The sequence below is a fragment of the Enterobacter cloacae complex sp. I3 genome (assembly GCF_014896175.1).
Classification (GTDB): domain Bacteria; phylum Pseudomonadota; class Gammaproteobacteria; order Enterobacterales; family Enterobacteriaceae; genus Enterobacter; species Enterobacter bugandensis.
Window position 1 is genome coordinate 57,672 of the sequence record NZ_JADBQZ010000011.1, and the last position, 54,359, is coordinate 112,030.

Annotated in this window: 62 protein-coding genes, 1 tRNA gene, 3 pseudogenes and 1 riboswitch (2 of these 67 cut by a window edge); of the genes and pseudogenes, 29 read left to right on the forward strand and 37 right to left on the reverse strand. The window is 56.8% G+C overall.

Annotated features, from left to right (window positions below):
• Both IM271_RS10320 and IM271_RS10325 read left to right on the forward strand, forming a co-directional pair.
• Positions 1-252 carry the 3' portion of a DUF1190 family protein gene (locus IM271_RS10320; protein WP_028014445.1) on the forward strand. Its footprint begins 414 nt before the window's first position, so 252 of the gene's 666 nt are visible here — the last part of the coding sequence; its start codon lies beyond the left edge, outside the window; its stop codon occupies positions 250-252.
• A gap of 2 nt (positions 253-254) precedes the next feature.
• On the forward strand, positions 255-1,415 hold the full coding sequence (locus IM271_RS10325; protein WP_047364600.1) for a glutathionylspermidine synthase family protein: 1,161 nt from the start codon (positions 255-257) through the stop codon (positions 1,413-1,415).
• A 37-nt stretch (positions 1,416-1,452) separates the two neighbouring features.
• Here IM271_RS10325 and ygiD read toward each other — a convergent pair whose 3' ends face one another.
• Positions 1,453-2,241, reverse strand: coding sequence for a 4,5-DOPA dioxygenase extradiol (gene ygiD, locus IM271_RS10330; RefSeq protein ID WP_193050829.1), 789 nt, complete (start codon positions 2,239-2,241; stop codon positions 1,453-1,455).
• A 130-nt stretch (positions 2,242-2,371) separates the two neighbouring features.
• Between ygiD and zupT the strand changes: the two genes are divergently transcribed.
• From zupT to IM271_RS20320, 3 genes and pseudogenes are all read left to right on the forward strand, one after another.
• The gene (gene zupT / locus IM271_RS10335) at positions 2,372-3,145 is read left to right on the forward strand and encodes a zinc transporter ZupT (RefSeq protein WP_028014448.1); all 774 of its coding nucleotides are present in this window, start codon (positions 2,372-2,374) and stop codon (positions 3,143-3,145) included.
• Between the two features lie 333 nt (positions 3,146-3,478).
• A complete protein-coding gene (locus tag IM271_RS10340; RefSeq protein WP_045261131.1) occupies positions 3,479-4,039 on the forward strand; it encodes a fimbrial protein in 561 nt (186 codons plus the stop codon).
• 118 nt (positions 4,040-4,157) lie between these two features.
• Positions 4,158-4,589, forward strand: a pseudogene (locus tag IM271_RS20320) (FimD/PapC N-terminal domain-containing protein); the annotation flags it as partial.
• A 12-nt stretch (positions 4,590-4,601) separates the two neighbouring features.
• Here the strand turns inward: IM271_RS20320 and IM271_RS20325 are convergent.
• Positions 4,602-4,724, reverse strand: a pseudogene (locus IM271_RS20325) (hypothetical protein); the annotation flags it as partial.
• Between IM271_RS20325 and IM271_RS10345 the strand changes: the two are divergent.
• The 4 genes and pseudogenes from IM271_RS10345 to IM271_RS10355 form a co-directional block, all read left to right on the forward strand.
• Positions 4,668-6,284 (forward strand): annotated as a pseudogene (locus IM271_RS10345) (fimbria/pilus outer membrane usher protein); the annotation flags it as partial. The pseudogenes IM271_RS20325 and IM271_RS10345 sit on opposite strands and share 57 nt — an antisense overlap.
• A gap of 45 nt (positions 6,285-6,329) precedes the next feature.
• The gene (locus IM271_RS20330; protein ID WP_370532090.1) at positions 6,330-6,551 is read left to right on the forward strand and encodes a FimD/PapC C-terminal domain-containing protein; all 222 of its coding nucleotides are present in this window, start codon (positions 6,330-6,332) and stop codon (positions 6,549-6,551) included.
• A gap of 9 nt (positions 6,552-6,560) precedes the next feature.
• Complete coding sequence (locus tag IM271_RS10350; RefSeq protein ID WP_028014451.1) at positions 6,561-7,322, forward strand: molecular chaperone; 762 nt, start codon at positions 6,561-6,563, stop codon at positions 7,320-7,322.
• Entirely contained in the window at positions 7,306-8,367 is a 1,062-nt protein-coding gene (locus IM271_RS10355; protein WP_193052558.1) for a fimbrial protein, read from the forward strand. Before IM271_RS10350 ends, IM271_RS10355 begins: the two co-directional genes overlap by 17 nt.
• A 44-nt stretch (positions 8,368-8,411) precedes the next feature.
• Here the strand turns inward: IM271_RS10355 and ribB are convergent, their stop codons facing one another.
• Positions 8,412-9,065: a 3,4-dihydroxy-2-butanone-4-phosphate synthase gene (gene ribB, locus IM271_RS10360; RefSeq protein WP_028017147.1), complete on the reverse strand. Its 654-nt coding sequence runs from the start codon at positions 9,063-9,065 to the stop codon at positions 8,412-8,414.
• Between the two features lie 106 nt (positions 9,066-9,171).
• Positions 9,172-9,322, reverse strand: a riboswitch (FMN riboswitch).
• Between the two features lie 121 nt (positions 9,323-9,443).
• Between ribB and ubiK the strand changes: the two genes are divergently transcribed.
• On the forward strand, positions 9,444-9,740 hold the full coding sequence (gene ubiK / locus IM271_RS10365; protein WP_028014454.1) for a ubiquinone biosynthesis accessory factor UbiK: 297 nt from the start codon (positions 9,444-9,446) through the stop codon (positions 9,738-9,740).
• Between the two features lie 64 nt (positions 9,741-9,804).
• On the opposite strand, the gene hldE is transcribed toward ubiK, so the two are convergent.
• The 3 genes from hldE to IM271_RS10380 are packed head-to-tail and all read right to left on the reverse strand — an operon-like array spanning position 9,805 to position 15,454.
• Positions 9,805-11,235 carry a bifunctional D-glycero-beta-D-manno-heptose-7-phosphate kinase/D-glycero-beta-D-manno-heptose 1-phosphate adenylyltransferase HldE gene (hldE, locus tag IM271_RS10370; RefSeq protein WP_003862540.1) on the reverse strand — a complete coding sequence of 477 codons (1,431 nt, stop codon included), beginning with the start codon at positions 11,233-11,235 and terminating at the stop codon, positions 9,805-9,807.
• Positions 11,236-11,275: 40 nt separating this feature from the next.
• On the reverse strand, positions 11,276-14,131 hold the full coding sequence (glnE, locus tag IM271_RS10375; RefSeq protein ID WP_193052559.1) for a bifunctional [glutamate--ammonia ligase]-adenylyl-L-tyrosine phosphorylase/[glutamate--ammonia-ligase] adenylyltransferase: 2,856 nt from the start codon (positions 14,129-14,131) through the stop codon (positions 11,276-11,278).
• Between the two features lie 21 nt (positions 14,132-14,152).
• Positions 14,153-15,454, reverse strand: coding sequence for an inorganic triphosphatase (locus tag IM271_RS10380; RefSeq protein WP_193052560.1), 1,302 nt, complete (start codon positions 15,452-15,454; stop codon positions 14,153-14,155).
• 229 nt (positions 15,455-15,683) lie between these two features.
• On the opposite strand from IM271_RS10380, the gene IM271_RS10385 reads away from it, so the two are divergent.
• Positions 15,684-16,304 carry a TIGR04211 family SH3 domain-containing protein gene (locus IM271_RS10385; protein ID WP_028014457.1) on the forward strand — a complete coding sequence of 207 codons (621 nt, stop codon included), beginning with the start codon at positions 15,684-15,686 and terminating at the stop codon, positions 16,302-16,304.
• 60 nt (positions 16,305-16,364) lie between these two features.
• Entirely contained in the window at positions 16,365-17,606 is a 1,242-nt protein-coding gene (locus IM271_RS10390; protein ID WP_063155344.1) for a multifunctional CCA addition/repair protein, read from the forward strand.
• A 13-nt stretch (positions 17,607-17,619) separates the two neighbouring features.
• Here the strand turns inward: IM271_RS10390 and bacA are convergent, their stop codons facing one another.
• Entirely contained in the window at positions 17,620-18,441 is an 822-nt protein-coding gene (gene bacA, locus IM271_RS10395) for an undecaprenyl-diphosphate phosphatase (protein ID WP_028014459.1), read from the reverse strand.
• 107 nt (positions 18,442-18,548) lie between these two features.
• Positions 18,549-18,917, reverse strand: coding sequence for a bifunctional dihydroneopterin aldolase/7,8-dihydroneopterin epimerase (folB, locus tag IM271_RS10400; RefSeq protein ID WP_028014460.1), 369 nt, complete (start codon positions 18,915-18,917; stop codon positions 18,549-18,551).
• Between the two features lie 107 nt (positions 18,918-19,024).
• Here folB and plsY point away from each other — a divergent pair, with 107 nt between their 5' ends.
• Together plsY and IM271_RS10410 are read left to right on the forward strand one after the other, a co-directional pair.
• Positions 19,025-19,639, forward strand: coding sequence for a glycerol-3-phosphate 1-O-acyltransferase PlsY (gene plsY / locus IM271_RS10405; RefSeq protein WP_014833311.1), 615 nt, complete (start codon positions 19,025-19,027; stop codon positions 19,637-19,639).
• A gap of 92 nt (positions 19,640-19,731) precedes the next feature.
• On the forward strand, positions 19,732-21,198 hold the full coding sequence (locus tag IM271_RS10410) for an MFS transporter (RefSeq protein ID WP_193052561.1): 1,467 nt from the start codon (positions 19,732-19,734) through the stop codon (positions 21,196-21,198).
• A gap of 40 nt (positions 21,199-21,238) precedes the next feature.
• Here IM271_RS10410 and IM271_RS10415 read toward each other — a convergent pair whose 3' ends face one another.
• Entirely contained in the window at positions 21,239-21,661 is a 423-nt protein-coding gene (locus IM271_RS10415; protein ID WP_047367377.1) for a MarR family winged helix-turn-helix transcriptional regulator, read from the reverse strand.
• A gap of 143 nt (positions 21,662-21,804) precedes the next feature.
• Here IM271_RS10415 and IM271_RS10420 point away from each other — a divergent pair, with 143 nt between their 5' ends.
• The 9 genes from IM271_RS10420 to ureG all read left to right on the forward strand — a co-directional run bounded on the left by IM271_RS10420 (position 21,805) and on the right by ureG (position 28,435).
• Positions 21,805-22,818, forward strand: a complete 1,014-nt coding sequence (locus IM271_RS10420; protein ID WP_028014463.1) for an alpha/beta hydrolase — start codon at positions 21,805-21,807, stop codon at positions 22,816-22,818.
• Positions 22,819-22,955: 137 nt separating this feature from the next.
• Positions 22,956-23,783: an urease accessory protein UreD gene (locus IM271_RS10425; RefSeq protein WP_193052562.1), complete on the forward strand. Its 828-nt coding sequence runs from the start codon at positions 22,956-22,958 to the stop codon at positions 23,781-23,783.
• Between the two features lie 10 nt (positions 23,784-23,793).
• Entirely contained in the window at positions 23,794-24,096 is a 303-nt protein-coding gene (locus tag IM271_RS10430; protein WP_041908071.1) for an urease subunit gamma, read from the forward strand.
• 10 nt (positions 24,097-24,106) lie between these two features.
• Positions 24,107-24,421 (forward strand): urease subunit beta, encoded by a 315-nt coding sequence (locus tag IM271_RS10435; protein WP_028014465.1) that lies wholly within the window; start codon positions 24,107-24,109, stop codon positions 24,419-24,421.
• On the forward strand, positions 24,414-26,117 hold the full coding sequence (ureC, locus tag IM271_RS10440) for an urease subunit alpha (RefSeq protein ID WP_193052563.1): 1,704 nt from the start codon (positions 24,414-24,416) through the stop codon (positions 26,115-26,117). Before IM271_RS10435 ends, ureC begins: the two co-directional genes overlap by 8 nt.
• Before the next feature lie 9 nt (positions 26,118-26,126).
• Positions 26,127-26,585, forward strand: a complete 459-nt coding sequence (gene ureE / locus IM271_RS10445; RefSeq protein ID WP_193052564.1) for an urease accessory protein UreE — start codon at positions 26,127-26,129, stop codon at positions 26,583-26,585.
• 9 nt (positions 26,586-26,594) lie between these two features.
• Entirely contained in the window at positions 26,595-27,134 is a 540-nt protein-coding gene (locus IM271_RS10450) for a HupE/UreJ family protein (RefSeq protein WP_193052565.1), read from the forward strand.
• On the forward strand, positions 27,134-27,808 hold the full coding sequence (locus tag IM271_RS10455) for an urease accessory protein UreF (protein ID WP_193052566.1): 675 nt from the start codon (positions 27,134-27,136) through the stop codon (positions 27,806-27,808). The genes IM271_RS10450 and IM271_RS10455 overlap by 1 nt, the downstream gene beginning before the upstream one ends.
• A 9-nt stretch (positions 27,809-27,817) precedes the next feature.
• Positions 27,818-28,435 (forward strand): urease accessory protein UreG, encoded by a 618-nt coding sequence (gene ureG, locus IM271_RS10460; protein ID WP_022651876.1) that lies wholly within the window; start codon positions 27,818-27,820, stop codon positions 28,433-28,435.
• 46 nt (positions 28,436-28,481) lie between these two features.
• Here ureG and tsaD read toward each other — a convergent pair whose 3' ends face one another.
• The gene (gene tsaD, locus IM271_RS10465) at positions 28,482-29,495 is read right to left on the reverse strand and encodes a tRNA (adenosine(37)-N6)-threonylcarbamoyltransferase complex transferase subunit TsaD (RefSeq protein ID WP_028014471.1); all 1,014 of its coding nucleotides are present in this window, start codon (positions 29,493-29,495) and stop codon (positions 28,482-28,484) included.
• A 236-nt stretch (positions 29,496-29,731) separates the two neighbouring features.
• On the opposite strand from tsaD, the gene rpsU reads away from it, so the two are divergent.
• The 3 genes from rpsU to rpoD all read left to right on the forward strand — a co-directional run bounded on the left by rpsU (position 29,732) and on the right by rpoD (position 33,806).
• On the forward strand, positions 29,732-29,947 hold the full coding sequence (rpsU, locus tag IM271_RS10470) for a 30S ribosomal protein S21 (protein WP_001144069.1): 216 nt from the start codon (positions 29,732-29,734) through the stop codon (positions 29,945-29,947).
• A 115-nt stretch (positions 29,948-30,062) separates the two neighbouring features.
• The gene (gene dnaG / locus IM271_RS10475) at positions 30,063-31,808 is read left to right on the forward strand and encodes a DNA primase (RefSeq protein ID WP_028014472.1); all 1,746 of its coding nucleotides are present in this window, start codon (positions 30,063-30,065) and stop codon (positions 31,806-31,808) included.
• Positions 31,809-31,961: 153 nt separating this feature from the next.
• A complete protein-coding gene (gene rpoD / locus IM271_RS10480) occupies positions 31,962-33,806 on the forward strand; it encodes an RNA polymerase sigma factor RpoD (RefSeq protein ID WP_028014473.1) in 1,845 nt (614 codons plus the stop codon).
• A gap of 97 nt (positions 33,807-33,903) precedes the next feature.
• Here the strand turns inward: rpoD and mug are convergent, their stop codons facing one another.
• Positions 33,904-34,410, reverse strand: a complete 507-nt coding sequence (mug, locus tag IM271_RS10485) for a G/U mismatch-specific DNA glycosylase (RefSeq protein WP_006812011.1) — start codon at positions 34,408-34,410, stop codon at positions 33,904-33,906.
• A gap of 124 nt (positions 34,411-34,534) precedes the next feature.
• On the opposite strand from mug, the gene IM271_RS10490 reads away from it, so the two are divergent.
• A tRNA-Ile gene (locus tag IM271_RS10490) sits at positions 34,535-34,610 on the forward strand.
• An 83-nt stretch (positions 34,611-34,693) separates the two neighbouring features.
• On the opposite strand, the gene IM271_RS10495 is transcribed toward IM271_RS10490, so the two are convergent.
• From IM271_RS10495 to IM271_RS10610, 25 genes are all read right to left on the reverse strand, one after another.
• The gene (locus tag IM271_RS10495; RefSeq protein ID WP_052682964.1) at positions 34,694-34,894 is read right to left on the reverse strand and encodes an ogr/Delta-like zinc finger family protein; all 201 of its coding nucleotides are present in this window, start codon (positions 34,892-34,894) and stop codon (positions 34,694-34,696) included.
• A gap of 66 nt (positions 34,895-34,960) precedes the next feature.
• Positions 34,961-36,109 carry a phage late control D family protein gene (locus IM271_RS10500; RefSeq protein ID WP_193052567.1) on the reverse strand — a complete coding sequence of 383 codons (1,149 nt, stop codon included), beginning with the start codon at positions 36,107-36,109 and terminating at the stop codon, positions 34,961-34,963.
• The gene (locus tag IM271_RS10505; RefSeq protein WP_041908056.1) at positions 36,106-36,570 is read right to left on the reverse strand and encodes a phage tail protein; all 465 of its coding nucleotides are present in this window, start codon (positions 36,568-36,570) and stop codon (positions 36,106-36,108) included. The genes IM271_RS10500 and IM271_RS10505 overlap by 4 nt, the downstream gene beginning before the upstream one ends.
• Before the next feature lie 11 nt (positions 36,571-36,581).
• Positions 36,582-38,861, reverse strand: coding sequence for a phage tail tape measure protein (locus IM271_RS10510; protein WP_193052568.1), 2,280 nt, complete (start codon positions 38,859-38,861; stop codon positions 36,582-36,584).
• A complete protein-coding gene (locus IM271_RS10515) occupies positions 38,854-38,973 on the reverse strand; it encodes a GpE family phage tail protein (protein ID WP_041908052.1) in 120 nt (39 codons plus the stop codon). Before IM271_RS10515 ends, IM271_RS10510 begins: the two co-directional genes overlap by 8 nt.
• Before the next feature lie 32 nt (positions 38,974-39,005).
• Positions 39,006-39,308: a phage tail assembly protein gene (locus IM271_RS10520; protein WP_041908050.1), complete on the reverse strand. Its 303-nt coding sequence runs from the start codon at positions 39,306-39,308 to the stop codon at positions 39,006-39,008.
• 56 nt (positions 39,309-39,364) lie between these two features.
• A complete protein-coding gene (locus IM271_RS10525; RefSeq protein ID WP_136484965.1) occupies positions 39,365-39,883 on the reverse strand; it encodes a phage major tail tube protein in 519 nt (172 codons plus the stop codon).
• A gap of 11 nt (positions 39,884-39,894) precedes the next feature.
• Positions 39,895-41,082 (reverse strand): phage tail sheath protein, encoded by a 1,188-nt coding sequence (locus IM271_RS10530; protein WP_041908048.1) that lies wholly within the window; start codon positions 41,080-41,082, stop codon positions 39,895-39,897.
• Positions 41,083-41,206: 124 nt separating this feature from the next.
• Positions 41,207-41,728 carry a tail fiber assembly protein gene (locus IM271_RS10535; protein ID WP_172616438.1) on the reverse strand — a complete coding sequence of 174 codons (522 nt, stop codon included), beginning with the start codon at positions 41,726-41,728 and terminating at the stop codon, positions 41,207-41,209.
• A complete protein-coding gene (locus IM271_RS20215; RefSeq protein ID WP_065366020.1) occupies positions 41,725-43,287 on the reverse strand; it encodes a phage tail protein in 1,563 nt (520 codons plus the stop codon). Before IM271_RS20215 ends, IM271_RS10535 begins: the two co-directional genes overlap by 4 nt.
• 11 nt (positions 43,288-43,298) lie before the next feature.
• The gene (locus IM271_RS10545; RefSeq protein ID WP_063943035.1) at positions 43,299-43,829 is read right to left on the reverse strand and encodes a phage tail protein I; all 531 of its coding nucleotides are present in this window, start codon (positions 43,827-43,829) and stop codon (positions 43,299-43,301) included.
• Entirely contained in the window at positions 43,822-44,730 is a 909-nt protein-coding gene (locus IM271_RS10550; protein WP_136343796.1) for a baseplate assembly protein, read from the reverse strand. The genes IM271_RS10545 and IM271_RS10550 overlap by 8 nt, the downstream gene beginning before the upstream one ends.
• A 5-nt stretch (positions 44,731-44,735) precedes the next feature.
• Positions 44,736-45,086 (reverse strand): GPW/gp25 family protein, encoded by a 351-nt coding sequence (locus tag IM271_RS10555; RefSeq protein ID WP_041908038.1) that lies wholly within the window; start codon positions 45,084-45,086, stop codon positions 44,736-44,738.
• A complete protein-coding gene (locus IM271_RS10560) occupies positions 45,083-45,724 on the reverse strand; it encodes a phage baseplate assembly protein V (RefSeq protein WP_041908037.1) in 642 nt (213 codons plus the stop codon). The genes IM271_RS10555 and IM271_RS10560 overlap by 4 nt, the downstream gene beginning before the upstream one ends.
• 103 nt (positions 45,725-45,827) lie before the next feature.
• Positions 45,828-46,295, reverse strand: a complete 468-nt coding sequence (locus IM271_RS10565) for a phage tail protein (RefSeq protein ID WP_193052569.1) — start codon at positions 46,293-46,295, stop codon at positions 45,828-45,830.
• The gene (lysC, locus tag IM271_RS20220; RefSeq protein ID WP_236327693.1) at positions 46,258-46,503 is read right to left on the reverse strand and encodes an Rz1-like lysis system protein LysC; all 246 of its coding nucleotides are present in this window, start codon (positions 46,501-46,503) and stop codon (positions 46,258-46,260) included. Before lysC ends, IM271_RS10565 begins: the two co-directional genes overlap by 38 nt.
• Positions 46,391-46,816: an Rz-like lysis system protein LysB gene (gene lysB / locus IM271_RS10570; RefSeq protein WP_193050867.1), complete on the reverse strand. Its 426-nt coding sequence runs from the start codon at positions 46,814-46,816 to the stop codon at positions 46,391-46,393. The genes lysC and lysB overlap by 113 nt, the downstream gene beginning before the upstream one ends.
• Positions 46,813-47,355, reverse strand: coding sequence for a lysozyme (locus IM271_RS10575; protein ID WP_193052570.1), 543 nt, complete (start codon positions 47,353-47,355; stop codon positions 46,813-46,815). Before IM271_RS10575 ends, lysB begins: the two co-directional genes overlap by 4 nt.
• Complete coding sequence (locus IM271_RS10580) at positions 47,339-47,560, reverse strand: HP1 family phage holin (RefSeq protein WP_045260131.1); 222 nt, start codon at positions 47,558-47,560, stop codon at positions 47,339-47,341. Before IM271_RS10580 ends, IM271_RS10575 begins: the two co-directional genes overlap by 17 nt.
• The gene (locus IM271_RS10585) at positions 47,551-47,754 is read right to left on the reverse strand and encodes a tail protein X (RefSeq protein WP_193050871.1); all 204 of its coding nucleotides are present in this window, start codon (positions 47,752-47,754) and stop codon (positions 47,551-47,553) included. The genes IM271_RS10580 and IM271_RS10585 overlap by 10 nt, the downstream gene beginning before the upstream one ends.
• 180 nt (positions 47,755-47,934) lie before the next feature.
• Entirely contained in the window at positions 47,935-48,375 is a 441-nt protein-coding gene (locus IM271_RS10590) for a DinI-like family protein (protein WP_041908026.1), read from the reverse strand.
• A 109-nt stretch (positions 48,376-48,484) separates the two neighbouring features.
• The gene (locus tag IM271_RS10595) at positions 48,485-50,674 is read right to left on the reverse strand and encodes a replication endonuclease (RefSeq protein WP_193052571.1); all 2,190 of its coding nucleotides are present in this window, start codon (positions 50,672-50,674) and stop codon (positions 48,485-48,487) included.
• 1 nt (position 50,675) lies between these two features.
• Positions 50,676-50,897 carry a TraR/DksA family transcriptional regulator gene (locus tag IM271_RS10600; RefSeq protein WP_193050875.1) on the reverse strand — a complete coding sequence of 74 codons (222 nt, stop codon included), beginning with the start codon at positions 50,895-50,897 and terminating at the stop codon, positions 50,676-50,678.
• Positions 50,897-51,124 (reverse strand): DUF2732 family protein, encoded by a 228-nt coding sequence (locus tag IM271_RS10605; protein ID WP_041908021.1) that lies wholly within the window; start codon positions 51,122-51,124, stop codon positions 50,897-50,899. Before IM271_RS10605 ends, IM271_RS10600 begins: the two co-directional genes overlap by 1 nt.
• A gap of 68 nt (positions 51,125-51,192) precedes the next feature.
• Entirely contained in the window at positions 51,193-51,531 is a 339-nt protein-coding gene (locus tag IM271_RS10610) for a DUF5347 domain-containing protein (RefSeq protein WP_048958928.1), read from the reverse strand.
• 227 nt (positions 51,532-51,758) lie between these two features.
• On the opposite strand from IM271_RS10610, the gene IM271_RS10615 reads away from it, so the two are divergent.
• Positions 51,759-52,334: a phage repressor protein CI gene (locus IM271_RS10615; RefSeq protein WP_041908019.1), complete on the forward strand. Its 576-nt coding sequence runs from the start codon at positions 51,759-51,761 to the stop codon at positions 52,332-52,334.
• Between the two features lie 193 nt (positions 52,335-52,527).
• On the forward strand, positions 52,528-53,697 hold the full coding sequence (locus tag IM271_RS10620) for a DNA repair protein (RefSeq protein WP_041908017.1): 1,170 nt from the start codon (positions 52,528-52,530) through the stop codon (positions 53,695-53,697).
• On the opposite strand, the gene IM271_RS10625 is transcribed toward IM271_RS10620, so the two are convergent.
• Positions 53,698-54,359 carry the 3' portion of a siderophore-interacting protein gene (locus tag IM271_RS10625; RefSeq protein ID WP_193052572.1) on the reverse strand. It continues 103 nt past the right edge of the window, so only the last 662 of its 765 coding nucleotides appear in the window; its start codon lies beyond the right edge, outside the window; its stop codon occupies positions 53,698-53,700. It abuts the gene before it with no gap.

Genomic DNA, 54,359 nt, shown 5'->3' on the forward strand with positions numbered 1-54,359 from the left:
TATCAGCAGCAACCGCTGTTTAGCTCGAAAAACCCGGCCAGCCCGGCTTATGGTCAATATACCGATGCCAGCGGCAAAGGCTATGGCGCAGCGACCCCGGGCCGCACCGTGACCGTCCCGAAAACCGCGATGGCGCCGAAGCCTGCGACCACCAGCACTATCACCCGCGGTGGGTTCGGTGAGTCTGTGGCGAAACAGACCAGCATGCAGCGTAGTGCAACAGGCACTTCCACTCGCTCAATGGGCGGCTGATCATGGAACGAGTCGGTATTACCGAGCGCCCGGACTGGCGCGAAAAAGCCACTGAATACGGTTTTAACTTCCACACCATGTACGGCGAGCCGTACTGGTGTGAAGATGCTTACTACAAACTGACGCTCGACCAGGTGGAAAAACTGGAAGAGGTGACGGCCGAGCTGCACCAGATGTGCCTGAAGGTGGTGGATAAAGTCATCGACAGCGACGAGCTGATGACTAAATTCCGTATTCCGAAGCACACCTGGAGTTTCGTTCGTCAGTCGTGGAAAACGAATCAGCCTTCGCTTTACTCTCGCCTCGATCTGGCGTGGGACGGCGTGGGTGAGCCGAAGCTTTTAGAAAACAACGCGGATACGCCGACCTCTCTTTACGAAGCGGCATTCTTCCAGTGGATTTGGCTGGAAGATCAGATGAACGCCGGAAACCTGCCGGAAGGTAGCGACCAGTTCAACAGCCTGCAGGAAAAGCTGATTGAGCGTTTCGCCGAACTGCGGGAGCAGTTTGGCTTCAATCTGCTGCATCTTGCCTGCTGTCGCGACACGGAAGAAGACAGGGGCACGGTTCAGTATCTGCAGGACTGCGCGGCCGAAGCGGAAGTGGCGACGGAGTTCCTCTATATCGAGGATATCGGCCTGGGTGAAAAAGGTCAGTTTACGGATATGCAGGATCAGGTGATCAGCAACCTGTTCAAGCTCTATCCGTGGGAATACATGCTGCGTGAAATGTTCTCCACCAAGCTGGAAGACGCGGGCGTGCGCTGGCTGGAACCGGCGTGGAAGAGCATTATCTCCAACAAAGCCCTGCTGCCGATGCTGTGGGAGATGTTCCCGAACCACCCTAACCTGTTGCCAGCTTACTTTGCCGAAGATGAGTTCCCGCCGATGGAGAAATACGTCGTTAAGCCTATCTTTTCCCGCGAAGGCGCGAACGTCTCCATTATCGAAAACGGTAAAACGCTGGAAGCGGTTGAAGGGCCGTACGGTGAAGAAGGGATGATCGTCCAGGAGTTTTATCAACTGCCGAAGTTTGGCGACAGCTATACGCTGATCGGCAGCTGGCTTATTAACGATCAACCTGCCGGGATTGGTATTCGCGAAGATCGCGCGTTGATTACGCAGGATCTGTCACGGTTCTATCCGCATATTTTTGTTGAATAAAACTTGCCCGGTGGCGCTACGCTTACCGGGCATGTTTTTACCCCACCTGCACCGACAGCATACTCAAACTGCCCATCTCAATGCCGTCAACCGGAATGGTAACCGGCTCCTGACCGTCCCATGCACCTAACACATACAGCAGCGGCAGGAAGTGTTCCGGCGTCGGGTTAGAGAGCGAACCGCCTTCGTGATCCAGATAGTTCACTAACGGATGCTTCTCAACCGGGCCTTGCCAGGTCAGGTTCGCTTTGACGTAGGCGTTAAAAGCGCTCGCCCACGGGTATGGCGTGTTCTCACCGTGCCAGCGCGCCGTACGCAGGTTATGCACCACGTTGCCGCTTGCCACCAGCATGATGCCCTCATCACGCAGGGTCGCCAGTTTGCGGCCCATTTCCAGATGCCAGGCCGCCGGTTTAGTGCTGTCGATACTTAACTGCACCATCGGAATATCTGCATCAGGGTACATCTTAATCAGTACACCCCACGAGCCGTGGTCAAAGCCCCAGGCTTCTTTATCCAGCGCCACTGGAACAGGTGCGAGCAACTCTACCAGCCGCTGTGCCAGCGCAGGCGAGCCGGGAGCCGGATAATGCGTATCATACAGCGCCTGCGGGAAGCCGCCGAAATCATGAATGGTTTTAGGCGTTTCCATGGCCGTCACGCCGGTACCACGGGTAAACCAGTGCGCAGACACCACCACAATCGCCTTCGGACGCGGCAATGTCTCCCCCAGATGACGCCAGGCGCGGGTATAAACGTTGTCTTCCAGAACGTTCATTGGGCTGCCGTGGCCTAAAAACAGTGCAGGCATACGAGAAGAAGACATGGTGGTATCCTTAGAGAAGGTGTCAATTTGATGGTTCTACATTACGCGCATTCAGGTGAAGATAAACGCAGATAACCGTGAAGATCATCATCAGGAAATTTGAACGTAAGATATCCCTTAAGGAGAGTGCATGTCAGTACCCTTAATTTTGACCGTGCTTGCGGGTGCCGCGACCTTTATCGGTGCGTTCCTCGGCGTGCTCGGGCAAAAACCGTCTAATCGTCTTCTGGCGTTCTCGCTGGGCTTCGCCGCTGGCATCATGCTGCTTATCTCGCTGATGGAGATGCTGCCAGCAGCACTTCACACCGAGGGCATGTCTCCGGTTCTGGGCTACGGCATGTTCATCGTCGGCCTGCTGGGCTATTTTGCGCTCGACCGTATGCTGCCCCACGCCCACCCTCAGGATTTGATGCAAAAAAGCGTTACTCCAATCCCCGGCAACATCAAGCGCACGGCGATCCTGCTGACGCTGGGTATCAGCCTGCACAACTTCCCGGAAGGTGTCGCCACGTATGTCACGGCCAGCAGTAATCTGGAAATGGGATTTGGTGTCGCGCTGGCGGTAGCCTTACACAATATTCCTGAAGGACTTGCCGTGGCCGGGCCGGTTTATGCCGCAACGGGTTCAAAACGTACAGCCGTCTTCTGGGCGGGGATTTCCGGGATGGCCGAAATTCTCGGCGGCGTGCTGGCGTGGCTGATCCTTGGAAGCCTCGTCTCCCCTGTCGTGATGGCGGCGATTATGGCTGCCGTGGCCGGGATTATGGTTGCCCTCTCCGTAGATGAGCTGATGCCGCTGGCGAAAGAGATCGATCCTAACAATAATCCCAGCTACGGCGTGCTGTGCGGCATGTCGGTGATGGGGTTAAGCCTGGTTCTGCTGCAAACGGCAGGTATAGGCTGACACGGATGCCCTCATCGATGAGGGCAATTCTTTGATGCGCCCCAGCACAGCCGTTGCATTTTACACTGTCTGCGGCTCTGTATTTACAATTGGAAAATCAAGAGTTTTTATGGATATTTTTAAGTGCAATATTCCCCAATTAAATTGCGCTTAAAAAACCGCTGCTGCATGAAATATTAACCGGTTACGATAGTAATAAATTATATATTAACCTCCTCTAAAAATATCTTTAAGCCTCATTAATCGTAAAAGCCTCCCTCATCCCGTTATACTTTGCGAGTATTCTGAAAATTAATATTCAGATTATGAATTCAATTGAAAAAGGATATTTTCATGTATATGGGTAAAAAAGTATTGTTAGCGGTTGCGATGGCTGCCATCGTTTCGGGTTCTGCTTTTGCTGATGACCAGGGTTCCGGCAAAATCAAATTCAAAGGCGTGGTCATTGATGCACCGTGCAGCATTGCACCAGACAGCGTTGATAAAGAAGTGGACCTCGGTGAAGTTACCACTGCCGTGATCAACGCTAACAAAAAGTCTACCGCTGTTCCGGTTGATATCAATCTGGAGAACTGCCAGCTTGACGATCCGGCGGACGAAACGGATACGCCAGTGACCAAAGTTGACGTGACCTTCACCAGCGCAGCAACTGACGCTACTGACACCAGCCTGATGAGCAACACCTATGCAAGCGGTGCTCAGAACGTCGGTGTTCGTCTGCTGGACAACAACGAAGCCAACATCACCCTGGGTTCGGCTCAAACGGTCGATCTGCTGGCGGGTTCCACCACTCAGACTCTGCACTTCAAAGCATTAATGGAAGTTGCTCAGGGTAAAACTGCCACAGCGGGTCAGGTTGAAGCGACTGCCAACTATGTGCTGATGTACAAATAAGGTAATGCATCACGATAAAACCGGCTGGCATTATTTGCCAGCCGGTATGTGATATTATTTTGGTAACAGGATGATGACATATAAATTACAATCTAAAATCATCATTGCGTCCCTGTTAATGACGAAGATTGCCTCTGCCACCGAGTTTAATATCAATGCCATTGATAAAGACCAGCGGAGTAGCGTTGATCTCTCCCTTTTTAAAAATGAAATAGCGGTTACCCCTGGCAGCTATTTTGTTACCGTATCCATTAACGACACACCGCTGGCTAACGGCTGGCAGCTTAGCTGGAAAGAGGTAAATAACACGGTACAGGTGTGTATTCCTCCTGAACTGGCGGATACGTTTGCCCTGAAAGAGGAAGTCCGCGACGCCTTACCCGAAAAAGAGGGATGCGTCGACTTTTCCTCCAGACCGGATATCACCTTTAATTTTGAACAAGCGACCCAGACGCTGAAGGTCACCGTACCCCAGGCATGGTTGCTGTACCGCGCCGCCGACTGGATGCCACCCGCAACGTGGGACAATGGCGTACCGGGCGTGATTCTGGATTACAACCTGTTCGCCAGCCACTATCAGCCCAGCGACGGCAGCAGCACCAACAACGCCAACACCTATGGCACGGCGGGCGCGAATATGGGCGCATGGCGCCTGCGCAGTGATTATCAGTACAGCCAAACGCATACCGATGCAGGTTCGGATCATGACGGACGCTTTTCGCGCGTCTACATGTTCCGCCCTCTTCCTTCACTTGGTGCTAAGCTGACGCTGGGTGAAACGGACTTCCAGTCCTCAATCTTTGACGCTTTTACCTATACCGGCGCCTCCCTGATCAGCGATGAGCGCATGCTCCCCTGGTCGCTGCGTGGCTATGCGCCACAAATTACCGGTATCGCGCAAACCAACGCGACCGTCACCGTCAGCCTGGCCGATCGCGTAATTTATCAAAGTAAAGTTCCGCCTGGTCCCTTTGTTATTCAGGATCTTAACCAGTCCGTTCAGGGGACGCTGGACGTAAAAGTGACGGAGGAAGACGGGCGCGTCAGCACTTTCCAGGTCTCGGCGGAATCGGTGCCTTTTTTAACGCGTAAAGGGCAGGTTCGCTACAAGCTGGCGGCGGGTAAAGCGCGTAAAGACGCCTCTCACGATGTCGAAGACACCGGTTTTATGAGCGGTGAATTCTCATGGGGAATGCTGTCAAACACCTCGCTCTATGGCGGGACGCTTGCCGACGGGGATCATTACCGTTCCATTGCCGCTGGGATCGGGCAAAATATGGCGCATCTGGGTGCCCTCTCTTTTGACGTCACGCAGGCCACCAGCCAGCTCCCCTTCCAGGATAGCCAGACGGGTTACAGCTATCGTTTTAACTACAGTAAGCGTTTCGATACCACCGGCAGCCAGCTTACGCTTGCCAGCTACCGCTACTCCGATCGGAAATTCCTGAGCTATGCCCGCTTCCTTGATTATGACGACAACGATCGTCAGACAGAAAAGCAGACGCTGAGCGTAACCGCCAGCCAGTACATCAGCCCGTTATCGCTCAACCTCTACGTCAACGTACTGCGTCAGACCTGGTGGAACGAAGCCCCGTCCACGACCGGAAGCATTACCGCAGGCTATAACTTTGATCTGGGGCGCTGGAAAAACCTCGGCGTCACCCTCTCCTGGAGCAAGACCCATTACGAGGATGAAGACGACGATACGCAATTTTACCTGTCCCTGAGCGTACCGATCGATCCGGATCATCGCCTCAGTTACGATCTGCACAACAGCGATAGCCTGAGCCAAAATGTCTCCTGGTACGACACGTCCGATCGCAATAATACCTGGGGCGTCTCCGCGGGGACGGAGAGTGAACACGCGGACGCGGGCGCACAGATGAGCGGTAACTATCAGCATTATTCACCGTTTGGCGATCTGAATATCTCCGGAAGTTATAAAGCTGATGAATATAACTCCCTGAGCGCCAGCTGGAATGGCTCGTTTACCTCAACGGCCAAAGGCGCAGCGCTGCACCGTCGCAGCTACGGAAACGAACCGCGCGTGATGGTCAGCACCGACGGCGTCGGCAACATTCCGCTGAACATGTCACGGGATGAAACCAACCGCTTTGGTATCGGCGTTTTACCGTCGGTTTCCAGTTACTCTCCCGCCAGCGTACAGGTCAATCTGGATAACCTGCCTGACGGCGTCGATGTGGACAACCGCATTACGACCACCACCTGGACCGAGGGGGCGATTGGCTATCGCCAGATTGCGACGCGCGCAGGCAACGATATTGCCGGCATTCTACGTACGCCAGCCGGCACCCCGCCGCTGGGCGCGATTGTTCACCTGCTGGAAAGTGACCAGCAAATCGGCATGGTCGCCGACGAAGGCCACGTCTGGCTGGGTGCGGTAGAGCCTGAACAACAATTGCGGGTAACGTGGGGTGACAATCAGCAGTGTCGCTTCTCGCTGCCTTCACACCTTGAAAACAGTATGCAGTTGATACTGCCATGCCAGTAAGAAACCATGATGAAACTGACCTCATTCACTAGCCTGTGCCTGATGTTAATCGGCACCGCATTTACCACCCACGCCGCCGTTAACCTGGACCGCACCCGCATTGTGTTTCCGGAAAGCGATAAGGCCAGCAGCCTCAAGATTGATAACCAGAGCAAAACGTTGCCTTATCTGGCGCTCTCCTGGATAGAAGATGAAAACGGACGCAAGGAGGACAGCCATTTTATGGCGCTTCCGCCGATTCAACGTCTTGAAGCGGGCGCCTCGTCTCAGGTCCGGATTGTGAAGCAAGCCGCGACCGCCCGGTTGCCGAAAGACCGGGAATCACTGTTTTATTTCAACCTGCGCGAGGTGCCGCCGAAAAGTTCCAGCGCGAGCGAGGAACGCAGCGTAATGCAGGTCGCGATGCAGAGCAGGATCAAACTGTTCTGGCGTCCCAAAGCGATCGCCAAAAAGGCAGGCGATCAGGCAGAAATGCGTATGGAAGTCACCGCAAACGCGAAAGGGCTCACCGTGCATAACCCTACACCTTATTACATCACGCTGGCGTGGCTGAGCAAAAATGCGAAAACCATGCTGCCCGGTTTTGACAGCCTGATGATCGCCCCGTTTGCGACGGCAACAACCTCTACCGGTGACTATCACGGCAGCTACTACAGCATTGGCTACATCGATGATTACGGTGCGCTGAAAAAGGTCGACGCGCAATGTTCAGGCACGGCGAAATGTACGCTCAGCGAGCATAAGGTCGATAAAAATGCGCAAGCTCGCTAATCTGCTGTTCCTGCTGCTGATATCCGCTCTGCCCGTAAGAGAAGCGCTGGCGTTGGACTGCTATCTTGGTGCTTCAGGCGGGCCGGTTGAAGAGACAAAAACCATCTCGCCCTTTGCTATCCCCAGCAACGCGCAGGTGGGGCAGAAAATCTGGGAATCAGATGACATTAAAATCCCGGTTACCTGCGATCACAACGTCAACGGCGGCTTTGAGCCGGAAGACGTATTCGCCTGGGTTAACCCTTATCCTGCCGCAACGGACCCTTACTATGAGCTTGGCGTAACCTACGAAGGGGTGGATTACGATGCCACGGGCCAGCCGAATGGCGTGGACACCCGCCAGTGTCTTGATAACAAGAATATCCTCATCTATACCCCGGATCAGATACGGCAGATGGGCTGGGAAAACCTGATCTGCTCAGGAAACCCGGATGACATTCATCCGACACGCACGTTTATTGCCCGCTTTCGCCTGTTTGTAAAAATTAAGGCGATTCCGCCTCACGGCTACGTGAGTTCCCTCGGCGATTACATCGTGGTGCAGTTTGACGGTAAAGGCGGGGTCAACCAGATGGCCGACGCGAAAAACCTGAAGTATCACATCAACGGCTTGCAAAACATTACCGTTCTGGACTGCGGGGCAACCTTCAGCATCTACCCTGAAAACCAGGAGATCGATTTTGGTACCTTCAGCGCTCGCGACATCGTGAACCAGAAAACGCGCGTTCGCGAATTTACGGTCAAAACCACCAAGGTGCAGGACGCGCAGTGCTCTGATGGATTCAAAATGGACTCGTCATTCTACACGAACGAAAAACTCAGCGCTGACGATACGGCGCTGTTGATTGGCAACGGGCTAAAACTGCGTATTCTGAACGGAACGGAGCCGTTTACCTTCAACCACTACCAGGAGTATGCCGACTTCACCGGGAGTACGTTGCAGTATGAGCAAAAGTACACGGCAGAGCTGTCGTGGGATGAGGGAAAAGCGATCCAGTCCGGACCGTTTGAAACCGTGGTGCTGTTTAAAATTAACTACCACTAGCGACAAAAAAGCCGGGTTTCCCCGGCTTTTTCACATTAGCTGTCTCAGCTGGCCTTGCGCTCGTGCGCCTGGCGGTATTCCACCAGATCTTCAATTGTGACAACCGGCATGTTGTGCAGACGCGCAAAGGTGATGCACTCTGGCGCGCGGGCCATGGTGCCGTCATCGTTGGTCAGTTCACACAGCACGCCCGCAGGCTTAAAGCCCGCCAGTGTCACCAGGTCGATAGTCGCTTCAGTGTGACCGCCACGGGTCAGCACGCCGCCCGCCTGCGCGCGCAGCGGGAAGACGTGGCCTGGACGATGCAGATCGGAAGGTTTCGCATCATCAGCAATGGCGGCACGCACGGTGGTCAGGCGGTCAGCCGCCGATACACCGGTAGTCACGCCATGCGCCGCTTCAATGGTCACGGTAAAGCCGGTACCAAAGGCGCTGGTGTTGTTCTCAACCATCATCGGCAACTCAAGCTGCTTACGACGATCTTCGGTAATACACAGGCATACGATGCCGCTGCCGTGACGGATGGTCAGCGCCATCTGTTCAACGGTCATGTTTTCGGCGGCGAAAATCATGTCGCCTTCGTTTTCACGGTTTTCATCGTCAAGCACCATCACACCGCGGCCTTCGCGCAGTGCATCCAGTGCATGTTCAACACGTTGAGTTGAAGTGCCAAAAGAGGAAAGTAGCGTCTGATTCATGGTAAAAAAACCTCATTAACATTATGGTTACCAGAATCAGGGCAGTCTTAGGAGCGCCGTATAAGCGGCAAAAAGATAACGTGAGCGGGCCCATGCCCGACTGGATCGTTACTCTCTCCCATCCGGACTTTAACCGTCGGCCCCGGAATTACACCGGATCTGCTGACCTTTGAGAATTCACCCAAAGCGCTCGCGGGCTTTCAGCGCTAAGCTGATTTACCGCCGGTGGGGAATTTCGCCCCGCCCTGAGAATAAGCGAGATAACTATAACGCTATTGATTAACCTGGGCAATGCATAAGCTTCAAACAAATCTGCTTTATCCTGGGTCATGACGCGCTACAATGTTCATCAACACCGACTTATCAAGGGAAGCCATTATGATTGACCCGAAAAAAATTGAGCAGATCGCGCGTCAGGTTCATGAGTCCATGCCAAAGGGCATTCGTGAATTTGGTGATGACGTTGAGAAGAAAATCCGCCAGACGCTGCAGGCGCAGTTGGTTCGCCTTGATTTAGTCAGCCGCGAAGAGTTTGACGTGCAGACCCAGGTTCTGCTGCGCACCCGCGAGAAGCTGGCGCTGCTGGAACAGCGTCTGAGCGAGCTGGAAAACCGCAATGCGCCGGAAGAAGTGAAGCCGGCACCGGCCATTCCACCGGTGGACGATCAGGAGTAAGTGCGGCCTGATGCCCTCTCACACAGGGAGAGGGTGAAAAAAAACGGGCCAACTGGCCCGTTTTTTACTGACTGTCTTTCTGGATCTTCTTGATGATATTGGTGGTTGAACACCCGTCCTCAAAATTGAGCACCATCACCTCACCGCCGTTGGCCCAGACCTCTTCGCTACCTGCGATTTGCTCCGGCTTGTAATCGCCGCCCTTCACCAGCAGGTCTGGCAGGATCCCGGCAATCAGGCGCTGCGGGGTATCTTCTTCAAACGACACCACCCAGTCCACCGCTTCCAGCGCGCCAAGCACAATCATACGTTGCTCGAGCGGGTTCACCGGGCGCGTTTCGCCCTTCAGGCGTTTGGTCGACGCATCGCTGTTCACTGCCACAATGAGGCGATCGCCCAGCTTGCGCGCATTCGCCAGATACGACACGTGGCCCGCGTGCAGGATGTCAAACACGCCGTTGGTCATCACCACTTTTTCACCGCGCTTGCGCGCGGCGGCAACGGCCACCTTCAGCTCGTCTTCGGTCATCACGCCAAAACCGGTATCCGCACGCCCGCGCACCGCGTTTTCCAGCTCGATTGGCGAAACGGTTGAAGTACCCAATTTACCGACGACCACGCCCGCCGCGGCGTTCGCGAAGTAGCACGCCTCTTCCAGGGAGTTACCCGCCGCCAGCGTTGCCGCCAGCACGCCGATCACCGTATCACCGGCACCGGTCACGTCGTACACTTCCTGCGCCTGGGTTGGCATATGCAGCGGCGCCTTGCCCGGCTGCAGCAGCGTCATCCCCTGCTCGGAGCGGGTGACCAGCAGCGCGGACAGCTCGAAGTCAGCAATGATCTTCATGCCGCGCTCAACCAGTTCTTCCTCGGTTTTGCACTTGCCCGCCACCGCTTCGAACTCAGAAAGGTTTGGCGTCAGCAGGGTTGCGCCGCGATAGCGCTCAAAATCGGTGCCTTTCGGATCGATCAGCACCGGTACGCTGGCTTTACGCGCCAGCTGAATCATCGTTTGCACGCTCGCCAGCGCGCCTTTGGCGTAGTCAGACAGCACCAGCGCGCCGATGTTGCCCAGCGCCTGGTTAATTCGCTCGTGCAGCGGCTCGGGATCAACGCCTTCGAACCCTTCTTCAAAATCGAGGCGGATCAGCTGCTGGTTACGCGACAGCACGCGCAGCTTGGTGATGGTTGGGTGTGTCGGAACAGAAACGAAGTCGCACTTCACGTTCACGTCCGCCAGCGACTTGCTCAGCGCACGCGCCGCATCGTCAATGCCGGTCAGGCCCACCAGACGCGAGTGCGCGCCCAGCGAGGCTATGTTCATCGCCACGTTTGCCGCGCCACCTGGACGCTCTTCAATGGTGTCGACCTTAACCACCGGTACCGGCGCTTCAGGAGAGATGCGGCTGGTCGGCCCATACCAGTAGCGATCCAGCATCACATCCCCGACAACCATTACTCCAGCACGTTCAAACTCTGGCAGTGTTACTTTCATTCCTGACTCCAGAAAGATTCACAATTTGCGCGCGATAATATCACACTTGTTTTGTTACGCACGGCTCCACCAGCCATTTCTGCCAGCTTGCCGTCACCTGGGCGCGCTCTGCGGTAAAACAGTCCAGCGCCACGTGGCCCGGCTGTTCCTGCAATGCCAGGTGATGAAGCTCATCGCGCAGCGTGGTGTAGGCGCGGGTTAAGGCCTGCGCCTCCTGCTCGTCCATAATGTCGTTTTGCGCCAGCAGTTCCAGAATGCGCACGTTATCGGACCAGCGGGTTAACTTCGGCTTGTCGTGGGCATGCAGTAGCACCAGGTACTGAGTGATGAACTCAATATCGGTAATCCCGCCCTCATCGGCTTTAATATCAAAGCGATCGCGATGTTTGTTACCCAAATGCGCGCGCATTTTCTCACGCATTTCGCGCACTTCAGTTTGCAGGGTGCTGCCCTCGCGCGGGGTCGTCATGACTGACTTGCGGACCGCATCGAACTGCGTTTTGAGCTGCGGATCGCCGTACACCACGCGGGCGCGCACTAACGCCTGATGTTCCCACGTCCAGGCTTCGTTCTTCTGATAGTCAGCAAAAGCGTCCGTCGAGGTGACCAGCATGCCTGCCGCGCCGGACGGGCGCAGGCGCGCGTCCACCTCGTACAGAATGCCCGACGAAGTGCGGGTGCTGAACAGGTGCATGATGCGCTGGGCCAGGCGCAGGTAGAACTGCCGCCCGTCAATCTCACGTTCGCCGTCGGTCATGACGTCCGCCGGACAGTCGTGCAGGAAAATCAGATCCAGATCGGAGCTGTAGCCCAGCTCCCAGCCGCCCAGCTTGCCGTAACCAACCACGGCAAACCCTCGCCCCTCGCGGTCAGCAAGATGCTTCGGCTGGCCATAGCGGGCCACCATCTGCACCCACGCCTGGTGGACTACCGCGTCGATGATCGCCTCCGCCAGCCAGGTTAAGTGATCGCTCACTTTCATTACCGGCAGCGTACCCGCGATATCCGCTGCCGCTACGCGCAGCATCTGGGCCTGCTTAAACTGACGCAGCGCCTCCAGCTGCTGCTCTTCGTCCTCTTCCGGCACGCGCAGCAGATACTGGCGCAGCTCGTCGCGGTAGGCGTCCATCGCCGTCGGCTGATAGAGCGTGTTCGGGTCAAGCAGTTCGTCCAGCAGCAGTGGGTATCGCGCCAGCTTGTTGGCTACCATCGGCGACGCGGCGCAGAGGGAAATCAGGTGTTTCAGCGCGCCGGGAAACTCGCTCAGCAGTTCCAGGTAGGTGGTACGCGTGATAATCCCGCTCAGCAGCGGCATCATGCGCGACAGCGGCACCGGCGCATCCTCGCGGGAGCAGACCTCGCTCAGCAGATGCGGCATCAGATGATCCAGCACCTGCCGACCGCGCGGGCCAATGGCGCGCTTGTTCAGCTCAAGGCGGAAATCGGCAATCAAGGCCACCACGCGATGGCGGGCATCGTCGCTTAAGTGCGCCAGCACCGGCGTGGTGTCATCTTCCTGGAGCGCGTCCTGCCACAGTTCGCGCCAGTGCTCGGAGAGCGCATCGTCCGGCGATTCACTTTCGTCGTCACCAATAAGATCGTTAAAGATGCGGCGCACGCCTGCCATATGGGCATCCAGCCGTTCGGTCAACGTTGACCAGTCATCCGCCCGCATGCCCCAGGCCAGGCGCGCCCGGTTAAGGTCATCGCCCGGCAGGGTCTGGGTCTGTTCGTCGTTAATGCTTTGCAGCAGGTTTTCCAGACGACGCAGGAACAGATAGGCCTCGCGCAGGGTTTGCGCGTCGCCGTCCGGAAGCAAATGCAGTTGCTCAATGGCGCTCAGCGTCGGCAGTAGCGAGCGGGACTGCAGCGACGGCTCGCGCCCGCCGCGGATCAGCTGGAAGACCTGAACGATAAATTCGATTTCGCGGATGCCGCCCGCGCCAAGCTTGATGTTGTCCTTCAGACCGCGACGGCGCACCTCGCGGGCGATCATCCCTTTCATATTGCGCAGGGACTGGATCACGCTAAAGTCGATGTAACGGCGGAACACGAACGGGCGCAGCATGGCACGCAGCTCATTGGCGTAGGTGTCGTCGCTGTCGCCCATGATCCGCGCTTTGACCATCGCGTAACGCTCCCAGTCGCGCCCCTGCTCCTGGTAATAATCTTCCAGCGCGGCGAAGCTCAGTACCAGCGGGCCGCTGTCGCCAAACGGGCGCAGGCGCATGTCCACGCGGTAAACAAAGCCGTCCTGCGTAGGCTGGTCCAGCGCCTTAATCAGACGCTGCCCGAGTCGGGTAAAGAACTGGGCGTTATCCAGCTCGCGACGACCGCCTCGCGTGGCGCCATTCTCCGGCCAGGCAAAGATCAGGTCGATATCCGAGGAGAAGTTCAGCTCGCAGCCGCCCAGCTTGCCCATCCCCAGAATCAACAGCGGCTGCGGAACCCCTTCTTCGCTGCACGGCGTGCCCCACTCTTTACAGCAGGCGGCGTAGAGCCAGTCCCGCGCGGCGACAATCAGCGTCTGCGCCAGTTCGCTCAGCTGCTGCAAGGTGCTCTCTTCACTCACCAGCTCCAGCGCCTGCGCCCAGGCAATGCGCACCATCACCCGGCGACGGAACTGACGCAGAACGCGCATCAGCGTGGCTTCATCCGCCACCTCTGCCAGCGCGGTTTGCAGCCAGCCAGCATAGTGCCGCCACTCATCAGCCTGCGGCGGCGCGCTTTCCAGCTCTGCCAGCCAGTCAGGATTGGCGCTGACGCTCTCCTGCACAAAATCACTGAACGTGAGCACGCTTTTCGCCTGCTCGCTTAACGATGACGCGGGTAACGACTCGGGCAGACGTTCGCAAACGGTTTGCCAGTGCTGCTGTAACTGCGAAGAAAGCGGCATATCAGGGGTTCCTTGCCAGAATTAACGTTTTCCGCTGTGCAGCCAGTATGGATCCTGCGAAATGGCTTCGTTGCGGAAATGCTCGATCTCAATCTGCTGACGGGTCTCAATGGCATGCTTAAGCCCCTGCCAGTTCTCCAGCCAGGCCTGCGCCTTCACGCCCTCGTACGCTCCCGACAGAAGCAACATGCTGTCGATATTACGCGCCAGGCGGGGAAGCTGGTCGCCATACTGGTCGCCCAGCGGATGCGCGAAGGTGGTTCTCAGCTCGGCGGCGTGGCGGGAAAGATGGATATCCGCGAAGCGTTTAAAGTTGTCCGCGATTTTGGTCTGCGCTTTTGCATCGAGGAAGACGCGCCAGCCGCGCGTCACCAGAAACTCGGTCAGCGCCAGTTTTGCCGCGGCATTTTGCGGGCTATAAAGCGCGGTTTGCGCCGACACGTCGGAAAGCAGCAGCGTTTCGGTCTGGGTCAGCAGATCGCGTAAGTGAGCGCTAGCTTTACGCGGTACGATACCGCCAAACAGCGTCAGGGTATGACGCACCAGTCCAATAGCGGCCAGCACCTGTTTTTTGGCATTTTTGACGTTACGCGCCCACAGTTCTTCATGGTACTGCCATTGGGAGAGCGCCAGCTCCAGCGCCGCTTCCATGCCCTGCTCAATGCTGGCTTTCGGGACGACGCGCAAAATCGGAGTATCTCTCAGCACGCGTGGCGCATTTCCGGCAGCCAGGTGGTATCCGCGCGCCGCTTTGCTCAAGCTGCCCTGACGTAAACCCGGCTGGCTTACCAGTTTGCGCGCCAGCTTCAGCACGTCGCTCGCATCCCCTTCCAGAAGTTCCAGCTCCAGCTCGCAGATCGGTTCCTGGAACTCACCCGCCTTCACCTCGCCTAAATCCAGCGCGATTTCAATGCGGCTCTTGCCTTCCGTCACCAGCCATTTCTCGCGAGCGAAATCGGTGCTGAACAGCGGCTGCACCTGCCCAGCCAGCGTGGCGGGCAGTTCGCCTTCCGGCCAGACTTCCGCCGGGAAACGTTCCAGCTCAAGTTCTGGCTTACTGATGTCGATATTGTATTCCGGGCGCTGATGCAAACCGCCGACCACGCGGCCGGCGATTTTCATCGTCATCTCGTAGCGTCCGTTCGCGCCGCGGATGCGCAGCCCCATATCGTGGTTGCGCAGCCAGTTGTCCGGCGTTTCGTAGTAGATGTTGAGCAACGGTACGGGTTCATGGTGCTCGCCGGAGAGCGTATTCAGATGCTGACGGAGCGCGTCAACGCTGTCTTTTTCGACGATAAATTTTAATTCGATTTCCTGAGCCATAGCCTTGTACTTTTGCGGGCGTCACAGACGCGTCAATGAGGGCGAACTTCCTCGCCATTTGTTTGTCAGTACATAGTATTTTGCGCCAAATTGCCATGCAATGAGCAATTTGTCGGGCGTAAATGTGTAGAGTCGTGACACAGATGATTCTGATTGCTGATGAATGCTTTGCGTAGAGACACTGTTGCCACTACTATCGTTCCACTTTTTATGAAAATAACGACTAATGATGCTTAAATTACGCCTGATTGGACTTACTTTACTCGCTTTTAGCGCCGCAACCGCAGTGCACGCTGAAGAGAAGCGTTACGTTTCTGACGAACTTAACACCTGGGTGCGCAGTGGCCCCGGAGACAATTATCGCCTCGTGGGCACGGTGAATGCCGGCGAGGAAGTCACCCTGTTGCAGACCAACGCGGAGACCAATTACGGTCAGGTTCGCGACAGTTCCGGCCGTACCTCCTGGATCCCAATGAAAGAGCTGAGCACCGTGCCAAGCCTGCGCACCCGCGTGCCGGATCTGGAAAACCAGGTGAAGACCCTCACCGACAAGCTGAACAACATCGACGGGACCTGGAACCAGCGCACCGCTGAAATGCAGCAGAAAGTGGCGCAGAGCGACGGCGTGATCAACGGTCTGAAAGAAGAGAACCAGAAGCTGAAAAACGAGCTGATCGTCGCGCAGAAAAAAGTGAACGCCGCGAACCTGCAGCTTGATGACAAACAGCGCACCATCATCATGCAGTGGTTTATGTATGGCGGCGGCGTGCTGGGCGTTGGTCTGGTGCTGGGTCTGGTTCTGCCACATCTGATCCCAAGCCGTAAGCGTAAAGATCGCTGGATGAACTAATTCGTCTTCTCTGCCAGACTTACGTATCATTCTGGAAAAGAGAAAACGGGAGAGTTGGGCGTGAAGAGTTATCTGGTCGGTGGTGCGGTACGTGATGCGTTATTAGGTCTGCCGGTCAAAGATAAAGACTGGGTGGTGGTGGGCGCCACCCCGGAAGAGATGCTCGACGCGGGCTACCAGCAGGTAGGCCGCGATTTTCCCGTGTTCCTGCATCCGAAAAGCCGGGAAGAGTACGCCCTGGCGCGTACCGAACGGAAATCCGGTTCCGGTTATACGGGCTTCACCTGCTACGCCGCGCCGGATGTGACGCTGGAGCAGGATCTGCTGCGCCGCGATCTCACCATTAACGCCCTGGCCCAGGACGAAAACGGCCATATCATCGACGCCTACGGCGGGCAGGACGACCTGCGCGATCGTCTTTTGCGTCACGTCTCCCCGGCATTTTCTGAAGATCCGCTCCGCGTGCTGCGCGTGGCGCGTTTTGCCGCGCGTTACGCGCATCTGAGCTTCCGTATTGCGGATGAGACGATGGCATTGATGACGACCATGACCGAGGCGGGCGAGCTGGAACACCTGACGCCGGAGCGCGTCTGGAAAGAGACGGAAAATGCCCTCACCACCCGCAACCCGCAGGTCTTTTTCCAGGTTCTTCGCGACTGCGGCGCGCTGAAGGTGCTGTTCCCGGAAATCGACGCGCTGTTTGGCGTGCCCGCACCGGCGAAATGGCATCCCGAAATTGATACCGGCGTACACACGCTGATGACGCTGAGCATGGCCGCCATGCTCAGCCCTGAGGTGGACGTACGTTTTTCCACCCTGTGCCACGATCTCGGCAAAGGCTTAACGCCGAAAGAGTTCTGGCCGCGCCATCACGGGCACGGTCCGGCGGGGGTAAAGCTGGTTGACGGGCTCTGCCAGCGTCTGCGCGTGCCGAATGACATCCGCGATCTGGCAAAGCTGGTCGCCGAGTTCCACGACCTGATCCATACCTTCCCGATCCTGAAGCCCGCCACCATCGTGAAGCTGTTCGATAATATCGACGCCTGGCGCAAGCCGCAGCGCGTAGAGCAGATTGCGCTCACCAGCGAAGCGGACGTGCGCGGCCGCACCGGGTTTGAAGCGTCCGATTATCCCCAGGGGCGTTTGCTGCGCGAAGCGTGGGAAGTCGCAAAAGCGGTGCCAACGAAAGACGTGGTTGAGGCAGGATTTAAAGGCCCGGAGATTCGCGAGGAGCTAACCAAACGGCGGATTGACGCGGTTACCGCGTGGAAGGAAAAGCGTTGCCCTCAGCCGAAAGAGTGAGGGCAATCGGTTATCAGAAGAAGACCACGTACACCGCAGCCGCGACGATAAAGCGGTAGATCGCGAACGGAATAAACGAGATACGCTTAATCAGCTGCAGGAAGGTTTTGATGGCAATCAGCGCCACGATAAAGGCGGTGATAAAGCCCACGGCAAACATCGGAATATCGCCTGTGGTCAGGAAGCCAATGCTTTTGTAAAGGTCCAGCGCGGTGGCGCCCATCATCATCGGCACCGCCAGCAGGAACGAGAACTCGGACGCCGCATAGCGGCTCACGCCCATCAGCATCCCGCCTGAAATGGTCGCACCTGAACGGGAGAAGCCCGGCCACAGCGCCAGACACTGGAAGCAGCCAATGATAAACGCCTGACGATAGGTCATATCGTCCAGGCCTTCCGCACGCGGGACTTTTGGCTTCAGCACTTCCGCGGCAATCAGCAGGAAACCGCCCACCACCAGCGCGTACATGACGTTAATCGGGTTAAACAGCGATTTAATGGTGTCGTGGAATACCAGCCCCAATACCACCGCCGGGATCATCCCGAGCAGGATGTGAATCAGCGTCAGGCGGCCTTTGCCCTCTCCTTCACGCTGCGGCAGACGGCCAAAATGGATGCCGATCAGGCCAAACAGGCGACGCCAGAACATCACCACCACCGCCAGAATCGAGCCCAGCTGAATTACCACCTCAAACGTCTTTGCGGTATCGCCTTCGAAGCCAAGCAGATGGCCAACGATAATCATATGGCCCGTACTGGAAACCGGCAAAAACTCCGTCAATCCTTCGACCACACCCAGAATTGCCGCCACCAGCAGCGAGTGCATATCGCTCATCTATAAACCCCTAAAAAAGATATAAAAAAACGGTCGCCCCTAACGGCTACCGTGAAAGATACAGCCTTAAGACCGATATAACCTAAAATGGTTTAGCAATTATGACGTTAAATCTTTCCTTTCAGATTTGTGCCACGCTCGATAATCACGCCTACGTTGGCGGCGCGCGCCACCGCGCCCGGCTTGCTCAGCTTAATGCGTACCCACGGTGAGTTGAATTTGGTCAGCAGCAGATCCGCCACCTCTTCCGCCACCCGTTCCACCAACGCAAAACGCTGTCCTTCCACGTGGCCGATCACCGCTTCGCTGATGTCGGCATAGCTCAGACAGTCATTCACGTCATCGCTTTTTGCCGATTTGCGGTTATCCCATCCCATTTCGATATCGAACACCAGTTTCTGCTCGATGGTCTGTTCCCAGTCGTAAACACCAATTGTGGTGATTACCGAAAGTTGCTCTATAAATACAATATCCATCACGACCTGCCTGCTTTTTGGCTAAACCGGATACCACTTCCGGCGAATTATGCGTATTATCCACAGATGCTGAGAATACAGATACATTTTCAAAACGGAACAGCGTTATGAGTGCAATCGCGCCTGGAATGATCCTCCTCGCCTATCTTTGCGGCTCAATCTCCAGCGCCATTCTGGTCTGCCGCATTGCCGGGTTACCTGACCCGCGTGAAAGTGGTTCCGGGAATCCGGGAGCGACCAACGTGCTTCGAATTGGCGGCAAGGGAGCAGCCGTAGCGGTTTTGATTTTTGATGTTCTGAAGGGGATGCTACCCGTCTGGGGCGCGTATGCGCTGGGCGTCACGCCATTCTGGCTGGGGCTCATCGCCATCGCCGCCTGCGTCGGCCATATCTGGCCCGTATTCTTCGGCTTTAAAGGGGGCAAAGGGGTGGCGACCGCCTTTGGTGCCATCGCGCCCATCGGATGGGACTTAACCGGCGTCATGGCCGGGACCTGGCTGCTGACCATTCTGCTGAGCGGCTATTCGTCGCTGGGTGCCATCGTCAGCGCGCTGATTGCCCCGTTTTACGTCTGGTGGTTTAAACCCCAATTCACCTTCCCGGTATCGATGCTCTCCTGCCTGATCCTGCTGCGTCATCACGACAATATCCAGCGCTTGTGGCGACGCCAGGAAACGAAGATCTGGACGAAGCTCAAGCGAAAGAAAAAAGATCCCGAGTAGGCGGTTAGTTATGCCTTATAACCAAATGTGATTTTTGTCACCTTCTGCCTGTGGTAACTGTTAGAGACACAACACAACCACACAAAAAGAATATGGCAGAAATCACAGACACCACTCCCCTTTCAACGGCAGGAATTCCCCCTGATGGCGACATTCAGTGGGTGCGCAGTGCATCGGACGTTTCACGTCTCGTTAATGACGGCTCACAGGGCCGGGCTAACGCCCGGATCGTGGTCGGTATCGCTCTGGGCGGGATTTTCCTCGATGCCTACGATCTAGGCGCGCTGGCGTTCGGCATTAAAGACATTACCCGCGAATTTAACCTGACGCCCGCCGGTACCGGCATGGTGGCCTCGGCGATTACCTTTGGTGCGATTGTCGGGGCGCTGCTCGGCGGTTACCTCACGGATAAAATCGGGCGCTACCGCGTCTTTATGGCCGACATGGTATTCTTTGTCGTCGCCGCTATCGCCTGCGCGCTGGCCCCGAATGAATATGTGCTGGCGGGCGCGCGCTTTGTGATGGGCCTTGGCGTGGGGATCGACCTTCCCGTGGCGATGGCGTTCCTGAGCGAGTTTGCCAGGCTGAAAGGGCCGGGCAATAAGGCCTCCAGCGTCGCGATGTGGTGCCCTACCTGGTATGCGGCGATCAGCATCTCTTACCTTCTGGTTCTCTTTTTCTACGCCGTGCTGCCGGAAAGCCACAGCGACTGGCTCTGGCGTTTGATTCTCGGCTTTGGCGCGGTACCCGCGCTGGTGATTATCGCCATCCGCAGCCGCTATATGAGCGAATCGCCGGTCTGGGCGGCGAATCAGGGCAACCTGAAAGAGGCGGCGTCCATTTTGCGGCAGTCGTACAATATTAACGCCCACGTCCCGCAGGATGCGCTCACCCAGCCTGCGCCTGTCGTGAATAAAGCCAAATGGTCGAACTATCTGAACCTGTTCCACGGCATCTATCTGCGGCGTACCACGCTCGCCACGCTGCTGTCCGTCGTCTCCTCGTTCGCCTATAACGCCGTGGCCTTTGGCCTGCCGGTGATTATTTCAAGCTTCTTCGTGCAGTCTATGCTGACCACTATTGTGATCTCGCTGGCGCTGAACCTGCTGTTTGCGTTTATCGGCGGATTACTGGCGGTGCGCTACGTGCCGCGCTTCGGCGCGTGGCGGATGTCGCTGGCGGGTTACGCCTGTCAGCTTGTGGCGCTGCTGGGGCTGGCGCTGATTGGTCGACCGGACGGTGCTTCTGAAGGTGTGCTTGCCGTGGCGATGCTGGCGCTTTTTCTGTTCGGTCAGGGATTTGGCCCGGGCGCGCATACCATGACGTTCGCCTCGCTGAGCTACCCGACCTCGCTGCGCGGCGTGGGCGTGGGTCTCAACCAGACGCTGATGCGCAGCAGCTCCACGCTGTCGCTGTTCCTGTTCCCGCTGCTGGTCGCGTCTCTCGACACCGCCGTGTTCTGGGTGATTGCGCTGGCGCCGTTTATCGGTCTGGCGTCATTGCTGGCGATCCGCTGGGAGCCGTCCGGGTATGATGTGGATGCGGAGGACTACCGGTAACGACACATCGCTTCGGTGGGTTCCCTCCACCGAAGTGCGCTTACAAATCTTCCAGCAGCGTTCGGGAGAGTTTTTTTAGCATTTCCAGCTCATCATCATTCATCCGCATGCTGCAGCGAATCTGGTCCGGCAGCGCCATCACCTGCTTTTTCAGTTCTTTCGCTTTATCGGTCAATACGACATTTTTCATCCTTTCATCCCCCACAACCGCGATACGGTTGAGAAAACCTTTTGCCTCAAGCTTCTGAACCAGCGGGGTCAATGTGCCTGAATCAAAATAGGTTTTATCGCTGAGATCGCGAAGCGGGATGTTGTCTTTCTCATAAAGCGCCATCAAAACAACAAATTGCGGATAGGTCAGATCCATCTCCTGCAGCAGGGGGCGATACTGGCGCACGAACGCATTGGTGACCGAGTACAGCGAGAAGCACAATAAATCATCTAGTGTTTTGTTTTCTTTCATTTTTCTATCAACCCTGAATCTGTTGTCTAAAAAAAATTATAAATAATGTTTGACTAAAAGTATCTTGCGCGCAAGTATTACATCAACAACTAAGTAGCGCACTATTTAGTTATCCAATCAAATACGTTAAAAGGGGTACCACCATGAAAACATTAACCGCCATCCTGATTTCTTCCGTCTTCGCGTCAGCCGCGGCATCCGCTCAAACCACCAATACTCCAGCCCCGACCGCAGGCGTACAGGCATTTCTTGATGTCCTGAATGCTGGCAAAGGGAAACCGATGGAACAGATGACCCCGCAGGAGGCCCGCCAGGTACTGATCGGCGCACAGCAAGGAGCAAAATTGCCGCCCGCTCAGGTGACTGAAAAAACGATCCAGGTCAATGGCCAGACGATCGCCCTTAAAATTGTGAAGCCTGAACATGCTGCCGGTACGCTCCCGGTATTTATGTTCTTCCACGGTGGCGGTTGGGTGCTGGGTGATTTTCCAACCCACGAACGTTTAATCCGCGATCTGGTTCGTGCATCAGGCGCCGCAGCGGTTTACGTTGATTACACACCGTCACCTGAAGCCCATTTCCCGGTGGCAATCAATCAGGCCTATGAAGCGACAAAATGGGTAGCCGAGCACGGCCAGGAAATTGGCGTGGACGGCAGCCGTCTGGGCCTGGTTGGTAACAGCGTGGGCGGCAACATGGTGGCTTCAGTGGCGTTGCAGGCCAAACAGTTTAATGGGCCAAAAATTCGCTACAACGTGATGCTCTGGCCAGTGACGGACGCCAGCTTTGATACGGCTTCCTATCACCAGTTCGAAAATGGCTACTTCCTGTCAAAAAACATGATGAAATGGTTCTGGGACAACTACACCACCAGCGCTGCCGATCGTAACAATATCCTTGCCTCTCCGCTTCGCGCCAGCACTGCACAGTTGAAAGGCTTCCCGGAGACGCTGATTCAGACAGCTGAGCTGGACGTTCTGCGGGATGAAGGTGAAGCATTCGGGCGTAAACTGGATGCGGCTGGCGTCCCGGTGACCGTCACGCGCTATAACGGCATGATCCACGATTACGGCCTGCTTAACCCGCTGAGCCAGGAGCCAACGGTTAAAGTCGCCCTTGAGCAGGCAGGTGCAGCATTGCATGACCACCTGAAATAGGATCGTCATGCTTCATACAGAGCACGGCCCCGGGCCGTGCTTTTTAATTTCCTCTATCCATAAGCGACTCATATGACAGCCTTCATTTCCGCCAGGGCATACTGAAACGACCCCGATGATGCGCAGATGGAAGCAGCATGTTAGCAGCTCAGGTCACTGATAATACGTATAAAGGCTGGCAGGCGTCGCTTGCCCTGCAGTTTTGTCACACCCCTGAGAAAACCCTCCTGCGTTCCGCTCGACACGTCGGGCCGCTCACCGTACAACGTCCGTTTTATCCCGAAGGAAAAACCTGCCACCTCTATCTGCTGCACCCGCCCGGCGGCGTCGTGGGCGGCGATACGCTGGATATTTCCGTTCGGCTCGATGCCAAAAGCCACGCGCTTATCACCATGCCCGGCGCCAGCAAGTTCTACCGCAGCAGCGGCCCGCAGGCGCGTCTGAGCCAGCACTTTTATCTTGATGAAAACGCCACGCTGGAGTGGCTGCCGCAGGACACCATTATCTTTCCCGGCGCGAACGCCGCGCTGCGTTCCATCTTCCACCTTAAGGCCTCCAGCACGCTGCTGGCGTGGGAGCTGTACTGCCTGGGCCGCCCGGTAATCGGTGAGACCTTCAGCCACGGCACGCTGGAGAGCCGCCTTGAGGTGTGGGTGGATGACGAACCGCGCCTGATAGAGCGCCAGCACCTCGGCGACGGCGATCTCACGCCCGTTGCCGGACACCCGTGGATCGGCACCCTGCTGTTCTATCCGGCCCGGGAAGATCATCTCGACACGGTGCGCGCGCTGCTCGCGCCTCTGGGCCATTTTGCGGGGGCAACGCTCACCGACGCTCTGCTGTCGGTGCGTTTTCTCTCCCACGACAACCTGATTTGCCAGCGGGCGATGCGCGACATCTGGCAGTCGCTTCGCCCGCTTCTTACTACCAAAACCGCCTGTTCGCCGCGCATCTGGCAGACATAAGAGAAACGTTATGGAACTGACCCCCAGAGAAAAAGACAAGCTGTTGCTGTTTACCGCCGCGCTGGTTGCCGAACGCCGCCTTGCGCGCGGGGTAAAGCTCAACTACCCGGAATCGGTCGCGTTGATCAGCGCCTTCATCATGGAAGGCGCGCGCGACGGCGAAACCGTCGCCGCGCTGATGGAGGCGGGCCGCCACGTCCTTACGCGCGATCAGGTGATGGAGGGCGTGCCGGAGATGATCCCGGATATTCAGGTGGAAGCCACCTTCCCGGACGGCTCCAAGCTCGTCACCGTCCACAACCCGATCGTGTAAGGAGCACGTGATGATCCCAGGTGAATACCAGATCCAGCCCGGCACTATTGCGATCAACGTCGGGCGTGAAGCCCAAAGTGTTGTTGTTGAAAACCACGGCGACAGGCCGATCCAGGTCGGATCGCACTACCACTTTTACGAGGTCAACCCGGCGCTGAAGTTTGATCGCGAAGCCACCAGGGGCTACCGGCTGAACATTCCGGCGGGTACCGCCGTGCGCTTCGAGCCAGGCCAGAAGCGAGAGGTGACGCTGGTGCAGGTGACGGGCGCGCAGCGCATTTTTGGCTTTCGCGGCGAGGTCATGGGCGAGGTGAAACATGGCTGAAATTTCACGTCAGGCGTATGCCGACATGTTCGGCCCCACTACCGGGGATAAAGTGCGGCTGGCGGACAGCGAGCTGTGGATCGAAGTGGAAAACGATCTCACGATATACGGCGAAGAGGTCAAGTTCGGCGGCGGGAAGGTGATCCGCGACGGCATGGGTCAGGGGCAGATGACCGCTGACAGCTGCGTGGATCTGGTTCTCACCAACGCGCTGATCGTCGACCACTGGGGGATCGTGAAGGCCGATATCGGCGTGAAGCACGGGCGGATCTTCGCCGTCGGCAAAGCCGGGAACCCGGACATTCAGCCCGGCGTGACGATCCCGATCGGCGCCGCGACGGAAGTGATTGCCGCCGAGGGGAAGATCGTCACCGCCGGCGGGATCGACACCCACATCCACTGGATCTGCCCTCAGCAGGCGGAAGAGGCGCTGGTCTCCGGCATCACCACCATGATTGGCGGCGGCACCGGTCCGGCGGCGGGCACCAACGCCACAACCTGCACGCCGGGGCCGTGGTATATCGCCCGCATGCTGCAGGCCGCCGATACGCTGCCGGTGAATATTGGCCTGCTCGGCAAAGGTAACGGCTCCAACCCGAACGCTCTGCGCGAGCAGATCGCCGCCGGCGCCATCGGGCTGAAGATCCACGAAGACTGGGGCGCGACGCCCGCGGCGATCAACTGCTCGCTGGAAGTGGCCGAAGAGATGGATATTCAGGTTGCGCTGCACAGCGACACGCTGAACGAGTCCGGGTTTGTCGAAGACACGCTGGCGGCCATCGGTGGACGCACCATCCACACCTTCCACACCGAAGGCGCGGGCGGCGGTCACGCGCCGGATATCATCACTGCCTGCGCGCATCCGAATATTCTGCCCTCTTCCACCAACCCGACCTTGCCCTACACGGTGAACACCATCGACGAGCACCTCGACATGCTGATGGTTTGCCATCACCTCGACCCGGATATCGCCGAGGACGTGGCGTTTGCCGAATCCCGCATTCGCCGGGAGACCATCGCCGCGGAAGACGTGCTGCACGATATCGGCGCGTTTTCGCTCACGTCGTCAGATTCGCAGGCCATGGGCCGCGTCGGGGAAGTGATTATCCGCACCTGGCAGGTGGCGCACCGCATGAAGGTCCAGCGCGGCGCGCTGCCGGAAGAGACCGGCGATAACGACAACTTCCGGGTGAAGCGCTATGTCGCCAAATACACCATTAACCCGGCGCTGACCCACGGCATCGCCCATGAAGTGGGCTCGATTGAGGCGGGCAAGCTGGCGGATCTGGTGGTCTGGTCCCCCGCCTTCTTTGGCGTAAAACCGGCCACCATCGTCAAAGGCGGGATGATCGCCTGCGCGCCGATGGGCGACATCAACGCCTCGATCCCCACGCCGCAGCCAGTGCATTACCGCCCGATGTTTGGCGCGCTGGGCGCCGCACGTCACGCCACGCGGCTGACGTTTGTTTCTCAGGCGGCCCACGCGAACGGCATCCCGCAGCAGCTCAGCCTGCAGAGCGCCACGGCGGTGGTAAAAGGCTGCCGGACGGTGAAAAAGGCCGACATGATCCATAACGCTCTGCAACCGAACATCACCGTCGATTCGCAAACCTACGAGGTGCGCGTCGACGGTGAACTGATAACCAGCGAACCGGCTGACGTTCTGCCGATGGCGCAACGCTATTTCCTGTTTTAAGGAGTGAAGATGATCTACTTAACACAACGTCTGGACCACGCGCACCCGATCACCGCCAGCGTCACGCTGCCGATTGACGTGCGGGTGAAAAGCCGCGCCCGCGTATCGCTGAACGACGGTCGTGAAGCCGGACTGATGCTGCCGCGCGGCCTGCTGCTGCGCGGGGGCGACCTGCTCTGTAACGAAGACGGCAGCGAGGTGATTGAGGTGATCGCCGCCCCGGAGTCGGTTTCCGTGGTGCGCTGCGCCGATCCGTTCCTACTCGCCCGCGCCTGCTACCACCTGGGCAACCGCCACGTACCGCTGCAGGTCATGCCCGGCGAGCTGCGTTATCACCACGATCACGTTCTCGACGATATGCTGCGCCAGTTCGGGCTGGAGGTAAGCTTCGCCAGCCTGCCGTTTGAACCGGAAGCGGGCGCTTACACTAGCGATGCCCACAGTCACTCTCACGCTCATTCACATTAAGGATCAATCATGCGTAAGTATTTACCGCTGTTACTGCTGGCTTTTTCCGTTCCCGCGCTCGCGCATCCCGGCCACGGCGCCGACAGCTTTCAGGCTGGGTTTTTCCATCCGCTGACCGGGCTGGATCACCTGCTGATGCTGACCGGGGCTGGCGTGCTGTCTGCCCTGAGCGGCCGCAAGCTCCTGCTGCCGTTTGCCACCCTCGGCATGATGCTCGTTGGCGCCATTGCGGGCAGCCTGCTCGGCGGCTTTAGCGGCATGGAGATGCTGATTATCGCCTCGCTGGCGGTCTGCGGCGTGATGATGTTTAAAACTGAAAACCGCCTGCTGCTGGCGGTACCTGCCCTGGCGATGTTCCACGGCTGGGCGCACGGGGTGGAGATGTCTGGCCACAGCTTTTGGCTGTTCACTAGCGGGTTTATGTTCGCCAGCGCGACGGTGCTGTGCGCCAGTTTCGCCGCAGGCTTGCTGCTGCGCCGTCACGACGGGCTGCGTAAAACCTTCGGCGGCGGGCTGATCATCTCCGCCCTGCTGACGCTGATGAGCTGATGGAGCACGCCCGCCAGTGGCTGCGCCTGATGCAGCTCTCCAGCAGCAGCCTGCCGGTCGGGTCGTTTACCTGGTCGCAGGGGCTGGAGTGGGCCGTTGAGGCGGGCTGGGTCGCGAACGCCGACGCCTTTAAACGCTGGCAGATCCAGCAGATGGAGGAGAGTTTTTTCTGCGTCGATCTGCCGATGTTTATCCGGCTGTTCCGGGCCTGCGAACAGCAGGACGTCGCGGCAGCAAAACGCTGGACGACATATCTGCTCGCCTGCCGGGAAACGCGCGAGCTGCGCGAAGAGGAGCGCAACCGTGGTGCGGCCTTTACGCGCCTGATTAAAAGCTGGGAGCCGAACTGCCCGGCAGAGTGGCTGCCGCTGTTTGCGCAGAGCCAGCTCTGCGGCATGGCGTGGCTCGGCGTGCGCTGGGGCATTGGCGCGCGCGAGCTGGCGCTGAGCCTCGGCTACAGCTGGATAGAGAGCGCGGTGATGGCGGGCGTCAAGCTCGTCCCCTTCGGACAGCAGGCGGCGCAGCAGCTGATTATCGAGCTGAGCGACCATTTTGCCGCCGGATTTGAACAGGCATTTTTACGTGGCGACGACGCGCTGGGGGCAGCTACGCCACTGTCGGCCATCGCCTCCGCGCGCCACGAAACACAATATTCACGACTATTCCGTTCCTGAGGAGTCAACATGGCTGATTACAAACATCCCCTGCGCGTGGGCGTAGGCGGTCCGGTAGGATCGGGCAAAACCGCGCTGCTGGAAGCGCTCTGCAAGGCGATGCGCGACACGTACCATCTGGCGGTGGTCACTAACGATATCTACACCAAAGAGGATCAGCGCATCCTCACCGAGGCGGGCGCGCTTGAGCCGGAGCGCATCGTGGGCGTGGAGACGGGCGGCTGCCCACATACCGCCATCCGCGAAGATGCCTCAATGAACCTCGCGGCGGTAGAAGCACTCAGCGAGAAGTTCGGTAATCTGGATCTGATCTTCGTTGAAAGCGGCGGCGACAACCTGAGCGCGACCTTCAGCCCGGAGCTGGCGGACCTGACCATTTACGTGATCGACGTGGCCGAAGGGGAAAAAATCCCGCGCAAGGGCGGGCCGGGGATCACCAAATCCGATTTTCTGGTGATCAACAAAACCGATCTTGCGCCATACGTGGGGGCGTCGCTGGAGGTGATGGAGCGTGATACCAACCGCATGCGCGGCGAGCGCCCGTGGACCTTTACCAACCTGAAGGCGGGTGACGGCCTGGGGACGATTATTGCGTTTCTGGAAGAGAAAGGGATGCTGCGGGTGTAGTCGTAAATTTTCCTCTCCCTGTGGGGAGAGGGTTAGGGTGAGGGGGTTACGCCTCAGGCAGTTCCGCCAGCGGCCAGCGCGGACGCACGGACACGCTCAGGTCGGACGTTGCCCCCGCATTCAGGCGCACCATACCGGCGTAGGCGATCATCGCCCCGTTATCTGTACAGAATTCCGGACGCGCGTAGAACACTTCCCCGCGACGCTTTTGCATCATCTCCGCAAGCTTCGCGCGCAGCGTGCGGTTGGCGCTGACGCCGCCCGCCATCACCAGACGCTTGAAGCCGGTCTGATCCAGCGCACGCTTGCACTTGATCATCAGCGTATCCACTACCGCATCTTCGAACGCGCGGGCGATATCGGCGCGGGTCTGGTCGCTGTCGTCGTTATTGCGGATAGTATTCGCCGCGAAGGTTTTCAGCCCGGAGAAGCTGAAGTCCAGCCCCGGACGGTCGGTCATCGGGCGCGGGAAGACAAAGCGCCCTTCCGTTCCCTGCGACGCCATTTTAGAGAGCATCGGGCCGCCAGGGTAGTCCAGGCCCAGCAGCTTGGCGGTTTTATCGAAGGCTTCACCGGCGGCGTCATCGATCGACTCGCCCAGCAGCTCGTACTTGCCAATACCCGTTACGCTAATCAGCTGGGTATGCCCACCGGAGACCAGCAGCGCCACGAACGGGAATTCGGGCGGATTCTCTTCCAGCATCGGTGCCAGAAGATGCCCTTCCATGTGGTGAACCGGAATGGCGGGAACGTCCCACGCGAAGGCCAGCGAACGCCCCACCGTTGCGCCGACCAGCAGCGCGCCGACCAGGCCCGGACCGGCGGTATAGGCTACGGCGTCAATATCGGTTGAGCTTAATCCGGCCTCTTTCAGCGCCGCCTGAATCAGGGGCACCGTTTTACGCACGTGGTCACGAGAGGCCAGTTCAGGTACGACGCCGCCGTAGTCAGCGTGCAATTTCACCTGACTATACAGCTGGTTGGCCAGAAGCCCTTTTTCGTCGTCGTAAATGGCGATGCCGGTTTCATCGCAGGATGTTTCAATACCCAGTACACGCATGACTTGTTTTACCTCGTTTCAATACCGCGCAGTGTAGAGCCTGGGCGGGTTGATGTAAAACTTTGTTCGCCCCAGGAAGAAGGCTCGTGTATACTCCTCACCCTTATTAAAGTCCCTTTCAAAATCGCATCGGTGCTTTACAAAGCAGCAGCATTTGCAGTAAAATTCCGCACCATTTTGAAATAAGCTGGCGTTGATGCCAGCGGCAAACCGAATTTATTAAAGGTGAGAGTTACATGCCGGTAATTAAAGTACGTGAAAACGAGCCGTTCGACGTAGCACTGCGTCGCTTCAAACGTTCATGCGAGAAAGCAGGTGTTCTGGCTGAAGTTCGTCGTCGTGAGTTTTATGAAAAACCAACGACCGAACGTAAGCGCGCTAAAGCTTCCGCTGTGAAACGTCACGCGAAGAAACTGGCTCGCGAAAACGCACGCCGTACTCGTCTGTACTAATCTGTTGAGGGCCAACGCCCTCAATTGACAGACAGAGTAGTAGTCGTAAGGCCGTGCTTCCGGAAGGAATGCGCGGCTTGTTTTCGTTTATAAGTCGCTTAAATTTTTGGGGCATATGGCCGGAAGAATCCCACGCGTTTTCATCAATGACCTGCTCGCCAGAACCGACATCGTCGATCTCATCGACGCGCGGGTAAAGCTGAAAAAGCAGGGCAAGAACTACCATGCGTGCTGTCCGTTCCATAACGAAAAAACCCCCTCCTTCACCGTAAACGGTGAAAAGCAGTTTTACCATTGCTTCGGCTGTGGCGCACACGGTAATGCCGTCGATTTTTTAATGAACTACGACAAGCTCGAGTTCGTTGAAACCGTCGAAGAACTGGCGGCGATGCATAATCTTGAAGTGCCGTATGAAGCAGGCAGTGGGCCAAGTCAGATCGAGCGCCATCAGCGGCAAACGCTGTATCAACTGATGGATGGCCTGAATTCGTTTTACCAACAGTCTCTTAAGCACTCTGCGGCTGAGCCTGCGCGTCAGTATCTGAACAAGCGCGGACTGAGCGACGATGTGATTGCGCGTTTCGCTATTGGTTACGCCCCGCCCGGCTGGGACAACGTGTTAAAGCGTTTTGGCGGCAATAGCGAAGATCGTAAATCCCTCATCGACGCAGGCATGCTGGTCACTAACGACCAGGGACGAAGCTACGACCGCTTCCGTGAACGGGTGATGTTCCCGATCCGCGACAAGCGTGGCCGGGTAATTGGTTTTGGTGGTCGCGTGCTGGGTGATGCCCTGCCGAAATACCTCAACTCTCCGGAAACCGATATTTTCCATAAGGGCCGCCAGTTGTACGGTCTTTATGAGGCGCAGCAGGACAATGCGGAACCTCCGCGTCTGCTGGTCGTCGAAGGCTATATGGACGTCGTTGCGCTGGCGCAGTACGACATTAACTACGCGGTTGCGTCGTTAGGTACGTCCACCACTGCCGATCATATTCAACTGCTGTTTAGGGTGACCAACAACGTCATCTGCTGTTACGACGGTGACCGAGCCGGACGCGACGCCGCCTGGCGAGCGCTGGAAACCGCGCTGCCGTATATGACCGACGGACGTCAGCTACGCTTTATGTTCCTGCCCGACGGTGAAGACCCGGATACGCTGGTGCGTAAAGAGGGCAAAGCGGCATTCGAAGCGCGGATGGAGCAGGCACAGCCGCTCTCCACGTTTCTGTTTAACAGCCTGATGCCGCAGGTGGATTTGAGTACCCCTGACGGGCGCGCGCAGCTCAGTACCCTGGCGCTGCCGTTAATCAGCCAGGTGCCCGGCGAAACGCTGCGCATCTACCTGCGTCAGGAGTTAGGCAACAAGCTCGGCATTCTGGATGACAGCCAGCTTGAACGTTTAATGCCTAAACAGGCTGAAAACGGCACGGTTCGCCCCGCGCCTCAGCTAAAACGCACAACCATGCGTATACTGATAGGGTTACTGGTGCAAAACCCCGAACTTGCTCCGCAAGTGCCGTCGCTGGCGGGTTTGAACCACGAAAAGTTGCCCGGACTTGGCTTATTTTCAGAACTGGTCAACACTTGTTTGTCTCAGCCAGGTCTGACCACCGGACAACTTTTAGAGCATTATCGCGGCACAAAAGAGGCCGCTACCCTTGAAAAACTGTCGATGTGGGACGATATAGCAGATAAGGAAATTGCAGAAAAAACGTTCACCGACTCGCTCAACCATATGTTTGATTCGATGCTTGAGTTGCGTCAGGAAGAGTTGATAGCTCGCGAGCGCACCCATGGCTTAAGCAGCGAAGAACGCCGGGAGCTCTGGATGATTAACCAGGAACTGGCGAAGAAATAAAAAATTTAACGGCTTAAGTGCCGAATATCGATCGGGAAGCCCCCGGCAGCCGCACTGAGAGGCAGCGGCAAAAATATAAGTACGCCCTCGCTTTAAAGGTTGGCAGCACCATCGCCGACACCAATCAAACGAATTAAGTGTGGATACCGTCTTATGGAGCAAAACCCGCAGTCACAGCTGAAACTTCTTGTCCAACGCGGTAAGGAGCAAGGCTATCTGACCTATGCCGAGGTCAATGACCATCTGCCGGAAGATATCGTCGATTCAGACCAGATCGAAGACATCATCCAAATGATCAATGACATGGGCATTCAGGTGATGGAAGAAGCACCGGATGCCGATGATCTGTTGCTGGCTGAAACCTCCAACAACACTGACGAAGATGCGGAAGAAGCTGCTGCACAGGTCCTGTCCAGCGTGGAATCTGAAATCGGGCGTACCACTGACCCGGTCCGCATGTACATGCGCGAAATGGGTACCGTTGAACTGTTGACCCGCGAAGGCGAAATTGACATCGCAAAACGCATCGAAGACGGGATCAACCAGGTTCAGTGCTCTGTTGCCGAATACCCGGAAGCGATTACCTATCTGCTGGAGCAGTACGATCGCGTTGAAGCGGAAGAAGCGCGCCTGTCTGACCTGATCACCGGTTTTGTCGACCCGAACGCTGAAGAAGATATGGCGCCTACCGCCACTCACGTCGGTTCTGAGCTGTCTCAGGAAGAGATGGATGACGACGAAGATGAAGATGAGGAAGAAGACGACGACAGCGCGGACGATGACAACAGCATCGACCCGGAACTGGCGCGCGAGAAGTTTGCCGAGCTGCGTACCCAGTACGAAGTAACGCGTGACACCATCAAAGCGAAAGGCCGCAGCCATGCCGCCGCTCAGGAAGAGATCCTGAAGCTGTCTGAAGTATTCAAACAGTTCCGCCTGGTGCCAAAACAGTTCGACTACCTGGTAAACAGCATGCGCGTGATGATGGATCGCGTACGCACCCAGGAACGCATCATCATGAAGCTGTGCGTTGAGCAGTGCAAAATGCCGAAGAAGAACTTCATCACCCTCTTCACCGGCAACGAAACCAGCGAAACCTGGTTCAACGCGGCTATCGCGATGAACAAGCCGTGGTCTGAAAAACTGCACGACGTGAAGGACGATGTCTATCGCGGTCTGCAGAAGCTGCAGCAAATTGAAGAAGAGACCGGCCTGACCATTGAGCAGGTCAAAGACATCAACCGTCGTATGTCAATCGGTGAAGCGAAAGCCCGCCGTGCGAAGAAAGAGATGGTTGAAGCGAACTTACGTCTGGTTATCTCTATCGCCAAGAAATACACCAACCGCGGTCTGCAATTCCTGGATCTGATTCAGGAAGGCAACATCGGTCTGATGAAAGCGGTAGATAAGTTTGAATACCGTCGTGGTTACAAGTTCTCTACTTACGCGACATGGTGGATCCGTCAGGCGATCACCCGCTCTATCGCGGACCAGGCACGCACCATCCGTATTCCGGTGCATATGATTGAGACCATCAACAAGCTCAACCGTATCTCCCGCCAGATGCTGCAGGAGATGGGCCGCGAGCCGACGCCTGAAGAGCTGGCCGAGCGCATGCTGATGCCGGAAGACAAGATCCGTAAAGTGCTGAAGATTGCCAAAGAGCCAATCTCCATGGAAACACCGATCGGTGACGATGAAGATTCGCATCTGGGGGATTTCATCGAGGATACCACCCTCGAGCTGCCGCTGGACTCGGCTACTACCGAGAGCCTGCGTGCCGCCACGCACGACGTTCTGGCTGGCCTGACCGCCCGTGAAGCAAAAGTGCTGCGTATGCGTTTCGGTATCGACATGAATACCGACCACACGCTGGAAGAAGTGGGTAAACAGTTCGACGTGACCCGCGAACGTATCCGTCAGATCGAAGCGAAGGCGCTGCGTAAGCTGCGTCATCCAAGCCGCTCTGAAGTGCTGCGTAGCTTCCTGGACGACTAAACTGTCGTGACCGTGAAAAAGCTCCCTTCGGGGAGCTTTTTTATTGCCTCTTGCTGTGGGAGAGGACCAGGGTGAGGACATCAGGCCGCAGAGGCTCCTAAAGCCCCCGCACCATCAGCGCCTCATCCAGCTCCCGATACGCCTCTACCAGCTTATCCAGCGTTGCCCTGTTGAGCCCGCTCGGATTCGGCAACACCCACACCTGCGTAACGCCGATGGTGATGTTCTGCTTACCCCACTTAGCCCCGCGCTGGCTGAACGCCTGCTCGTAGGCCTGCTTACCGAGGATCGCCAGCGCGGCGGGCTGATAGTCTTCAATCTTCTTCACCAGTTCCCGCCCGCCGCTGCGCAGTTCATGCAGGTTGACCTCGCTTGCCTGTACCGTCGGCCGCTCGACCAACATGGTGATCCCGCAGCGCGTGTCCAGCAGGTGCTGCTCCTCTTCAGGCTTGAGTAACCTGTCGGTAAACCCGGCCTGGTAGATCACTTTCCAGAAGCGATTGCCCGGATGGGCGAAGTGAAAGCCGGTGTGCGCCGAGGATTTTCCCGGGTTGATTCCGCAAAACACCACCCGCAGGCCAGGGGCCAGAATGTCGTTGATCATCTTTACTCCCACTGATACGTCGTTATGGAAGTATAAAGGATTGATAATGCGTTGTTTATAAAAACAGCAGGCAGGTGTGAATGGCTGGATTGCTGCGGGGAGTTACTTTATAATTCACCGCCACGGCCCCTTAGCTCAGTGGTTAGAGCAGGCGACTCATAATCGCTTGGTCGCTGGTTCAAGTCCAGCAGGGGCCACCAAATTTTAGATGTAGAATCAAAGAATTAAGCCACTCGATTGAGTGGCTTTTTTATTGGTTTTTTATGAGCCGGTGGCACCGCCGTTAACCGTGACTCAACGAAGCCGTTCGGACACGTTCAGAGGCGCCAGGAGTTGCAATCAGACGCTCCACGGATTCCATCGTCACGAACGTACAGCTGCAGTCCACATTGGTGCACTGATGATAGCGCTCTTTGGTGTTTTCACTTAAATAGCGACTGGTACGCGCATGCGCTGAATGCTTGCACTTAGGACAATGAAACATATACCCTCCGTTTAATTCACTTTATGTGAATTAATAATACTCAAAAACAACGTAATGGCAAATGAATTACTCTCTATCCACAGAAAATTTTTCGTCGGTGACGTTCAGCTCAAGGTTCAGCTGCGTGGTAAATCCACTCCCGCTCAGCGTATGAACCACTTCGCTGATGATCCACGCCTGCTCGTCAATGACTCGTTTAAAGCCGTTAACCAGCACCGGCGTTTCGGGAAACAGATCGGCTCGCCCCAGCGCCAGCTGGATAGAAAATTTCACGGTTCCCCGCTGAAGCGCGCGCCACTTCGCCTCCGCAGCCCTGAGCGCCTGCTCTTCAGACGCATACACCGTAGCAAGCTCAAACACGTTCTCCGCCGATCCCACCAGCCTCTCTTGCGGCTTCGGCTCCATGCCTTTAGCTCCCGACGCGGCGGCATCCGGATGCTGTAGCTCCTCTCTGGGCCCCCCCCCAACCTGGCGATTAATACTCAATTGAGGATTTTGCTGTTTTGGATCGCGCGTTTGCAGCCATTTGGCCGTCACGCCGGAATAACTTTCACGGTCGGCGACGGAAAAAAGGTGCCGATCGCCATCCCCACGTTCAATCATCATTAAGGGAATCGCTGTGCCGCTGGCCGTCACGGCCTGGCCCGCTTTCATGAAAATGACCTTCCCGGCTTTGATGGAAACAAATGCACCATTGCGTTCGGCCAGGCGGGTGAGAAACGCCGCGTCAGTCTCCTGAGACTGGTCAATATGAGAAATGGCAATGGATGAAAGCCCAGCCGCAACGCTTGTGGTCAACTGGTTCCGCTGAGCGATAGTAGTGACTATCGCGCCGATCGTCGTGTCATGCCACGACTGTTCGCGCCGCACGTTTAGCTTCCCACGAAAATCCGCGCTGCATCCCCGAATGGTCAGGGTGTCCGGCGCCCCCCGAAATTCAATTGTGTCGATCGTGAAGTTCCCTTTCGGCTGGAGCGGAGCTCCCTCCCACCCCAGCCATAAGGAGAGCGTTGCTCCCCGGGCTGGCAGGTCTAATAGCCCATCGGAATCATCCAGTTGAATATCCAGCTGATCGGCTTCCAGCCCACGTTTGTCGGTCATGGATAAACTGATAAGGCGGTGGCTGAAATTTTGCGTGATATCACGGTCGTTAAGCTTAAGCATAAAGTCAGGGGCGATTTTGCCGCCCGCCCGGATATTCATCTCGGCGATCATCCCACCAGCCCTCCAATGCTATTACGTGCGCTAGTCACCAGCTCTTCAGCCTGCGTTCTCAGATCGCCAAACATCTTCATCAGCGATTCGTCCACGCGTTTTAGCGACAGGGAAAATTCAATTTTTCGCGCGGTACCATCACTGTAAAAATCCGAATGCGTGTGCGTGACTTTCTCAATGATAAACATGCCGTGAATGATGCCGGTACCATCTATCAACGGCCATGCCCGCCCTTCATTCGCCATCAGCTCAACCGCCTTGAGAGAAAGCCGCCCTCCCGTGAGCTCCGGGTAAAGTACTCCGGTGAGGCTAAAGGAGGTCTCACCTTCGCCAAGATATTGCCAGGCTTTGGGCTTCCCGATGCGATCGTTGGACGCCCAGCGGTAGTCCTTTGTAAACTGCATTGTCTGATAGGGTAATGTTCGTCGTTCAAAGACAAACAGACCCAGCACCATTAACATTTTCTCTCTCCTCAACCAGACATAAAGCTGGATAGCTGCCGTCTCGCTTGTTCACGTTCACTATTCTCTATTGCCTCCCGGATTTGACGCGTCAGATCCATTCCGGAGGCCGTGCCCCCCTGCAGCGTGATGTTGTACTCGCTTTTACTCTGATCGACATAAGAGCGTCCCCCTGTGGCGATGGTTGGCTGATACCCCTGGTAACCGCCATAGGTCCCCGTACCCGGAATATAAGAGCTGCCCACAGGAGAGGATGCCGCTTCTGCTTTTGCCGCAGCGGAGTCGAGATTCCCCGACTCGTTTTTGATAAGACCGAGTTTCTCCAGCAGCCAGCTGGCCTTGCCGCTCAGGCTGTTAAAGAGATCAAGCGGTGCCGTTAACGCATCGCCCAACGCCTGCCCAAAAATCACGCCAGCATTTTTACAGCCATCCAGCGTTTCCTGCGTCGCCTTGATCGGCGCAACCAAATCGGTGAACCATTGCCAGATACCGCCCAGCTTCTCCGAGATAGCATCAAATACCGTTATCACCGGTGAGAACATCGCCCCCAGCGGTGCGAAGGCCGTCGAAAGCCCTTCCATCACCCCGCCAAAGAAGGCGCTGATGGGTTCCCAGTATTTAAAAATCAGCAAGGCTCCGGCGGCAATCGCCGCACCAAGGGCAATCACCGGCCAGCTAAGGGCACCCAGCACCGTCATGATGGCGCCCCCCACTACGCTGAACACCGTTCCCAACATCCCGGCCGCGGTGATGATCATATTGACGCCCGTCAGAACCGGGGCGATAACCGTTCCTACGCCGCCCAGTACGCCAGCAAACGCCTGCGCACCGACAACAATGCTGGCTAGGGTCTGCGTCAGCTCAGGGTTGGCATTCACCCAAAGGGTGGCCGTGCTGAGCCAGCCGGTTGCGGTTGTTATCAGGTTGCGCAGAGCGCCATCTGCTTTATCGAACACGTCAATCTTCAACCCGCTCCACGCGGCCTGGAATCGGTTGATATCGCCGTCAAGATTATCGGTCTGAACGGAAGCCGCGAGCGCGGTACTGCCCTTTGCCCCCTGCAGCTGCTTACGTTTTTCATCAAGCGATCCATCACCCGCGGCGGAAACCAGCGCCCCTGCGGCTTTTATGGCATCCGGAGTCTGAACATGGCGCAACATCGCGCTGAGCGCGTCCCCGGCGGCGGCACCTTTCATCCCCTTTTCCGCAAGAACGCCAAGCAGCGCAGAAGTCTCTTCAAGCCCCATACCGGCGGCATCCGCAGCGGGCGCAGCGGAGGTGACGGCCGCCACCATCTCAGCGAGGCTGGTATTCGAAGAGGTAAAACCGCGCGTAAGCACGTCTGCGATGCGTCCGGCATCTACATCTGCCAGGTTATACGCGGCCTGCGTGCTGCTGATAATATCGGCCGCTTTTGCAGCGTCGATATTCCCCGCCTGACTGAGGTTGATCGTTGGCACAGTGGCCGCAAGCACTCCATCGGCGTCATAGCCTGAACGGGCCAGTGCGCTCTGTGTCCGGACGACCGCATCCGCAGGCGTTCCGGTGCTAACACTAACTTCCCGTGCCTGCCGGCGAATGGCCTCAAGCCGGAGGTCTCCCTTCTCCAGGCCAAGGTTTGCCTGAATGGCAGACATCTGTTTTTCAAAACTGATGCCTGGCGCCATAAAGCGGGACGTCTGGTCAAAGCCCGCTTTTGCCATACTCACGCCCGCATTAGCCAGTTGCTGCACTCGCGAGATAGCGCGCTTGCCTGACTCGTAGCGGTTCTGAACGGTACTCAGCCGCTCCTGCTGCTGGTTGACGCGGGCTAGCGCATCCCGCTGCCGGTTAAGCTGCTGCGTTTTCTCGCTGATGTTGGTTCGTAGACGACGCTCGTCCGACGAAAGCGTGCGCGTGTTTATCCCCGCCTGTGCGAGCTCAGCACGTTGACGCTGTACCGAGTAGCGTAAGCTGTTGTACTCAAGCTTAAGATCGGCTGCCGATTTTCGGGCCGCGGACAGCGCATCAGCCTGTGCCAGGGTTGGGTTTTTCGTGTTTTTAAACTGCACCGCCAGCGCCGCTGCCTGCTGTTTCGCCTGAGCAAGGGACTGCTCCGTCATGGCGAGCTGGCCGTTTGCTTTCCTGAAGCCGTTGATACGCCCCGCCTGCTCATCGAGTGCCCCGAGCGCCACCTGCGCATCGCGGATATCGTTCGCGAGAGTGAGGCTGGCGTTATGGAGAGCGTTAAGCGGTCGGGTTGCCCGGTCGACAGCCTTAAGCAATTCCTGAAGTCTGACATTATTACTCATGGTGGTTTCCGCTTCGCTGCAGCGCTTTTTCGCGCCATAAGAGGAGTTCGGTCACGCTCAGGGTGTACAGCTCTGACGGCGGCCAGTGAAATATCACCGCGATATCCGCCATCAGATCGTCGACCGACAGATTTTCAGGAAATTTCAGCGAGCCGAAGCCGGTGACAAAAAACCGATCACCTTGCCAGCAAAAGAGAGCAGATCGCAGGCATCCAGGCGCGCAACCTCATGCTCGGTCAGGGCTGGCGAGGTCATTCGCGGCAGCACCTTGATCAGCGCATCTACGTCAGATTGCGCCAGCGACGCCAGAGATACCCCTCGCAGGGTCCCTGCATTCGGTTTTGAAACGGTCACCTTTTCAATTTTTTGCTCACCTCGCTGAACGGGGCTATCTAGCGTGACGATATGTGGATTTTCGTTCATGGCGATCTCGTTGGTATTTTCCATTTCGTTACTCTTCACAAAGTTAACTTACCGGCCGGCGATCCCGGCCGGTTAAAGGGTTACAGGCCGATGGCCTTACGGTGTTCTGCCAGGCGATCGACACCATCGACTTTCAGCACCATGTTGATGATGTCGATTTCGATGATCTCTTTGCCATCAATGGTCAGCTGGTAGTAGGCGCACTCGGTGGACATTTTGGTGGTGCCGCTCTCGCCCTGCTTGTTTTCACCACCATCAAACTCTTTATGACGACCGCGCATGACGATTTCGACGGCGGAAATTTCGCCGGTGTCATCGCGCTGATAAGAGCCGGTAAAGCGCAGCGGCACGCTGTCCGCGCCCGGAGAGGCATACTGCGCCCACAGAGCGGCGTCCGGCAGCCCGCCAACGGTCCACTCCAGCGCCAGGGCATCATCGTCCAGGCCGAGATCGACAGAGACCGAGCCGGGCATACCGCCGCCGCGATACTTCTCCAGCTTGCGGGTAAGCTTCGGCAAGGTGACGGACTCAACAACGCCCAAGTAGCTCAGGCCATCGTTGAACATATTCAGATATTTCAGTTTGCGTGGTAACGCCATGCTTCAGCTCCTTAGCTATTAACCGAATCTGACAGGTCTGCCAGATAGGTATCGGTGATGCGCTGGCGCAGGGTCAGATTTTCCAGCGGCGGGACAGGGGTGTAGTCATAATCGATATACAGTTTCCCCGCTTTCAGGGTTGATGCGTCGTTCGACTCAGGGTCATACCAGCAGGAGCCGTCGACGATATAGCCGTTGGTTTTCAGCTCGCGGAACTTGGCATTAATACCGGAGACGATGTCGCGGATAAGCGTTGGCGTGATGGGTTTATCCATCGCCCACGCGTGCGCTTCCGCCATGGTATCGGCCAGCACCTGCGCGGTACGGGTGTAGTTTTCAAAGACGAATAACGGATCGTCTGAGCAGGTGCGGTTACCCCAGAATTTGAAGCCGTCGTTGCGAATCAGCGTGGTGACGCCAGCCTGGTTAAGCAGGTTCGCGTCGGTGGCCTGTTCCTGCAGATCCCAGGAGACCGAAGCGCTTACGCCAGTGACGCCGTTAACGCCAACGTTTGACAGGGTTTTATGCCAGCCCATTGTCTGATCGATTTTGGCACGCAGGCCAAGCGCACGGGCGGTCGCCCAGGCCATTGTCGTCGCATTCGTAGTGGTATCCCACGCCAGAAAATCAGGGTGGATAACCATCAGCTCGCGCTGGCTAAAGTTTTTGCGGTAGTTGATCGCCTCAGAAATGGTTTTGCACCCCCATGCGCTGACATAGCCAAACGCGCGCAGGCTCTGGCACGTAGCGGCCAGAGCGGTCGCGACTTCCTGAGAGTCCAGCCCCGGTACGCCGAGAATGCGTGGCTTAACGCCGGTCACCGTTTTCGCCGTGAGAAGCGCCTTCAGACCGGTGTATTTACCGTTTTCATCGGTGGTACCGATGATGTTGGAAACGGTCTGTTTGCGGGCCTCTTCCGGGGTTTCTGCGGTGCCTTCAGCCACGCGAACAACCACAACAACCGGTTTACACTGGTCGGCGATCGCCTGCAGAGAAGCGGACAGCGTCCCCGCCTTGCCGGCTTTCGCAATCGCGCTTTGCACGTTGGTAATGAGCACGGGCTCGTTTAAAGGAAATGTCTTGTCGTCAGCATCGCTGGCCGTACAGACCATGCCGATGATTGCCGTCGAGACGGTGGAAATGGTGCGGGTGCCATCGTTGATTTCGATAACTTCCACGCCGTGGTGATAGTCGCCCATCCGGTTAACTCCTTCGTTTAGTGGTGAGGCTATTGTCTGTGGAGCGCGCGATTGATGCGACGTATTGGGGTTGGGGAAAGGATTACACAACAAACGAAAAGCCCTCCGGAAGGAGGGCTTGGGGTCAGGCAGGGAGTTCGGGCCAGTCGATATCAGGGGCAGTACTGAGATCCAGCCGGTTTAGCGTCACCCGGTAGCGCTTCCAGAGTAACAACGTGGCAGCTTCCTCGTTTGTTGCAATGCCGAGCTCGAAAGCATCCTGGAGGGGGGCAATAACATCCGAAGCTTCGGCAAGCAATTCACCTCTTCTGGTTTCCGCCTGTTGAATTAATTCCTCCTGGGTCAACTGGCGTGGAATAATTTTAGTGCCATTCCATACCCACTCACCGTGTATATTCAGCCCTTCGGGCACTTCTGTTGGATCGACTTCTGAAACTGACATCCCCAGAGGAAAAAGGCGATCAGCATCATTACTAAAAGAGCGAATAATATTATTTTTGTCGTAGCAAATTTTCAGTGTTTCAGGCTGAAATCGTGACATATGGTAATACCAGTCAAGCCCCTCATCTGACTGAAGAAATATAGCATTAAACAAAAACTCTTTGTATTTTGGTTCATATTGAACGAAATTTTTAAGGGTAATCATGCTGTATGACCTACAGTAATCCATCCGATATTAGACATGTACTTCTGAATTGGGCGATAGAAAATGGTATCGCCACCGGGGTTATCACCTTCAAAGTTGTAGCCTGTCATAGCACATCCAGGAGGCACACGCTGCCAGGCATTTTTTACAATCGTAAATGCTCCCTCCGCACCCATGGCAACATCCCGGACAAAGTATTGCAGTGTCCAGTCCTGTCGTGCATAAGGGCTTAAATCCTGCTGAGGGGGTGGATTGTTTGATGAGTAAACTCGTACTCTGCCACCAGATTCAAATACACCTTGCCCTGAATAGATATTTCCACTATTCGCAATCGCTCCATCAGGAGCAACTGTTGCCAGAAGATGATTATTCATCAAAATAGCGAAGCCGGTAACATCGGTTCCTCCCCCTCTCGTCAGACCGATAGCCATTGAATTGTCATACCATTCAAACACCGCGCCAGAGACAATCCCACCCACACCAGGCTGAGCACTTACAAGTGTCGCTGTGTTTCTTTCAGATGGCAGCGTGCCCACACTTCTAAACCTGAATGTGCCGTTATAACCTCCGCCATTCGCTGATACCGCGCCAACCTCGTCAGGGGTGGGTTTATTTACGGTATCATACTGTTTTGTCCATGGTGACCACATACCGCTGTACAGCGTACGGATATATGAACGAGATCCAACGTATATCCGGTAAACCTGCGTAATACCTGCGTGTTTAAAAATCTCAAGCGCCCCGGCAACAGCCTCAGGATAGTTTTTCCCGGTTTGCGCCTGCGCGTTTGAGGGCTGATAATACAGTCCCGGTGTGGTGTAGGCATTCAGATCAGCAGCATTACCTATTTCCACAGCCTGAGTATTAAAAATATCCTGGGCGGTGATACTGATATCTTCCGTCAGAATATGTCCGTTAACCTTTCTTCCTGATGGCACACGGCCATTAGCATTATCGTTAGCAGCCTTAACCGCTTTCGGCGTCGCCGCCAGCACTTCTGAGGAGCTATCAGTCGCACTACTAAGCTGAGTAAACCCTTTAGCCGTTAGCGTTGCATCAGGATGGCGACGAGACTGCTCATGTTCTTCAAGCTTCTCATCAACGTACTCCTGGGTCGCCATTACCGTAGACGTATCTATCGAGAGTTCGACTGACTCAATGTCGCTTACCATGATGACCATACGCACGGTCTGCGCACGTCCGGATCCTTCCGCCAACAACGGCTTATAGCTTTCTGCCATGTTCCCAACGGCAATCAGTGTCCCTGTGTCATCATAGAGGCCCATTTCTCGCATCCAGAAACCACCGGTTTCAGGCGGAATGAGCAGCTCCGCGATCACATAATTCTGATGCTTGTTATCCTGGCTGATTTTATTCAGTGCATGGCGCCAGACTTCATTAACCAGCTTCGTCTGCCCGGCATCAGGCACCGGCAACGTGCCCCCACCGTCACCCACCGCCATCGCCGTAAAATTCACTTTCTTGCCGTTCGGGACGGTCGCTGCAGCCAGTTTTTCGGCACCGGCTTTGGTGATAACCGTTTTATATTTCACTGTCATTGTGCTCTCACTTATCCGGGATAAACCGTGATGATGTCGCCGTCATAGCCCAAGGCGCCGGTATAGAGATAACCCGGAATGTCCTGGATGATATTCAGGCCAATAAGGTGGCGGCTGGCAGGCTTTGCATCAGCAACCAGCCTCTCCATTTCGTAATACATTTCCTCGTTAATACCGGTGTCCAGCACGCCAATATCAAGGCGGAAAGTGCCGGGCGGATCGTTGGTTTCCCACCACTCGGTGACGTTGATCAGATAGCCAAGCGGCTCCACCACGCGACGCACGGCGCCAATCGTCCCTTTGTGGGCATGGATAAACCACGCCGCGCGGATCACGTCCCGCTTGGTGGCTTCCGGCCAGCTCTCGTCCCAGCGGTCAACCGAAAATGCCCAAGCCAGCCACGGCAGCAAATTCGCCGGGCAGGTATCCACATTCCAGAGGTGGCGCAGCGGAACGGGCGTATTTTCGATGTCCGCACAGGCGCGCGCTGCCGCGATCTCAAGGGGCGATGAGCCAACCGGTAAAAGGCGGGTGTTACTCATCGTTCCCTCCCACGGTTACGCTGTAGTGGCTGCACCATGAGGCCTGGGTTTCATCAAGCACGATGTCAGCCGCGGGTGCGGTCAGTTCCACCCGCTGCACCCCTTCCACGTGAAGAGCGGCGTAAATGGCAGATTTGCGAATATCGCGTCCAAGCCGATGCTGAGCCGTGATATAGGCCTGTAACCGGGCTCTTGCCGCATTGAGTACCGGCTCGCTTTCAGGGCCGGGAAAAAGGAAAAGCGATGCTTCAATGCTGTAGTCAACTATTTTGGCCGACTGTACGGTAACGCGGTCGGCAACCGGCCTGACGTCTTCATCGTTTAGGGCGTTACGAACAATAGCGATCAGCTCTTCAGACGCTATGCCGTTATTCTCCCGGGAGAGTACGGAAATCGTGACGTTCGCCGGCTGCGGGCTGATGACGGAGATGTCCGCTACCCGGCCATCGGCACTGCGGCCATGGAACTGGTACGCGCCCGTCGAACCGGCCACGCTCAGCCCTTCCGGCGCCTGCTGGATGCGCAGACGAAAATCGGTATCGGACTCCATCACAGCCGGCGTGGGTGGGAACGTGGTGTCGTCGGCAGGGGCGATCACCAGACGCGCAAGGTTAGCGTTTGCCCCAATCTGGTCCAGATCGCTGCCCGCTGCATAGGCTAACATGACCGCACGCGCGGCCTCGTTAACCCGCTGACGCCACATGACTTCCCGGTAGGCGTTCTCCTGCAGCAGCTTCACAATCGGCTCGGATTCCAGGGTCAGCGTCCGTGCAATCGCCTCTCGCTCCTCTTCCGGATAGAGCGAGACAAAGGTGGCCTTTCGTTCTGCCAACAGCGTTTCATAATCCACCTCTTCCACGACATCAGGCGCGGCGAGCTGGCTCAGATCAACAATAGCCATAGCGTTTAACTCAGTGAAATGGTGATAGAAAAGGATTGTCCGGAGGTCGGGCGCGTGCCGGTGATATCGACATACAACGTCCCGTCGTTCTCCGAACGCTCGAAAGTGATTGCCGTCAGGCTTATCCGCGGCTCCCATTTCTGGATGGCGGAATAGCATGCGGACATGATTTGCAGACGCAGCGCAGGGCTCTGCGGCCTGTCGATCATCGCCGCCAGCAGCGAGCCGTAATCCCTCCGCATGACCCGCGAGCCAATCGGCGTGACCAGAATGTCGCGCACGCTTTGCCGGATGTGTTCAGCCTCTGAAATGCTCAGCCCGGTCTGCCTGTTCATTCCCCTGTATCGCACCGTCATTGTGTCCCCTTAGTCCAGCTTCCGCCGCTTTGCACGCTGCCGTGCGCGTGGTTGTCCACCTGCACCCCGTTGGAGGTGAATTTACCGCCGGAATGCTCAATATTTCCGGCCATCACACCGCCCTGCTGCACTTCAAGAGAGGCGGTAATTAACTTGTTGGTACACACCACTTCAGGCGTATCCAGCGTGATGCGGGAAGTTGACGTCACCCGCACCTCCGGCACGGTGGCGGTCAGCGATTCCGAGGCGGTAATGTCGGCCGTTTTAATGCCAGTAACCGTCAGCGCCCCGCGTTCGGGTTCGTACTCGATCACCGCGCCGTCAGGGAACGATACATGGAGCGCGTCAGACGACCCGGACGGGGCCGGATGGTCGTCCGAGAAAATGCCGGGCAGCACAAAGGCGGTATCAAGCTCGCCTCCGATGGCCAGCAGCAGCACCTGCTCGCCCTCGGAAGGCGCCCACCAGACGCGCGAACGTCCCGCACGACAGGTTAGCCAGTTCAGCCAGGTAGTTTTCATCCCGCCGGTCTGGACACGACAAAGCCCTCTGTTGAGGTCAACCTCGGTCACAACACCGATACGAATCAGATTGCGGATCGCGCGAGCGATACCGTTCATGGAAGTTAATGTATTCATGAGAAGAGAATGCCGTTCAGGAGGAACGGCAGCAACGAGACGGGGTTTTATGCGGGATGAAACAACACGCTGTACAGACAGCGAGCTCTCGGCGCGGGGGAACTTACGCCTCCCACTGGCTGACCAGCTCACCGTTGATGTACAACGACGTCGGACGCGTGACGGGCTCCGGCAGCGGCGGCTCCGGGGAATACGTCACGTGCAGAGCGCTCTGATCCTGTGCAACAAGCATGCGCTCGGTTAATTGCAAACTGATGCTGATATCCATCGTATCGTCATCGTTTAAGACGATCGTGAAGGAACATCCGTTTTTACGGCCTTCATCAAGGGTAAAAATGTCCGGCTGGTTTTCCCGAAGCCAGGCCAGCACGGGAACGAACAATCCCTCGCTGTCGCCTTTGAAACCGCTGACCTTTGCATTCAGTTGATAGTGTTTTTCAAAGGAGAGCGAGGAGGCCAGGCGGGCGTCAATATGCCCGCTTCCGACCGACATCTGCAGGCGTTCCGGGCTAGCGTTCAGTTGGGGGATGGCGTCAATTAATGCCTGACGCAGGCTCTTGAGTTTGTGCATCGAATTTATCCTGACAGTTTTTAATGGTTTCAACCTGCAGCGCGCAGGCGATAAGGGCATACTCAAGCCTGCGAATATCCGCGCTGAGATCGCCGTTAGTGGCGGGTTCGCTGCCCGGCATCGGGCAGAGGCTCACCTTCGGGCAGGCGTGGTAAACAATGGGCTGCGGAGGCGCAGGCGGTGCGGGTGTGCAACCTGCGGACAGCATCAGGCAGCCGAGCACTATACCAGCGGCGTAACGCTTCATTTTCATTGAGTAATCTCCCGATAGTCGCTTCCCGTCTCGCGCTCTCTTCGCCCGCAGTGACAAGCGCCTCGCGGAGCCTGACCTGGGCGTTTTCGTTTGATCGGGCTATCCGTTGTGACAGGGACAGCTGCTGGTTAAGCGTGGCGAGGGCCGTTTTTTGCTCGCTGGCGACCCGGTTAGCCGTGGCTAAGGAACGGGACAGGGTCAGGTTGTCATGACGGAGCCACAGCGTGATGGCCAGCAGTCCGGCCAGCGCCAGCATGAGGGCTCTCATGGCAACCCCTTCGTGCACCATGCCTTCTCGCGGACACGGCGATTTTCGAGCCCGGTATTTTTAACGCCGTTGACGTACACCCAGCGGGTAAGCTGCTCGCACGCCTGCGACCACTGTTTACGCTTGATAAAGGACACCAGCGTCGAACGGCAGGCAGCGCCTGCGCCGACATTAAACGTGAAGCTCACCAGCGCGTCGTAGACCCGAGGCGGCATCTCCACCGGCGCGTCGTAGACCCGAGGCGGCATCTCCACCGGCGCGCACGACGCCAGCCGCCGCTCCACGTTGAGCACATCAGCGACCAGGTTTGCCGCGGCCTCGCGTTCAGTAATGTCCCGCGTGGGTACAACGTTTGCCGTGTGGCCAATGCCTGACGTCCACACCCCGGCACTACACCGGTAGGGCGAGAGGCGGCATCCTTCAAGATCGGCAATCAACGCCAGCCCCTCCGGAGACGTTTTCAGTAACCGAAAATCAGGCATCAGCACCGCCAGGGCCAGCACGCCGGCGACGCTGCAACGCTTAATGATTGAGTTCACGAATGCTCTTCTTATCGAGGCCAAGAGATTTGAGATAGCGCCAGGTTTTTCGCTTAAACCAGTAATTCGTCAGCGCGGTAAAAATGGCGCAAAGACTTCCCACGTACAGCGCGACTTTGTCAGGAGACATCGCCCCGAACCAGGCCAGCGCCACGGCCAGCCAGTAGGCGATAAACGTGGTGATTTTCTCCAGGCTCAGTCCCATAGGTTTACGAATTCTTTTGTGGGGGCGCTATCCACCTCCGGCATCTCTACCGGCGTGCCGTGAGGCAAGATAACCCCTAACTCCGCGAGGCCAGAGTTGGCCTTCAGAACGGCTTCAACGACGCCAGCCGTGCGCCCATAAAAGCGGGCGCAAACGGCATCAAGCGTGTCCCCCTGCATTGCATAGATCTTCATCAGTCGCTCCCAACATCCGGTTTCCAGGTACTGAAGAGTTTCCCGGGCCAGCAGGCTTTTCGCTATCGCTGACGGATGGACGCTCGCGGACACAACAAACCATCCGAGGGAAGCGAAGCGCGGTTCAATGGGAACGTAAAAATCTAATGAGGGTGTTCGGTCCGGGTAACAAAACCGGGTTTAGCGCCAGCTCTCGTCTTCCCAGACTTCCCGGAGAATAGTGTCCAGCGCCTCGCGATCGGCCTCTTTTTCAAGCCCCTGGAGCTCTACCCCCGTCACCGAGCCTACTCTCACGGTCACCCTCGTTGACGGAAACAGGGACCCTATTCTGCGGGTCAGTTCGCACTGAAAGGCTTCGGCGACGGACTGGCCAGCCAGCCGATCTTTATCGAGAGTAATGTTCACCCGAACGTTACTCTCTTTTTTGATTCGTTCCGGAACAGGCGATGCCGAGAAAACAACGGTAAAGGCGTTGTTCTTGATTAAATTTCCCCGCGCAATCTCAGCAATCAAATTCAGGGCAATCTCACGATCTCTTTCCTGACACGTTCCTTCTGTCGTCAGCCGAGCAATCATCTCGACTCGTTCAATCATGACCTGCTCGTTCAACTCTCTGTCCACACAACCTCCACCACGAGATACTGTATAAACATACAGTAGCATGTATTCATAAAAAGAGTGAAGCGAAAAATCAGAACCTTTAACGGTATGTACATGATATCGATAAAGATTAGCGTACTCGCTTGGTTAACAAATCCGTTAAATACCCAATACGTTCAAGGATTTTCCGCGCCTTTTCCTGATAAGAACACGCTACAGGAAATAGCGTTCCGTCAGCTGCGCCCCTGCACCATTTGTCGTTAAAACGGCTAACGCCTCCGGCCATAAGATGCAGGGCCTCGCCCCGGCTGATGGCTATCCCGGTGGCGAGCCGTATCTCGTCAATCACCTTCTCTGGTACCCCGTTCTGCGGGTCGCTCGCGAAGACGATGGGCGACGTAGCACCGGGGCGGATGAATTTGATGCGTTCGGTTAATGCCCGTCTCGCACGCCGGCTTAGGGGCTGAGACAGATCGTCCTGCGTACAGTTATTGACAGAACTCCGAGAGGGCTCAGGCGCATTCTTAATTTCCGGGGCCCTCTTCGGCACAATTTTCCACTGGGTGAGCCGGGTGACAATCGGGCTGCCCGCGCCGACGGCGGAGTCGTACACGCCACGAATACGGACCGTTTCCTCGCCGTACTGGTTAAACCCGGCGCGCGGTCCATACAGCGTGCGCACCTGTAAATCATCGCGACGGACAAACGGCCCGCCCTGCGCAGTAACGTAACCCGCCCAGTCACCGGCGTCGGCGGCATCATGGACGGCGGCAAACTCAACGCTCAAGCCGCGCGCGGCCTCAGTATCCGCCATACGTCGCAGCTCGCGGTAGACCGTTACCGGCGCGCCGCCGATGAACTGAAACTGACGAATGTGCCAGCGTCCCGCCCAGGCCGAAACGGCGGACGCCGTCTCCTTCAGAAGCCCGCCGCTTTCGTTATCGGTCTCGCCATCGAGCGCATAGCCGTCGATATTCTTTGAGATGTATTTGGCTATGTAACCGGTAGCACTGCCTTTCTTAGGATCGATCGCTTCCGCGTGAAAGCGCGCTCTTATGGCACTTTCGCTCTGCAGCTCAACAGCATCCTCCTGCCGCGCGTAATCCCCGATAATCTGGCGAACGCAGTCAACATCTCCCGGCAGCATAAACATCAGCATGTGCCAGTGGGGCGTACCGTCGTGATGGGGTTCCGCAACGCGGATACCAAAAATACGGCGCCCGTCCCGGTGGAGTTTTGCCCGGATACGTGCCCAGAGACGGGTAAAGTAGCCTTGCGTATCCGCCGGGCTGGCCCCGTTCCACTTAGCGTTGGGGTAGCCCGATTTCACGGTCGCGTGATACTGCGCGGGCGCGGTTAAGGTATAGAACTCGCCCACGTAGCCCAGCGCCTCACAGATATTTTCAAACCCGCGGATGCGGGTCATCAGTTCACAGCGGCGTATCGCCGGGTTAGACACCGAGGTATCGTATTTTTCAATCAGGCTGATGCGGTTGCCCTCTTCATCTTCAAGCTCCATGCCCTTGAGAAATTCGCGGGTGCGGCGCTTCTGCTCGCGCCACTCGGTCACGCAGCGCCTGCTCGCATACGCCGTTCTCTTTTTGCTGACGTTGCCGAGGGCAATCTGCAAATGCTCGCGCCAGGCCGCCGCGATACGGCGCAGGCGCCCGCGCCACCACACCTCGGAAAACATGCGGATCACCGCCGAGGCAACGTCATCTTTGTTGAAAAACGTCTTTGACACCCGTTCCCAGTGGGGAGGCGAAACGTTGAACTGCCGGGCGATCAGTCCGGCGCGCTGGTACCAGACGTAAAGCGTCCGGTATTCGCCCATCTCAGCATCGTTAATATTCGCCAGCTCGCCGCGAATAAAGCTGGCGATATCTGCGGCCAGCAGGTCGATGTCCGCGCGGGACATATCCGGAAGACGGTTATAGCGCGTAACCAGCTCAACCATCCTCGAAGCGAGGTATTGCAGAATCTGGGTGTCGAAATGGTCATTAAACACGGCCCTGGAGACCGTATTGTGCAGGCCCTTGCAGGCATAGCGTTCAGAGACCAGACGCAGGCGGGGCAACATCCTTTTGCAGAAGCGGATCGAGAAAGCATTAGCCTTCAGGCTGCCCTGATGCTGCTCGAGGGCGTCAATCGTGCGCCAGACCTCGAAGCGCACGCAGTCAGGCTGCTGTGAGAGGGCAATTCTTGCCTGCTGCAGCGCCGCGAAGAGGCGATCGCGACGCTGCTGTTGGGTGTGCGTGAGGTAAGGGCTGGCAATGGCCGACCGTGGAGCGTTCCACGGATAAGCAAATGACGTCGCCAACTCATCCTCCCCGGACGTGTTTATTTTTCATCTCCGCGATCTCCTGGCATGTGATGCACAAGGCCACTCCAGGTACCGCCTTTCGACGCGCCTCAGGTATCGGCGCATCGCAGTCCTCGCACAGAAAACGCGAAGGCAATGCGGGTCGCCTGCGGGCACTGTTAATGTGGCGCTCTCTGTCTTCCTGCTCGCGCGCCTGCGCAAGATCGATAAAATCGGCCATCAGTGCAGCTCCTGTGATTCACGCTCGTAGCGGGCTGCCTCGTGGCACAGCAGTTCGGCAACGTCCTCTCCGCTCATGCCGGTTTTGTAGATATGGCTCGCCAGCGCCTCCAGGCGCAGGGAGACCGCGAGGGCTCGCGCGCATCGTTCCTCTGTTTTAGCCTCCATCAGCAGGCGTTTCAGTTCTTCACTTCCGATCGGATAGGGGCGGTTTTCACTGTTTCGCATCACGCGTTCTCCTTAATTTCAGGCAATAGGCTGCCCGGCGGGTTTACGCCATTAGGTTTTTGGTTGGGTTATATCGGCATGGTCAGCCGTTCAGGAAATAAACTCACAACGGCACGAAAATGATTCATGGCGTTAATTAGCGCCCGTTTCTCTTCGGTCGTCAGCTCGCTGATATCGCACTCATGACGGGCGACAGGTAATCTCGCCAGGTAAAAGATGGCGGCCAGCGCCCTGCTGTTCTCCTCAAAACAGGGATCGCGCTTATCGCGCAGCTCGGCCATAAACCGTGCCAGCTCTTTTCCGCTATCGCTCCCGTATCGGGCGCGCAGTTCAGCGACGTGGTTAAGCCCGTTAAGACGCGCTCCCACGCTAAGTGGAACCCTTGCATGGGCAGCTTCTATCGCCATATCTCCCCTCGCATAAATTCACGCACGCTAATGTGCTGAAAACGCTCATAGCACGGCATTTTCCGCCGTTTGATGATTGCGATTTCACAAACCATGCTGCAAAATTCCCATTTTGATAATGTCTGCAATCATTAGCCTCTGTTTGCCAACTTCTGCCGCTGATTGCTCGAATTTGCAATGATATTAATACCCAATTGAGTATTAGTAAACACCCAAAGGAATATATTTTGATACTGGATTCTCAAGTGAATAATGAAGAGTTACTCGATAGAATCTGTCAGGTGTATGGTTTCACGCAGAAAATCCAGCTGGCCCGGCACTTTAATATCGCCGCCAGCTCGCTTCAGAACCGCTACGCGCGCGGTACCATCTCTTACGACTTCGCGGTTCAGTGCGCGCTGGACACCGGTGCCAGCCTGCGCTGGCTGATGACCGGGCAAGGTGCGCAGTTTGAAGGTAACCCCGCATCGGGCGATCCGGTTTCAGTTTCGGCATTCACACTCAGTGATGGTAAGCTGGAAGAAAATACCATTTTGAGCATCGATGCCAGTTTCTTTAGCAAACCGCTGGCTCGCGGCATCGCTGTTCGGGCGGAGGGAAAGCTTCACTTTATCGAAAAAGAGGCGTCTTTAACCGACGGCCTTTGGCTGGTCGAGATTGAAGGCACCGCCAGCATCCGCGACTTAACGCTGTTACCGGGCAAAAAACTTCACGTAGCGGGCGGTAAAGTTCCATTTGAGTGCGGTATCAACGAGATAAAAACGGTGGGTCGCGTGGTGGGGATCTACAGCGAGGTTATTTAAGGGACAGAGCAGGAAACAGTGAAAACGAAGCCATTTTGCGTATTCGCTTTCCTGCTCATATCTCATACCTCACAAAGTGCAAATCTAAAGAAATCCCCCATCGCGCCGATCATCATCCGTGTGTATTATTTCCTGTAGCTTTTACAACAACTACCCTTAACTCAAATACTTAAGCGCCAAAGCGAAAGGCATCATGAGCACACCGATCAAACGGCTAGAAATCATTAAAAATGCCATTGAACTGGAAGATGACGACATCATCCAGAGCCAGCTGACACGCCTGAAAAATGAAGCGTTTGACGATGAGCTACAGGCAATCGTCGTGGCGCTTGAGGAAAAGAACTATACCTCGGCCATGGCGGCTATAACCGCCTGGCTGCAGGGCCAACGCGCCGTGACCCAGTGGCGTGACCCACAGGTAGCCGCCAGCAAGCTGGAGCTGAAGGCGCTGGAAGAGCGTCTGCGCGATCTGATTGACCGCCGCAACGCGCGCGTGCAGCAGCTTGATGAGTTCAACGATCTCTATTTCTCCCGCCTCGGACCGCTGATGCAGCAGATCCTCGCCCTGCGTAAAACGCTGGCGGAGCTGAACCTGCGTCGTCAGCAGGCGGAGGCACGTCGTCGCGAGGAGGATTACCGCCGCTGTCAGCGCTATATGGCGCAGGCGGTGGAGGTGCTGGCGACGCTTACCCAGCGCTGGCGAGATCTCCCGGCTGACTCCGTCCAGGCCGCTCAGGCGCGTAAGCATCTGGAGCAGCAAAGCAATCTGATTGCCAACCTGCTGGCCGAAGCGCTCGAACTGGAAAGCGGCTTAACGCGCGAAGAAGAGCCCGCGCGTCAGGCGCGCGACGAGGCCAACGAAGAGTACGAGAAGTATCGCGAACAGCATCACGATGCCGAAGTGCGGCTGCGCAAGGGCAAACATCTCTCGGAAGAAGATCAGAACGAACTCAAGCGCCTCTGGCGGCAGGCGAGCAAGCTCTGCCATCCGGATTTAGTCGCAGACGATCTGAAAGAGGAAGCCAACGCGATGATGGTGCAGCTCAACCAGGCCAAACAGCGCGGCGACGTCAAAACCATTCGCTCGCTGGTGGCCCGCCTGCAGCAGGGGTTCGAGCCATTGATGGCGAGCGACAGGCTGAACGATCTGGAGCGTATCCGCAAAAAAATGGCGCAGGTCCGCGAGCAAATCGACACCTTAGTGAACGAGCTGGCGGAGCTGGAAAAAGAGGAGTCCTGGCTGCTGGTCTCGTCGCTGAGCAATATGGAAGCGTACTTTGCTCAGCAGGAGAAAGCGCTAAAAGAGGTATGCGCCTCGCTCGAACACCAGGTTAACGAAGCGCAAATGGATTCGGCAGCCTGATTATTTAGCGTGCCAGTATGCGCTGGCACGCACCAGATGCTGGTCAATTGCGTTGGTTTCAAACTGGCGGCTCAGGCTTTTTACCACCTTCCCTTCTCCGGTCAGCCAGATAAAGTAATCCTCCGCCGGCACGGCCAGCGCCGCCAGACGGTCAGCCACCGCATGCTCGCTGTGGCCCACCACCCAGGTGATGTTGAAATCACTCAGGTGCGCCAGATAGTCCTTATAAGATTCGTCACCTACGGTCACCACCGCGTGAATCTCCGGACAAACCGGCAGTTTAGCAATGCTCTCTAAACGTCGACGCAGCGCCGGCATGCCGGACTCGTCGCACACGTACAGCTGCCAGGCGTAATCCTCCGGCACTACCAGCGAACCGCGCGGGCCGCCGATCGTCAACCTGTCGCCCACCTTCGCCTCGACTGCCCAGCCGCTGGCAATCCCGCCGTCATGAATGAAGAAATCGAGCGCCAGCTCATGATTTGCCTCATCGTACAGCGGCGTATAGTCGCGCGCCTGTGGACGTACGCCGTCGCCCCAGTCGATGCCTTCATCGGTGACCTTCGGCGGGACAAACGTGGTGCCAGGTGCAGGGAAAAAGACTTTGGTGTGGTCGTCGAAGCCGCGGGAGCTAAAGCCCTCCAGCGCCTCGCCGCCTAAAA

What these genes read in the sequence shown, in the direction of transcription:
- ribB (WP_028017147.1), bottom strand. Translation starts at nt 9,065, where the DNA reads ATGAATCAGACGCTACTTTCCTCTTTTGGCACTTCAACTCAACGTGTT.
- IM271_RS10565 (WP_193052569.1), bottom strand. Translation starts at nt 46,295, where the DNA reads ATGCACAAACTCAAGAGCCTGCGTCAGGCATTAATTGACGCCATCCCC.
- ureE (WP_193052564.1), top strand. Translation starts at nt 26,127, where the DNA reads ATGATCTACTTAACACAACGTCTGGACCACGCGCACCCGATCACCGCC.
- IM271_RS10350 (WP_028014451.1), top strand. Translation starts at nt 6,561, where the DNA reads ATGAAACTGACCTCATTCACTAGCCTGTGCCTGATGTTAATCGGCACC.
- IM271_RS10495 (WP_052682964.1), bottom strand. Translation starts at nt 34,894, where the DNA reads ATGTTTCATTGTCCTAAGTGCAAGCATTCAGCGCATGCGCGTACCAGT.
- IM271_RS10505 (WP_041908056.1), bottom strand. Translation starts at nt 36,570, where the DNA reads ATGTTAATGGTGCTGGGTCTGTTTGTCTTTGAACGACGAACATTACCC.
- IM271_RS10560 (WP_041908037.1), bottom strand. Translation starts at nt 45,724, where the DNA reads ATGAATACATTAACTTCCATGAACGGTATCGCTCGCGCGATCCGCAAT.
- IM271_RS10600 (WP_193050875.1), bottom strand. Translation starts at nt 50,897, where the DNA reads ATGGCCGATTTTATCGATCTTGCGCAGGCGCGCGAGCAGGAAGACAGA.
- IM271_RS10535 (WP_172616438.1), bottom strand. Translation starts at nt 41,728, where the DNA reads ATGATTACCCTTAAAAATTTCGTTCAATATGAACCAAAATACAAAGAG.
- IM271_RS10610 (WP_048958928.1), bottom strand. Translation starts at nt 51,531, where the DNA reads ATGGCGATAGAAGCTGCCCATGCAAGGGTTCCACTTAGCGTGGGAGCG.
- IM271_RS10430 (WP_041908071.1), top strand. Translation starts at nt 23,794, where the DNA reads ATGGAACTGACCCCCAGAGAAAAAGACAAGCTGTTGCTGTTTACCGCC.
- IM271_RS10515 (WP_041908052.1), bottom strand. Translation starts at nt 38,973, where the DNA reads ATGGCGGATATCGCGGTGATATTTCACTGGCCGCCGTCAGAGCTGTAC.
- IM271_RS10620 (WP_041908017.1), top strand. Translation starts at nt 52,528, where the DNA reads ATGAGCACACCGATCAAACGGCTAGAAATCATTAAAAATGCCATTGAA.
- IM271_RS10585 (WP_193050871.1), bottom strand. Translation starts at nt 47,754, where the DNA reads ATGAAGATCTATGCAATGCAGGGGGACACGCTTGATGCCGTTTGCGCC.
- rpoD (WP_028014473.1), top strand. Translation starts at nt 31,962, where the DNA reads ATGGAGCAAAACCCGCAGTCACAGCTGAAACTTCTTGTCCAACGCGGT.
- folB (WP_028014460.1), bottom strand. Translation starts at nt 18,917, where the DNA reads ATGGATATTGTATTTATAGAGCAACTTTCGGTAATCACCACAATTGGT.
- hldE (WP_003862540.1), bottom strand. Translation starts at nt 11,235, where the DNA reads ATGAAAGTAACACTGCCAGAGTTTGAACGTGCTGGAGTAATGGTTGTC.
- IM271_RS10385 (WP_028014457.1), top strand. Translation starts at nt 15,684, where the DNA reads ATGCTTAAATTACGCCTGATTGGACTTACTTTACTCGCTTTTAGCGCC.
- IM271_RS10555 (WP_041908038.1), bottom strand. Translation starts at nt 45,086, where the DNA reads ATGACGGTGCGATACAGGGGAATGAACAGGCAGACCGGGCTGAGCATT.
- IM271_RS10415 (WP_047367377.1), bottom strand. Translation starts at nt 21,661, where the DNA reads ATGAAAGAAAACAAAACACTAGATGATTTATTGTGCTTCTCGCTGTAC.
- ygiD (WP_193050829.1), bottom strand. Translation starts at nt 2,241, where the DNA reads ATGTCTTCTTCTCGTATGCCTGCACTGTTTTTAGGCCACGGCAGCCCA.
- IM271_RS10580 (WP_045260131.1), bottom strand. Translation starts at nt 47,560, where the DNA reads ATGGGACTGAGCCTGGAGAAAATCACCACGTTTATCGCCTACTGGCTG.
- zupT (WP_028014448.1), top strand. Translation starts at nt 2,372, where the DNA reads ATGTCAGTACCCTTAATTTTGACCGTGCTTGCGGGTGCCGCGACCTTT.
- IM271_RS10530 (WP_041908048.1), bottom strand. Translation starts at nt 41,082, where the DNA reads ATGGGCGACTATCACCACGGCGTGGAAGTTATCGAAATCAACGATGGC.
- plsY (WP_014833311.1), top strand. Translation starts at nt 19,025, where the DNA reads ATGAGTGCAATCGCGCCTGGAATGATCCTCCTCGCCTATCTTTGCGGC.
- IM271_RS10520 (WP_041908050.1), bottom strand. Translation starts at nt 39,308, where the DNA reads ATGGAAAATACCAACGAGATCGCCATGAACGAAAATCCACATATCGTC.
- IM271_RS10340 (WP_045261131.1), top strand. Translation starts at nt 3,479, where the DNA reads ATGTATATGGGTAAAAAAGTATTGTTAGCGGTTGCGATGGCTGCCATC.
- IM271_RS10545 (WP_063943035.1), bottom strand. Translation starts at nt 43,829, where the DNA reads ATGAGTAACACCCGCCTTTTACCGGTTGGCTCATCGCCCCTTGAGATC.
- IM271_RS10420 (WP_028014463.1), top strand. Translation starts at nt 21,805, where the DNA reads ATGAAAACATTAACCGCCATCCTGATTTCTTCCGTCTTCGCGTCAGCC.
- lysC (WP_236327693.1), bottom strand. Translation starts at nt 46,503, where the DNA reads ATGCTGTCCGCAGGTTGCACACCCGCACCGCCTGCGCCTCCGCAGCCC.
- ubiK (WP_028014454.1), top strand. Translation starts at nt 9,444, where the DNA reads ATGATTGACCCGAAAAAAATTGAGCAGATCGCGCGTCAGGTTCATGAG.
- rpsU (WP_001144069.1), top strand. Translation starts at nt 29,732, where the DNA reads ATGCCGGTAATTAAAGTACGTGAAAACGAGCCGTTCGACGTAGCACTG.
- dnaG (WP_028014472.1), top strand. Translation starts at nt 30,063, where the DNA reads ATGGCCGGAAGAATCCCACGCGTTTTCATCAATGACCTGCTCGCCAGA.
- IM271_RS10380 (WP_193052560.1), bottom strand. Translation starts at nt 15,454, where the DNA reads ATGGCTCAGGAAATCGAATTAAAATTTATCGTCGAAAAAGACAGCGTT.
- ureG (WP_022651876.1), top strand. Translation starts at nt 27,818, where the DNA reads ATGGCTGATTACAAACATCCCCTGCGCGTGGGCGTAGGCGGTCCGGTA.
- lysB (WP_193050867.1), bottom strand. Translation starts at nt 46,816, where the DNA reads ATGAGAGCCCTCATGCTGGCGCTGGCCGGACTGCTGGCCATCACGCTG.
- ureC (WP_193052563.1), top strand. Translation starts at nt 24,414, where the DNA reads ATGGCTGAAATTTCACGTCAGGCGTATGCCGACATGTTCGGCCCCACT.
- IM271_RS10435 (WP_028014465.1), top strand. Translation starts at nt 24,107, where the DNA reads ATGATCCCAGGTGAATACCAGATCCAGCCCGGCACTATTGCGATCAAC.
- IM271_RS10425 (WP_193052562.1), top strand. Translation starts at nt 22,956, where the DNA reads ATGTTAGCAGCTCAGGTCACTGATAATACGTATAAAGGCTGGCAGGCG.
- IM271_RS10525 (WP_136484965.1), bottom strand. Translation starts at nt 39,883, where the DNA reads ATGGCGTTACCACGCAAACTGAAATATCTGAATATGTTCAACGATGGC.
- IM271_RS10355 (WP_193052558.1), top strand. Translation starts at nt 7,306, where the DNA reads ATGCGCAAGCTCGCTAATCTGCTGTTCCTGCTGCTGATATCCGCTCTG.
- IM271_RS10605 (WP_041908021.1), bottom strand. Translation starts at nt 51,124, where the DNA reads ATGCGAAACAGTGAAAACCGCCCCTATCCGATCGGAAGTGAAGAACTG.
- mug (WP_006812011.1), bottom strand. Translation starts at nt 34,410, where the DNA reads ATGATCAACGACATTCTGGCCCCTGGCCTGCGGGTGGTGTTTTGCGGA.
- IM271_RS10450 (WP_193052565.1), top strand. Translation starts at nt 26,595, where the DNA reads ATGCGTAAGTATTTACCGCTGTTACTGCTGGCTTTTTCCGTTCCCGCG.
- bacA (WP_028014459.1), bottom strand. Translation starts at nt 18,441, where the DNA reads ATGAGCGATATGCACTCGCTGCTGGTGGCGGCAATTCTGGGTGTGGTC.
- IM271_RS10455 (WP_193052566.1), top strand. Translation starts at nt 27,134, where the DNA reads ATGGAGCACGCCCGCCAGTGGCTGCGCCTGATGCAGCTCTCCAGCAGC.
- IM271_RS10510 (WP_193052568.1), bottom strand. Translation starts at nt 38,861, where the DNA reads ATGAGTAATAATGTCAGACTTCAGGAATTGCTTAAGGCTGTCGACCGG.
- IM271_RS10325 (WP_047364600.1), top strand. Translation starts at nt 255, where the DNA reads ATGGAACGAGTCGGTATTACCGAGCGCCCGGACTGGCGCGAAAAAGCC.
- IM271_RS20215 (WP_065366020.1), bottom strand. Translation starts at nt 43,287, where the DNA reads ATGACAGTGAAATATAAAACGGTTATCACCAAAGCCGGTGCCGAAAAA.
- glnE (WP_193052559.1), bottom strand. Translation starts at nt 14,131, where the DNA reads ATGCCGCTTTCTTCGCAGTTACAGCAGCACTGGCAAACCGTTTGCGAA.
- IM271_RS10500 (WP_193052567.1), bottom strand. Translation starts at nt 36,109, where the DNA reads ATGATCGCCGAGATGAATATCCGGGCGGGCGGCAAAATCGCCCCTGAC.
- tsaD (WP_028014471.1), bottom strand. Translation starts at nt 29,495, where the DNA reads ATGCGTGTACTGGGTATTGAAACATCCTGCGATGAAACCGGCATCGCC.
- IM271_RS10550 (WP_136343796.1), bottom strand. Translation starts at nt 44,730, where the DNA reads ATGGCTATTGTTGATCTGAGCCAGCTCGCCGCGCCTGATGTCGTGGAA.
- IM271_RS10410 (WP_193052561.1), top strand. Translation starts at nt 19,732, where the DNA reads ATGGCAGAAATCACAGACACCACTCCCCTTTCAACGGCAGGAATTCCC.